The organism is Streptomyces sp. Alt3 (assembly GCF_030719215.1).
In the GTDB taxonomy this organism is placed as follows: domain Bacteria; phylum Actinomycetota; class Actinomycetes; order Streptomycetales; family Streptomycetaceae; genus Streptomyces; species Streptomyces glycanivorans.
The window spans coordinates 1,203,436-1,261,106 of the sequence record NZ_CP120983.1 but is presented as its reverse complement, the minus strand read 5'-3'; the positions used below and the strand labels follow the sequence as shown (position 1 = coordinate 1,261,106).

At 73.4% G+C, this 57,671-nt stretch carries 33 protein-coding genes and 2 pseudogenes (2 of these 35 only partly in view); 28 read left to right on the top strand and 7 right to left on the bottom strand.

Annotated features, from left to right (window positions below; genetic code table 11):
* From P8A20_RS05470 to hydA, 22 genes and pseudogenes are all read left to right on the top strand, one after another.
* A protein-coding gene (locus P8A20_RS05470) for a type I polyketide synthase (RefSeq protein WP_306102988.1) crosses the window boundary here: on the top strand, positions 1–809 show its final stretch. Its footprint begins 4,618 nt before the window's first position; the window shows 809 of its 5,427 coding nt (coding positions 4,619–5,427); its start codon lies off the left edge, out of view; the stop codon is at positions 807–809.
* Positions 809–5,551 carry a type I polyketide synthase gene (locus P8A20_RS05465; RefSeq protein ID WP_327330091.1) on the top strand — a complete coding sequence of 1,581 codons (4,743 nt, stop codon included), beginning with the start codon at positions 809–811 and terminating at the stop codon, positions 5,549–5,551. Before P8A20_RS05470 ends, P8A20_RS05465 begins: the two co-directional genes overlap by 1 nt.
* A 67-nt stretch (positions 5,552–5,618) precedes the next feature.
* Positions 5,619–21,088 (top strand): annotated as a pseudogene (locus P8A20_RS38915) (SDR family NAD(P)-dependent oxidoreductase).
* Complete coding sequence (locus P8A20_RS05450; protein ID WP_371934388.1) at positions 21,085–24,747, top strand: type I polyketide synthase; 3,663 nt, start codon at positions 21,085–21,087, stop codon at positions 24,745–24,747. The pseudogene P8A20_RS38915 and the gene P8A20_RS05450 overlap by 4 nt, the downstream one beginning before the upstream one ends.
* Entirely contained in the window at positions 24,690–24,980 is a 291-nt protein-coding gene (locus P8A20_RS38620; RefSeq protein ID WP_371934387.1) for an alpha/beta hydrolase family protein, read from the top strand. Before P8A20_RS05450 ends, P8A20_RS38620 begins: the two co-directional genes overlap by 58 nt.
* 923 nt (positions 24,981–25,903) lie before the next feature.
* Positions 25,904–26,707, top strand: a complete 804-nt coding sequence (locus P8A20_RS05445) for an ABC transporter ATP-binding protein (RefSeq protein WP_306102986.1) — start codon at positions 25,904–25,906, stop codon at positions 26,705–26,707.
* On the top strand, positions 26,707–29,217 hold the full coding sequence (locus P8A20_RS05440; RefSeq protein ID WP_147960158.1) for an FtsX-like permease family protein: 2,511 nt from the start codon (positions 26,707–26,709) through the stop codon (positions 29,215–29,217). Before P8A20_RS05445 ends, P8A20_RS05440 begins: the two co-directional genes overlap by 1 nt.
* A gap of 86 nt (positions 29,218–29,303) precedes the next feature.
* Complete coding sequence (locus P8A20_RS05435; RefSeq protein WP_147960159.1) at positions 29,304–30,578, top strand: sensor histidine kinase; 1,275 nt, start codon at positions 29,304–29,306, stop codon at positions 30,576–30,578.
* Positions 30,542–31,186 carry a response regulator transcription factor gene (locus tag P8A20_RS05430; RefSeq protein WP_014153104.1) on the top strand — a complete coding sequence of 215 codons (645 nt, stop codon included), beginning with the start codon at positions 30,542–30,544 and terminating at the stop codon, positions 31,184–31,186. The genes P8A20_RS05435 and P8A20_RS05430 overlap by 37 nt, the downstream gene beginning before the upstream one ends.
* Before the next feature lie 126 nt (positions 31,187–31,312).
* The gene (locus tag P8A20_RS05425; protein ID WP_147960160.1) at positions 31,313–32,080 is read left to right on the top strand and encodes a thioesterase II family protein; all 768 of its coding nucleotides are present in this window, start codon (positions 31,313–31,315) and stop codon (positions 32,078–32,080) included.
* A gap of 90 nt (positions 32,081–32,170) precedes the next feature.
* Positions 32,171–33,976 (top strand): gamma-glutamyltransferase, encoded by a 1,806-nt coding sequence (gene ggt / locus P8A20_RS05420; protein ID WP_306102985.1) that lies wholly within the window; start codon positions 32,171–32,173, stop codon positions 33,974–33,976.
* 161 nt (positions 33,977–34,137) lie between these two features.
* A complete protein-coding gene (locus P8A20_RS05415) occupies positions 34,138–34,815 on the top strand; it encodes a glycoside hydrolase family 75 protein (protein WP_147960162.1) in 678 nt (225 codons plus the stop codon).
* A 170-nt stretch (positions 34,816–34,985) separates the two neighbouring features.
* Positions 34,986–35,285 carry a helix-turn-helix domain-containing protein gene (locus tag P8A20_RS05410; protein ID WP_306102984.1) on the top strand — a complete coding sequence of 100 codons (300 nt, stop codon included), beginning with the start codon at positions 34,986–34,988 and terminating at the stop codon, positions 35,283–35,285.
* Positions 35,286–35,304: 19 nt separating this feature from the next.
* The gene (locus P8A20_RS05405; protein WP_147960164.1) at positions 35,305–35,685 is read left to right on the top strand and encodes a PPOX class F420-dependent oxidoreductase; all 381 of its coding nucleotides are present in this window, start codon (positions 35,305–35,307) and stop codon (positions 35,683–35,685) included.
* A gap of 135 nt (positions 35,686–35,820) precedes the next feature.
* Positions 35,821–37,200 (top strand): hypothetical protein, encoded by a 1,380-nt coding sequence (locus tag P8A20_RS05400; protein WP_147960165.1) that lies wholly within the window; start codon positions 35,821–35,823, stop codon positions 37,198–37,200.
* A gap of 168 nt (positions 37,201–37,368) precedes the next feature.
* Entirely contained in the window at positions 37,369–37,551 is a 183-nt protein-coding gene (locus P8A20_RS05395; protein WP_306102983.1) for a hypothetical protein, read from the top strand.
* Positions 37,548–38,279: a hypothetical protein gene (locus tag P8A20_RS05390; RefSeq protein ID WP_306102982.1), complete on the top strand. Its 732-nt coding sequence runs from the start codon at positions 37,548–37,550 to the stop codon at positions 38,277–38,279. Before P8A20_RS05395 ends, P8A20_RS05390 begins: the two co-directional genes overlap by 4 nt.
* Complete coding sequence (locus P8A20_RS05385) at positions 38,276–39,193, top strand: DUF6895 family protein (protein WP_147960168.1); 918 nt, start codon at positions 38,276–38,278, stop codon at positions 39,191–39,193. The genes P8A20_RS05390 and P8A20_RS05385 overlap by 4 nt, the downstream gene beginning before the upstream one ends.
* 4 nt (positions 39,194–39,197) lie before the next feature.
* Entirely contained in the window at positions 39,198–40,226 is a 1,029-nt protein-coding gene (locus P8A20_RS05380; RefSeq protein WP_306102981.1) for a serine hydrolase domain-containing protein, read from the top strand.
* Positions 40,227–40,363: 137 nt separating this feature from the next.
* Positions 40,364–41,206 carry a nitrilase-related carbon-nitrogen hydrolase gene (locus tag P8A20_RS05375; RefSeq protein ID WP_147960170.1) on the top strand — a complete coding sequence of 281 codons (843 nt, stop codon included), beginning with the start codon at positions 40,364–40,366 and terminating at the stop codon, positions 41,204–41,206.
* Positions 41,203–42,486 carry an aspartate aminotransferase family protein gene (locus P8A20_RS05370; protein WP_306102980.1) on the top strand — a complete coding sequence of 428 codons (1,284 nt, stop codon included), beginning with the start codon at positions 41,203–41,205 and terminating at the stop codon, positions 42,484–42,486. Before P8A20_RS05375 ends, P8A20_RS05370 begins: the two co-directional genes overlap by 4 nt.
* Before the next feature lie 111 nt (positions 42,487–42,597).
* Positions 42,598–43,995, top strand: coding sequence for a dihydropyrimidinase (hydA, locus tag P8A20_RS05365; RefSeq protein WP_306102979.1), 1,398 nt, complete (start codon positions 42,598–42,600; stop codon positions 43,993–43,995).
* Between the two features lie 82 nt (positions 43,996–44,077).
* On the opposite strand, the gene P8A20_RS05360 is transcribed toward hydA, so the two are convergent.
* Entirely contained in the window at positions 44,078–44,908 is an 831-nt protein-coding gene (locus P8A20_RS05360) for an alpha/beta fold hydrolase (protein ID WP_147958090.1), read from the bottom strand.
* A gap of 416 nt (positions 44,909–45,324) precedes the next feature.
* Here P8A20_RS05360 and P8A20_RS05355 point away from each other — a divergent pair, with 416 nt between their 5' ends.
* Positions 45,325–46,326 (top strand): TIGR03842 family LLM class F420-dependent oxidoreductase, encoded by a 1,002-nt coding sequence (locus tag P8A20_RS05355; RefSeq protein ID WP_147958089.1) that lies wholly within the window; start codon positions 45,325–45,327, stop codon positions 46,324–46,326.
* Positions 46,327–46,390: 64 nt separating this feature from the next.
* On the opposite strand, the pseudogene P8A20_RS05350 reads toward P8A20_RS05355, so the two are convergent.
* Positions 46,391–47,000 (bottom strand): annotated as a pseudogene (locus tag P8A20_RS05350) (flavodoxin family protein).
* A 169-nt stretch (positions 47,001–47,169) separates the two neighbouring features.
* On the opposite strand from P8A20_RS05350, the gene P8A20_RS05345 reads away from it, so the two are divergent.
* Together P8A20_RS05345 and P8A20_RS05340 are read left to right on the top strand one after the other, a co-directional pair.
* Positions 47,170–47,397 (top strand): hypervirulence associated TUDOR domain-containing protein, encoded by a 228-nt coding sequence (locus P8A20_RS05345; RefSeq protein ID WP_147958088.1) that lies wholly within the window; start codon positions 47,170–47,172, stop codon positions 47,395–47,397.
* 259 nt (positions 47,398–47,656) lie between these two features.
* The gene (locus P8A20_RS05340; RefSeq protein WP_147958087.1) at positions 47,657–47,869 is read left to right on the top strand and encodes a cold-shock protein; all 213 of its coding nucleotides are present in this window, start codon (positions 47,657–47,659) and stop codon (positions 47,867–47,869) included.
* Positions 47,870–47,941: 72 nt separating this feature from the next.
* On the opposite strand, the gene P8A20_RS05335 is transcribed toward P8A20_RS05340, so the two are convergent.
* The 5 genes from P8A20_RS05335 to P8A20_RS05315 form a co-directional block, all read right to left on the bottom strand.
* On the bottom strand, positions 47,942–49,561 hold the full coding sequence (locus tag P8A20_RS05335; RefSeq protein WP_147958086.1) for a phytoene desaturase family protein: 1,620 nt from the start codon (positions 49,559–49,561) through the stop codon (positions 47,942–47,944).
* Positions 49,562–49,647: 86 nt separating this feature from the next.
* A complete protein-coding gene (locus tag P8A20_RS05330; RefSeq protein WP_147958085.1) occupies positions 49,648–50,121 on the bottom strand; it encodes an SRPBCC family protein in 474 nt (157 codons plus the stop codon).
* 97 nt (positions 50,122–50,218) lie between these two features.
* Positions 50,219–52,012, bottom strand: coding sequence for an ABC transporter ATP-binding protein (locus tag P8A20_RS05325; RefSeq protein WP_306102978.1), 1,794 nt, complete (start codon positions 52,010–52,012; stop codon positions 50,219–50,221).
* Entirely contained in the window at positions 52,009–53,682 is a 1,674-nt protein-coding gene (locus P8A20_RS05320; protein WP_261988522.1) for an ABC transporter transmembrane domain-containing protein, read from the bottom strand. Before P8A20_RS05320 ends, P8A20_RS05325 begins: the two co-directional genes overlap by 4 nt.
* A gap of 340 nt (positions 53,683–54,022) precedes the next feature.
* Entirely contained in the window at positions 54,023–54,784 is a 762-nt protein-coding gene (locus P8A20_RS05315; RefSeq protein WP_147958082.1) for a hypothetical protein, read from the bottom strand.
* Between the two features lie 198 nt (positions 54,785–54,982).
* Here P8A20_RS05315 and P8A20_RS05310 point away from each other — a divergent pair, with 198 nt between their 5' ends.
* From P8A20_RS05310 to P8A20_RS05300, 3 genes are all read left to right on the top strand, one after another.
* Complete coding sequence (locus P8A20_RS05310; protein WP_147958081.1) at positions 54,983–55,342, top strand: hypothetical protein; 360 nt, start codon at positions 54,983–54,985, stop codon at positions 55,340–55,342.
* Positions 55,343–55,601: 259 nt separating this feature from the next.
* Positions 55,602–57,083, top strand: a complete 1,482-nt coding sequence (locus tag P8A20_RS05305) for an amidase (RefSeq protein WP_147958080.1) — start codon at positions 55,602–55,604, stop codon at positions 57,081–57,083.
* A gap of 284 nt (positions 57,084–57,367) precedes the next feature.
* Positions 57,368–57,671 carry the start of an NADP-dependent isocitrate dehydrogenase gene (locus tag P8A20_RS05300; protein ID WP_147958079.1) on the top strand. The gene runs 1,916 nt beyond the window's last position, so the window shows 304 of its 2,220 coding nt (coding positions 1–304); it begins with the start codon at positions 57,368–57,370; its stop codon lies beyond the right edge, outside the window.

The window sequence follows — 57,671 nt, the reverse complement described above, 5'->3', positions numbered from 1 at the left end:
TCTCCCTGGCCTACGGCCTGTGGGCGTCGGACGGCGGCATGAGCGCCGGCATGGACGCCGCCGACCTGGAGCGGCTGCGCCGTCTCGGCCTGCCGCCCCTGGCCCCCGCCCAGGGGCTGCGCATGTTCGACGCCGCACTCGGCGCGGAGGACGCACTCGTGGTCCCCGTCCGACTGGACGGCGCCGCCGTCCGGGCCCGGCCCGACGGCGTACCCGCGCTGCTGCGCGGACTCGTCCGCCCCGCGGCCCGCAAGGCCGGGGACGGGACCGCCGAGGGCACCTCGTCCGCCACCTGGCGCGAGCGGCTCGCCGGCCTGCCCGACACCGAACGCGACCGCGCCCTGCTCGACCTGGTCCGCACCCATGTCGCCGGCGTGCTCGGGCACCCCTCACCGCGGTCGGTGGACCCCGGACGCGCCTTCCAGGAGATGGGCTTCGACTCGCTCGCCGCCGTCGAACTGCGCAACCTCCTCGCGGGCGCCACCGGCCTCGCCCTTCCCGCGACGCTGGTCTTCGACCAGCCCTCGCCCCGCACACTCGCCGCCCACCTCAAGACCGAACTGGTACCGGGGCCCGCCGACCTCGCCCGGACCGCCCTGGCCGACGTGGACCGGCTCGAGGCCGTGCTGCTCGGCCTGCCCGACGAGGACGGCAGCCACACCCGCGTCACCGCACGCCTCGAAGCCCTCCTCCGCGGCTGGCAGGACGCCCGCGGCGGGGACGCCGCGCCCGCACCGGCGCAGGACTTCGGTGAGGCCAGCGACGCGGAACTCTTCGCGACGATCGACAACGAACTGGGAGCCCTGTGATGGAAGACCCGGCAACGGCCGACAAGCTCCGCGACTACCTGAAGCGGGCCACGACCGAGCTGGAGCGCAGCCGGCGCCGCGTGAGGGAGCTGGAGGAGCAGGACCACGAGCCCGTCGCCATCATCGGTATGGGCTGCCGCTACCCCGGGGGGATACGCACCCCCGAGGACCTGTGGCGCATCGTCGACGAAGGCATCGACGTCGTCTCCGACTTCCCCACCGACCGCGGCTGGGACGTCGACGCCCTCTACGACCCCGAGCCCGGGGCCCCCGGCAAGACCTACGTGCGCCACGGCGGGTTCCTCCACGACGCCGCCGAGTGCGACCCCGCCTTCTTCGGCATCAGCCCCAAGGACGCGCCCGGCACGGACCCCCAGCAGCGCATGCTGCTGGAGGTCACCTGGGAGGCCTTCGAGCGGGCCGGCATCGACCCCACGGCCGTGAAGGGCACGCAGACCGGTGTCTTCGTCGGCCTGATGCACCACGACTACCTCGGCGGCACCATCTCCGGCAGCATCGTCTCCGGCCGGATCGCGTACACCCTCGGACTCGAGGGCCCGGCGGTCACCATGGACACCGCCTGCTCCTCCTCCCTGGTCGCCCTCCATTCGGCGATCCAGTCGCTGCGCAAGGGGGAGTGCTCCCTCGCGCTGGCGGGCGGCGCCGCCCTCATGGCCAGCCCGGAGATGTTCGTCGAGTTCAGCGAGCGCCGCGCCCTGTCACCCGACGGCCGCTGCCACTCCTTCTCCGACGACGCCGCCGGAGCGGCCTGGGCCGAGGGCGCGGGAATGCTCCTCGTCGAGCGGCTGTCCGACGCCCGCCGCAACGGCCACAAGGTGCTCGCCGTCGTCCGGGGCAGCGCCGTCAACCAGGACGGTGCCTCCAACGGGCTGACCGCGCCCAGCGGACCTGCCCAGATCCGTGTCATCCAGCAGGCGCTCGCCGACGCCCAGCTGGCCCCGCACCACATCGACGCGGTGGAGGCCCACGGCACCGGCACCACGCTCGGCGACCCCATCGAGGCCCAGGCCGTCATCGCCGCCTACGGACAGGACCGCCCCGAGGGCCTGCCGCTGTGGCTGGGCTCCATCAAGTCCAACATGGGCCACGCCCAGGCCGCCGCCGGAGTCGGCGCCGTCATCAAGATGGTCATGGCGATGCGCCACGGCACCCTCCCCAGGACCCTGCACGTCGGCACGCCCAGCACCGCCGTCGACTGGAGCGCGGGCGACGTCGAACTGCTCACCGAGCCCCGCCCCTGGGGCGGCGACGGCCGCCCGCGCCGCGCCGGCATCTCGTCCTTCGGTATCTCCGGCACGAACGCGCACACCGTCCTGGAAGAGGCCCCGCCCGCCGAGACCCAGGGGAGCGCCCCGCACCGTACCGAGCTGCCCGTCGTGCCGTGGCTGCTCTCCGGCAAGGGCGCCGACGCCGTGCGGCGGCAGGCGCAACAGCTGCTGACGGCCGCCGGAGACCTCGACCCGTACGACGTCGGCCACTCGCTGGCCACCACCCGCTCGCTGTTCACCCACCGTGCCGCCGTCACCGGACGTGACCGTGACGAACTGCTGGCCGCCCTGCGTGAGGTCGCCGACGGCACCCGGGCGCCCGTCGTGGCCCCCGAACCCGGCCGCCTCGCCGTGCTGTTCTCCGGGCAGGGCTCGCAGCGCCCCGGCATGGGCCGCACCCTGCACGCCGCCTTCCCCGTGTTCGCCGCGGCCTTCGACGAGATCTGCGCGGCCTTCGACGAGCACCTCGACCGGCCGCTGCGCGACGTCATGTTCGACGAGGACGCCGACTCGCCGCTGCACCGCACCGTGTACACCCAGGCGGCGCTGTTCACCTTCGAGACGGCCCTCCACCGGCTGCTGGAGCACTGGGGCGTCCGCCCCGACCTGCTCGCCGGACACTCCATCGGCGAGATCGTCGCCGCCCACGTCGCCGGAGTGCTGGACCTGAAGGACGCGGTCACCCTGGTCGCCGCCCGGGGCCGCCTCATGCAGGACCTGCCGGCCGGCGGCGCGATGGTGTCCCTGCGCGCCACCGAGGCCGAGGTCGTCGCGCTCCTCACCGACGGTGTCGACATCGCCGCCGTCAACGGCGCACGCTCCGTCGTGGTCTCCGGTGACGAGGAGGCCGTCCTCGCCGTCGCCGCCCACGCCGAGAAGAGCACGCGGCTGAAGGTGTCGCACGCCTTCCACTCGCACCGCATGGACCCCATGCTCGAGCCCTTCCGCGAGGTACTGGCCGGCCTCACCTTCCACGAACCCGCGCTCCCGGTCGTCTCCAACGTCACCGGCCGGATCGCCGACGACCTGACCGACCCCGACTACTGGGTACGGCACGTCCGCGAGGCCGTGCGATTCCACGACGGTGCCACCACGCTCGCCGCCGAGGGCGCCACCCGTTTCCTGGAGATCGGCCCGGACTCGGTGCTCACCACGATGGCGCAGGACGCGGTCCCCGACGCGATCGGCACCCAGCGGCGCGACCGTGCCGAGGACACCGCCCTGGTCGACGCCCTCTGCCGCCTCCACCTCACCGGCACCGGCCCCGACTGGCGGACGGTCTTCACCGGCGGCCGCACCGTCGACCTGCCCACCTACCCGTTCCGCCGGGACCGGCACTGGGAGGACGCCCCCATCCTGCAGGCCGAGCGCCGGGCCGGCTCCGGCGGCGACGCCGGCGACCCGTTCTGGGACCTGGTGCGCGAACAGGACGTGAGTGCCGTCGCCGCCACCCTCGGTCTCGACGACGAGAGCTCCGTCGCCGCCGTCGTGCCCGCACTCGCCACCTGGCACGGCCGCCGGCAGGCACACGCCGAGGCGGACGGACTCCGCCACCGCGTCACCTGGGCACCGCTGGCGCCTCCCGCCACCCCGGCGCTCGGCGGGGTCTGGCTGGCCGTCGTACCCGCGTCCACCGCCGAGGACCCGTGGACCCGCGCGGTGACGGAAGGCCTGGCAGGCAACGGGCTGCACGTCGACGTCCTCACCGTGCCGGATGCCGCCGACCGCGCCGCACTGGCCGACGCCCTCACCGGCCGGACCTCGGCCGACGGCATCCTGTACCTGCCCGCACCGGCGACGCCGCCGGCCGCCCTCGCCGCACTCGTCCAGGCACTCGGTGACACCGGTGCCGGCGCCCCGCTGTGGTGCGCCACCCGGGACGCCGTCGCCCACGGATCCGGCGCCAGCGTCACCGGCTTCGCCCAGGCCGCACTGTGGGGCCTCGGCCGGGTCGCCGCCCTGGAGCACCCCGACCGGTGGGGCGGCCTCGTCGACCTGCCCGCCGAGGCCGGTCCGCGGACCGTGGCCCGCCTGGCAGCGCTGCTCGGAGACGCCGGCGGCGAGGACCAGGTCGTGATCCGAGAATCCGGCGCCCACGGACGCCGGCTGGAGCACGCCCCGGCCCGCGCGGGCGCACCCTGGAAGCCGTCCGGCACCGTACTGGTCACCGGCGCGACCGGCGCGGTCGGCGCGGTCGTCGCCCGCCGCCTCGCGGCCGAGGGCGCCGAGCACCTGCTGCTCACCTCCCGCCGCGGCCCCGACGCACCCGGCGCCGCCGACCTGGTCCGTGAACTCACCGCCACCGGTACGGGTGTCACCCTGACCGCCTGCGACGTGGCCGACCGGTCCGCACTGGCCGGCCTGCTGGACTCCGTACCGGCGCAGCACCCCCTGACGGCGGTCGTGCACCTGGCCGGCGCCCTCGACGACGGCGTCCTGGACGCCCTGGACGCCGACCGGTTCGCCCGTGTCCTCGGCCCCAAGGCGGACGCCGCCCTCCACCTGCACGAACTGACCGCCGGGCTCGACCTGTCGGCGTTCGTGCTGTTCTCCTCCCTGACCGCCACCGTCGGCGGCGCCGGCCAGGCCAACTACGCCGCCGCCAACGCCTACCTGGACGCCCTGGCCGAGCACCGTCACGCGGCGGGACTGCCTGCCACCTCCGTGGCCTGGGGCCCCTGGGGCGGCGACGGCATGGCGGCGCACGGCGCCGTGCGCGCCTCGGCCCGGGCGATGGGCATGTCCCTGCTCGACCCGGACACCGCCCTCACCGCGCTGGGCCGCGCCCTGGACGGCGGCGACACCACCGTCACCGTCGCCGACGTCGACTGGTCGGTGTTCGCCCCCGCGTTCACCTCGACCCGCCCCAGCCCGCTGCTGTCCGCACTGCCCGAGGCCCGGCGCACCACGGGCGGCCCTGGCGGCGCCGACGCGGCCGACGGATTCGCGGAGAAGCTCGCGGGACTCACCGGAGGGGAACGCGAGCGCGCCCTGAGCGACCTGGTCTGCGGCCAGGCGGCCACCGTCCTCGGATACGGCGACGCCGGCGCCGTCGAACCCACCACCGCGTTCCGCGACCTCGGTTTCGACTCGCTGACCTCGGTCGACCTGCGCAACCGGATCAGTGGCGCCGCCGGGGTGCCGCTGCCGGCCACGCTCATCTTCGACTACGCCACCCCCGCCGCCCTCGCCAAGTACCTGGGCACCGAACTCGCCGGCGCGGACACCTCCGTGGACTCCGTGGTCGCCGAGCTCGAACGGGTCGCCGCCCGGCTCGGCGACCTCACCGCCGAGGACCTGGAGCAGAGCAGGGTCACCACCCGGCTGCAGAACCTGCTCAAGGACCTGGACAAGACCCTCGGCCAGGATGCGGCAGCCGTCACCGGCCGGCTGGAAGAGGCCTCCGCCGACGACGTCTTCGCGTTCATCGACAAAGAACTCGGCTCGGCGTGACCCGGCACTCCCACGACACCCCGGCCCACCCGCAGCCCACCTCTTCGCACAGGAGTGGCGACACCCGATGACCAACGACGAAAAGCTGCTCTCCTACCTCAAGCGGGTCTCCGCCGATCTGCACCAGACCCGTCAGCGGCTGCGTGAGGTGGAGACCCAGGACCGGGAACCCATCGCCATCGTCGGAATGAGCTGCCGCTTCCCCGGAGGGGTCACCACCCCCGAGGAGTTCTGGCAGCTGGTCCACGAGGGCACCGACGCCGTCGGGGACTTCCCCGGGGACCGCGGCTGGGACGTCGACGCGCTGTACGACCCGGACCCGGACGCCACGGGGAAGACGTACTCCACGCGCGGCGGTTTCCTGCGCGACGCCGCGGGGTTCGAGCCGGACTTCTTCGGCATCAGCCCGCGGGAGGCCGTCACGATGGACCCCCAGCAGCGCCTGCTGCTGGAGGTGTCGTGGGAGGCGCTGGAACGCGCCCGCATCGCTCCCGACTCGGTGCACGGCGCCCGGGTCGGCGTGTTCGCCGGGACCAACGGCCAGGACTACCGGGACCTGCTGGCGCGGATGCCGCAGGACTCCGAGGCGGCGCTCGGCACCGGCGCCCTTGCCGCCGTGATCTCCGGCCGGATCTCCTACACCCTGGGGCTCGAGGGCCCGGCCGTCACCATCGACACCGCCTGCTCGTCGGCGCTCGTGGCGGTCCACCTGGCCGTACAGGCGCTGCGGGCGAAGGAGTGCACCCTCGCCCTGGCGGGCGGCGCCACGGTCATGTCCACCCCCAACTCCTTCGTCGCCTTCAGCCGCCAGCGGGGTCTCGCCCCGGACGGCCGCTGCAAGTCCTTCGCGGACTCGGCCGACGGCACCGGCTGGGGCGAGGGCGCCGGCATGCTGCTCCTGGAGCGGCTGAGCGACGCCCGCCGCAACGGCCACAAGGTGCTCGCCGTCGTGCGGGGCTCCGCCGTCAACCAGGACGGTGCCTCCAACGGCCTGACCGCCCCCAACGGCCCCTCCCAGCAGCGCGTCGTGCGTGCCGCGCTGGCCGGCGCGCAGCTCACCCCGGCCGACGTCGACCTGGTCGAGGCGCACGGCACCGGCACCACGCTCGGCGACCCCATCGAGGCGCAGGCCCTGCTCGCCACCTACGGGCAGGACCGGCCCGAGGACGCACCGCTGTGGCTGGGCTCGGTGAAGTCCAACATCGGCCACACCCAGGCCGCCGCCGGAGTCGCCGGAATCATCAAGGTCGTCATGGCGATGCGGCACGGCGTGCTGCCGCGGAGCCTGCACGCCGAGGAGCCGTCCGGCAAGGTCGACTGGAGCCAGGGCAACGTCCGCCTGCTCACCGCCAACCGCCCCTGGACCGACCCGGGGCGTCCGCGGCGGGCCGCGGTCTCCTCCTTCGGTGCCAGTGGCACCAACGCCCACACCATCCTGGAGGAGGCCCCCGCCGAAGAATCCTCCGACGAGCCCGCCGCGGAACCCGCGCCGCGCACCGCGCCGCCACTGGTGCCGTGGGTGCTCTCCGGCCGCAGCGAGCGGGCCCTGCGCGAGCAGGCGGCCCTCCTGGCCGCCGCCGTCACCGAGGCCCACCCCGTGGACGTGGCGTACTCGCTGGCCGTCACCCGCACCGCCCACCCGTACCGGGCCGTGGTCCTCGGCGCCGACCGGGACGCGCTGCTCGACGCCGTGACCCGTCTCGCGGAAGGCGGCCGTGCAACCGCGCTCGGCCGCGTCCGCAAGGGCCAGACCGCCTTCCTGTTCACCGGACAGGGCTCCCAGCGGCCCGGCATGGGCCGCGAACTGCACGCCCGGTTCCCCGTCTTCGCCCGCGCGTTCGACGAGATCTGTGAGCTGTCCGGCGACGGCGAACTGCGCGAGCTGGTCCTCGGCGACGACCCCGAGCCGCTGAACCGCACGGCCCGCACCCAGATCGCCCTGTTCGCCTTCGAGGTCGCCCTGTACCGGCTGGTGGAGTCGTGGGGCCTCACCCCCGACCACCTCGCGGGCCACTCCGTCGGCGAGATCGCCGCCGCCCACGTCGCGGGCGTACTGGACCTGGCTGACGCCGTCACGCTGGTGGTCGCCCGCGGCCACCTCATGCAGGAACTCCCCGAGGGCGGCGCCATGATCGCCCTGCGCGCCACCGAGGAGGCCGTACGCCCCCTGCTCACCGGCCGGGTCGGCCTGGCCGCCGTCAACGGGCCGGACTCCGTCGTGATCTCCGGCGACGCCGACGAGGCCGAGGCGGTCGCCGCGCACTTCGAGAAGAGCCGCCGGCTGAAGGTGTCGCACGCCTTCCACTCGCCGCTGATGGAACCCATGCTGGACGGGTTCCGGTCCGTGGTGTCGTCCCTGACCTTCCACCGGGCGACCGTCCCGGTGGTGTCCAACGTGACCGGCCGGCTCGCCACCCAGGACATCGGCACCCCCGACTACTGGGTACGGCACGTGCGCGAGGCCGTCCGGTTCCACGACGGGATACGCACCCTCGCCGCAGAGGGCGTCACCCGCTTCCTGGAGATCGGCCCCGACGCCGTACTGACCGCCATGGCCCGCGAGTGCCTGGCCACCGACGACGACGCGGGCGACACCGTCCTGGCCGCCGCCACCCGCCGCGGCCGGGACGAGACCGAGACCCTGCTCACGGCCCTCGCCCAGCTGCACGCCGGTGGCGCCGGCCCGCGCTGGGAGGAGCTGTTCGCCGGGGCCCGCACCGTCGACCTGCCCACCACGGCCTTCCAGCGCGAACGGTTCTGGCCCGAGACGGCGGCCCCGGCCGGCGACGTCGGCTCCGTGGGACTGGACTCCGCCGACCACCCGCTGCTCGGCGCCGCCACCGTGCTCGCCGGCTCCGACGGCGCCGTCCTGACCGGCCGGCTGTCGGTGCGGACCCATCCCTGGCTCGCCGACCACGTCGTCGGCGGTTCCGTGGTGGTCCCCGGCACCGCGATGGTGGAACTCGCGGTCCGCGCCGGCGACCAGGTCGGCTGCGGCCGGCTGGAGGAACTGGCCCTGGAGATACCGCTGGTGCTGCCCCCCGCCGACGGCGTCCGGGTCCAGGTCGCCGTCGGTACGCCCGACCCGGCCGGGGCCCGCACGGTCCAGATCTACGCGCGCGCCGAGAACCCGCCCGCCGACGAGCCCTGGACCCTGCACGCCTCAGGTCTGCTCGCCGACGGCACCGCGCCCCCCGGCGCCCGGCTGGACGTATGGCCGCCGCAGGACGCCGAGGAACTGGACCTCACCGGCCTCTACGAGCGGCACGCGGCCGCGGGACTGGACTACGGGCCCGCCTTCCGCGCCCTGACCGCCGCCTGGCGCGACGGCGACACCGTCTACGCAGAGGTGCGCCTTCCGGAGCGGCCGGCGGCGGACGCCCCCCGCTTCGGCCTCCACCCCGCGGCCTTCGACGCCGCCCTGCACTCCCTTGCCCTGCTCGGCGACGGCTCCGGTGACGACACCGCCCGGCTGCCCTTCATGTTCGCCGGCGTCACCCTGCACGCCGTGGGCGCCTCGGTCCTGCGGGCCCGCATGACACCCGCCGGCGACCACACCTTCGCCGTCGACCTGGCCGACGCCACCGGCGCTCCCGTCGCCACCGTCGACTCCCTGGCCTCCCGACCGCTGACGCGGCTGCGCGGCGAGCAGGACACCGTCGGCGAGGCCCTGTTCGTCCTCGACTGGCAGCCGCTGCCGCTCGACCCCGACGCACCCGACGCCGACCACCGCCTGCTGGAGATCCCGGCCGGATCGGACGCCGGGACGGTACGCGCAGCGCTGCACACCGCGCTCGCCGCCCTCCAGGACGACGACGCCCGGCCGCTGGCCCTCGTCACCCGGGGCGCCGTCTCCACCGCGGGTGAGGACGTGCCCGACCTGGCCGGTGCGGCGGTGTGGGGCCTCGCGCGCTCCGCGCAGTCGGAGAACCCCGGCCGGTGCGTCCTGCTCGACCTCGAACCCGGCGCCGACCCCGCCGCCCTGCTGCCCGGGGTCCTCGCCACCGGCGAACCGCAGGTCGCCGTCCGCTCCGGCACCGCCCGAGCGGCCCGGCTGGTGCGCGCCGAGCCCCTCGAAGGCGCGGCGGCCCCGGTCCTCGACCCCGAGGGCACCGTGCTGCTGACCGGCGCCACCGGTGGACTCGGACCCGTGCTCGCCCGGCATCTGGTCACCGCCCACGGCGTGCGCCACCTCGCCCTGGTCAGCCGCGGCGGACGGGCCGACGGCCTGGTCGCCGAACTCGCCGCACTCGGCGCGAGCGCCTCCGTGCACGCCTGCGACGTCGCCGACCGCGAAGCGCTCTCCGCCCTGCTCGACGGCCTCGGCCAGGACCGTCCGCTCACCGCGGTCGTCCACGCCGCGGGTGTCCTCGACGACGGCGTGGTGGCCTCCCTGACGCCCGAGCGCCTCGACGCCGTCCTCGCCCCCAAGGCACTCGGCGCCCTCCACCTGCACGAACTGACCCGCGATCACGACCTGGCGGCGTTCGTGCTGTTCTCCTCCGTCGCCGGAACCGTCGGCGCGCCGGGACAGGGCAACTACGCCGCCGCCAACGCCTTCCTCGACGCGCTCGCCGTCCACCGCGGCGCGAACGGTTCACCCGCCCTCGCCCTGGCCTGGGGGCCCTGGGCCCCGGTTGGCGGCATGACCGGCGCACTGGACGAGGCCGATCTGGCCCGCATGTCCCGCGGCGGCATGGTCCCGCTGTCCGCCGAGGAGGGCATCGCCCTGTTCGACCGGGCCCTGGGCACCGGCCGCCCCGCGGTCGCCCCCGTACGCCTCGACCTGTCCGCGCTGCGCGCCCAGGGCGGCGAACTCGCCCCCGTCCTACGGACCCTGGCAGGGCGTCCGGTCCGCCGGGAGGCCGCCACCGGGGACACCGGGTCCGGTTTCGCCGAACGCATGGCCTCCCTCGGAGAGGCGGAGCGGGCCGAGGCCCTGCTGCACAGCGTCCGCTCCCACGTGGCCGCCGTCCTCGGACACGCCGGACCGGACACCGTGGAGACCGACCGGGCCTTCAAGGACCTCGGCTTCGACTCGCTCGCCGCGATCGAACTGCGCAACTCCCTGTCCGCCGAGACGGGGCAGCGCCTGCCCGCCACCCTCGTCTTCGACCACCCCTCGCCCGAGGCGCTCGCCACGCACCTCGGCACCCTGGTCGCCGGGGCCGCCGGCTCCGTACGCCGCACCCGGCGCACCGGACGGGCCCGCGCCGACGAGCCGCTGGCCATCGTCGGCATGGCCTGCCGCTACCCGGGCGACGTCCGCACACCGCAGGACCTGTGGCAACTGGTCGCCGACGGCACCGACGCCATCGCCCCGTTCCCCGCCAACCGGGGCTGGGACGTCGACCGTGTCGTCGACCCCACCCGGCAGCGCCCCGACACCTCGTACGTCGGCGAGGGCGGATTCCTCCACGACGCGGGCGAGTTCGACGCCGCGTTCTTCGGCATCAGCCCCAAGGAGGCTCTCGTCACCGACCCCCAGCAGCGGCTGCTGCTGGAGGCCTCCTGGGAGGCGCTGGAGCACGCCGGCATCGACCCGCACTCCCTCAAGGGCAGCCCGACCGGTGTGTTCGCGGGCGTGCAGTACCACGACTACTTCGGCAGTTTCGGCTCCGGCAGCATCATCTCCGGCAGGGTCGCCTACACCCTCGGCCTGGAGGGGCCCTCGCTGTCCGTCGACACCGCCTGCTCCTCGTCGCTGGTGGCGCTGCACCTGGCCGGGCAGTCGCTGCGGCAGGGCGAGTCCACCCTCGCCCTGGTCGGCGGCGTCGCCGTCATGGCGACCCCGGAGACCTTCATCGAGTTCAGCCGGCAGGGCGCCCTCGCTCCCGACGCCCGTACCCGGGCGTTCGCCGACGCGGCCGCCGGCACCGTGTGGGGCGAGGGCGTCGGCGTCCTCGTGGTGGAACGCCTCTCGGACGCCCGCCGCAACGGCCACCCGGTCCTCGCCGTCGTCCGCGGGACCGCCGTCAACCAGGACGGCGCCTCCAACGGCCTGACCGCGCCCAACGGCCCCTCCCAGGAACGCGTCATCCTCCAGGCCCTGGAGAACGCCCGCCTCACCACCGCCGACGTCGACGTGGTCGAGGCGCACGGCACCGGCACGACCCTCGGCGACCCGATCGAGGCACAGGCACTCCTGGCCACCTACGGCCAGGACCGGTCCGAGGACCGGCCGCTGTGGCTGGGGTCGGTCAAGTCCAACATCGGGCACACCCAGGCCGCGGCCGGCGTCGCCGGTGTGATCAAGATGGTCATGGCGATGCGGAACGGCAGCCTGCCCAGGACCCTGCACGTCGACGAGCCGTCGGGCAAGGTCGACTGGGAGGCGGGGCAGGTGCGCCTGCTGACCGAGGAGCGGGCCTGGCCCGAGGCCGGCCCCGCCGGGCCGGTGTGTCCTCCTTCGGGATCAGCGGCACCAACGCCCACGTCATCCTCGAACAGTCCCCGGCGGACCCGGAGCCGCCCGCGGCACCCGGTCCCGACGCGCCGGGACAGACCGTCCCTTGGCTGCTCACGGCGAAGTCGCCCGCCGCGCTCGCCGGACAGGCCGCCGCGCTGCTCGGCCACCTCGACGCGCACCCCGGACTCGACCCCCGCGACGTCGGGTGGTCCCTGGCGACCGGCCGGGCCCACTTCGCACACCGTGCCGCCGTCACCGGCACCGACCCCGCCGCACTGCGCGGGGCGCTCGCCGCGCTGGCCGACGGCGCCACCGCCCGCAACCTCGCCGTGGGCACCGCCACCGGACGGGCCCGCCCCGTCTTCGTCTTCCCCGGCCAGGGCTCCCAGTGGTCCGGCATGGCCACCGAACTACTCGACGGATCACCGGCCTTCGCCGCCCGCATGGCCGAGTGCGCCGCCGCCCTGGAGCCCTGGACGGACTGGGACTTCGCCACCGAACTGCGTGGCGGCCTCGACCGGGTCGACGTCGTCCAGCCCCTGCTGTGGGCGGTGATGGTGTCCCTGGCGCACACCTGGAGCGGCTACGGCGTCACCCCCGCCGCCGTCATCGGCCACTCCCAGGGCGAGATCGCCGCGGCCTGCGCCGTCGGCGCGCTCTCCCTGGCGGACGGCGCGCGCGTGGTCGCCCTGCGCTCCCAGGCCATCGCCGAGCTGCTGTCCGGCTCCGGCGGCATGATGTCCGTGGGAGAGGGCGCCGAAGCGGTCCGCGACCGGCTCACGGCCTGGGACGGCCGGCTCTCGGTCGCCGCGGTCAACGGCACCGCCTCCACCGTCGTCTCCGGGGACTCCGACGCCCTCGACGAACTCCTCGTACAGCTGCGCGCCGAGAAGGTCCGCGCCAAACGGCTGCCCGTGGACTACGCCTCCCACAGCGCCCACGTGGAGTCCCTGCGCGAACGCCTCGCCGAGGACCTCGCGGGCATCGAACCCCGCAGCACCGACGTGCCCTTCCACTCCACCGTCACCGGCGCCCCGATCGACACCGCCGAGCTCGGCGCCGAGTACTGGTACACCAACCTCCGCAGCACCGTGCTGTTCGAGCAGGCCGTACGCGGCGCCGTCGCCGCGGGCCACACCCTGTTCGTGGAGTCCAGCCCCCACCCGGTGCTGACCGTCGGGATCCAGGAGACGGACGACGCGGTCGCCGCCGTCGGCTCGCTGCGCCGCGACGAGGGCGGCCGGGACCGGATGCTCGTCGGCCTGGGCGAGGCGTTCACCCACGGCGCGGCCGTCGACTGGGCCGCGGTCGCGGGGGGCCGTCGCGCCCGCCTCGTCCCCCTGCCCGCGTACGCCTTCCAGCGTGAGTGGTACTGGCTCGACAGCACCGCGACCGGAGCCGACGTCACCTCCGCCGGTCTCGCGCCCACCGACCACTCCCTGCTCGGCGCCGCCATCGCACGGGCCGGCAGCGACGAGGCCGTCCTCACCGGCCGGATCTCGGCGGGCACGCACCCCTGGCTGAACGACCACCGTGTCGGGGACCGGCTGCTGTTCCCCGGCACCGGGCACCTCGAACTCGCCCTGCGCGCCGGCGACCAGGTCGGCTGCGGCGACCTGGCCGAACTCACCCTGCACGCCCCGCTGGTCCTGCCCGACCACGGCGCCGTACAGCTCCAGGCCGTCGTCGGACCGCCCGACGGCGGGACCCGCCCGCTGACCCTCTGGTCCCGTCCCGAGAGCACCGACGAGGAACTCCCCTGGACGCGGCACGCCGACGGTCTGCTCGCTCCGACCGGCACCCTCCCGGCCGTCGTGGAACCACTCACCTCCTGGCCGCCGCGTGACGCCGAACCGGTGCCCCTCGACGGCCTGTACGACGAACTCGCCGCCCTCGGGCTCGGTTACGGCCCGCTGTTCCAGGGGCTGCGCGCCGCCTGGCGCACCGAGGACGCCGTGTACGCCGAGGTCGCCACCGAGGCACCCGTCGACGGCTTCGGACTGCACCCGGCCCTCTCCGACGCGGTCCTGCACACCGTCGGCCTCACCGACGCCGCCGGCGACCAGGCCCTGCTGCCGTTCGTCTGGTCCGGCGTACGGCTGCACGCCACCGGAGCCACCGCGCTGCGCGTGAAGGTCCGCGCCACCGGCGAGGGCACCGTCGCCCTGACCCTGGCCGACCCGGCCGGCGCCCCGGTCGCCACGGTCGACTCCCTCACCCTGCGCCCGCTGCGCACCGACGTGATGGACGCGGCCGCCAGGTCCGCCCGGTCCGGCGCGCTGCACCGCGTCGACTGGGTCCCCGCACCCGCCCCGGCAGGTGCCGGGGGCACACCGTGGGACGGGGAGGCGCTGCACGCCCCGGCGGGCGTGGGCGCCGCCGCGACGCGCGCCGCCGTCGCCACCGTCCTCGACGGGCTGCGGGACCGGCTCGCCGACGAACAGGACGGCGACAGCACCCTCGTCGTCGTCACCGGAACCGACCCGGCCGGCGCCGCGGTCGGCGGACTGGTCCGCTCGGCCCAGTCCGAGAACCCCGGCCGCATCGTCCTGGTCGAGAGCGGGACGGACCCCGGCCCGGACCGTCTCGCCGAGGCCGTCGCCGGCGGCGAACCGCACCTGGCGCTGCTCGACGGCACCTGGCGCGTGCCGCGCCTGGCCCGTGTCCCGGGTACGGACGCCGAAGCCGCCCCGGACGCCGAAGCCGCCGCCCCGGACGCCGGAACCACCACCGGAGCCGGACCCGGCCTCGGCTCCGGCACCGTCCTGCTGACCGGCGCGACCGGCGCCCTCGGCGGGATCATCGCCCGCCACCTGGCCGGCGACCGCGGCGTGCGCCACCTCCTGCTGCTCAGCCGCAGCGGCGCCGACGCCGGCCTGGTCACCGAGCTGACCGGGCTGGGCGCCGAGGTCACCAGCGTCGCCTGCGACGCCGCCGACCGCGACGCCCTCGCCGCGGTGCTGGCCGATCTGCCGGCCGACCGGCCGCTGACCGCCGTGATCCACGCGGCCGGCGTGCTCGCCGACGGCGTGCTCGCCTCCCTCACCCCCGAGCGTGTCGACACGGTCTTCCGCCCCAAGGTCGACGCCGCCTGGAACCTGCACGAACTCACCGCGGACCTCAAGCTGTCGGCGTTCGTGCTCTTCTCCTCCTCCGCCGCCACCCTCGGCTCCCCTGGCCAGGGCAACTACGCGGCCGCCAACGCCTACCTCGACGCCCTCGCCACCCACCGGCGCTCCCTCGGCCTGCCCGCGCACTCCCTGGCCTGGGGCCTGTGGGCCCAGGCGAGCGGCATGACCGGCACGCTCGACGAGACCGACCGGGCACGCATCGCCCGCGGCGGGGTCGCCCCGCTGCCGACCGAGGAAGGGCTCGCCCTGTTCGACGCCGCTCTGCGCGGCACCGACCCCGTCGTCATCCCGGTCCGGCTGGACACCGCGGCGCTGCGCGGCCAGGCGGACGCCCTGGCCCCGCTCTTCCGCGGTCTGGTGCCCGTACGCCGCGCCACCGCCGGCCACGCGGCCACCGGCGGCGCCGACTCGCTGCGCGACCGGCTCGCCGGGCTGCTGGAGCCGGAGCGCGAGCCGTTCCTCACCGAACTCGTGCAGAGCCGGGTCGCCACCATCCTCGGTTACCGCTCCGCCCAGGAGGTCAGCCGTACGCTGCCCTTCCGGGAACTCGGCTTCGACTCGCTGGCCGCGGTCGAACTGCGCAACGGACTCGCCGCCACGACCGGACTGCGGCTGCCCGCCACCCTGGTCTTCGACCACCCCACCCCGGCCGAACTCGCCCGCTACCTGCTGGGTGAGCTGACCGGTGCCCTCGACCGGGCCGCACCCGTCACCGCCGTGCGCGCCGCCGCCGACGAACCCATCGCCATCGTCGGCATGGGCTGCCGTTTCCCCGGCGACGTCTCCTCCCCGGAGGAGCTGTGGCGCCTGGTGGCCGAAGGCCGCGACGCCGTGGGGGAGTTCCCCGCCGACCGCGGCTGGGACGTCGAGACCCTCCACGACCCCACCCTGGACAGGCCGGGCACCAGCTACACCCGGCACGGCGCCTTCCTGTACGACGCGGCGGACTTCGACCCGGCCTTCTTCGGCATGGACGAGGAGGAGGCTCTCGTCACCGACCCCCAGCAGCGACTGCTGCTGGAGACCTCCTGGGAGGCCCTGGAGCGGGCCTCGATCGACCCGGCCACCCTGCGCGGTTCCGACACCGGAGTCTTCGCGGGCGTCATGTACCACGACTACTTCGGCAGCTTCGGCTCCGGCAGCGTCGTCTCCGGCCGGGTCGCCTACACCCTGGGCCTCGAAGGCCCGACCCTGTCCGTCGACACCGCGTGCTCCTCCTCGCTGGTGGCCCTGCACCTGGCCGCCCAGGCGCTGCGCCAGGGCGACTGCTCCCTCGCCCTGGCCGGGGGAGTCACCGTCATGGCCACCCCCGGCACGTTCGTGGAGTTCAGCCGGCACCGCGGCCTCTCCGGCGACGGCCGCTGCCGCCCCTTCGCCGACGCCGCCGACGGAACCGGCTTCGGCGAGGGAGCCGGTGTGCTGCTGCTGGAGCGGCTCAGTGACGCCCGCCGCAACGGCAGGACGATCCTCGCCGTGCTCCGCGGCACCGCCGTCAACCAGGACGGCGCCTCCAACGGCATCACCGCCCCCAACGGCCCCGCGCAGCAGCGCGTCATCCGCCGCGCCCTGGAGGCGGCGGGCGTGGACGCGGCCGACGTCGACGTGGTCGAGGCCCACGGCACCGGCACCACCCTCGGTGACCCCATCGAGGCCCAGGCGCTGATCGCCACCTACGGCGCGGAGCACACCGAGGAACACCCGCTGTGGCTCGGCTCGGTCAAGTCCAACCTGGGCCACACCCAGGCCGCCGCCGGTGTCGCCGGTGTCATCAAGATGGTCCAGGCGATCCACCACGAGACCCTGCCGGCCAGTCTCGGCATCGACGCCCCGTCCCGGCACGTGGAATGGGAGGGCGGCAACGTCCGCCCGCTGACCGAGTCCCTGCCGTGGCCCGACCCGGGCCGTCCGCGCCGCGCCGGCATCTCCTCCTTCGGTATCTCCGGCACCAACGCCCATGTGATCGTGGAGGCTCCGCCCGCCGCCGACCAGCCCTCGGACACCACGCCTCCCGCGGTGGACGCCGTGCCGTGGCTGTTGTCCGGCAGTACGCCCCAGGCGCTGCGGGCCCAGGCCGGCCGTCTGCTGGACCACCTGTCCGGCCGTCCGGACACCGACCCGCGGCGGACCGCCGGCGCGCTCGCCCACGCCCGTACCGCGCTCGGCCACCGTGCCGCCGTCGTCGGACGCACCACCGAGGAACTGACCGCCGGGCTGCGGGCGCTGGCCGAGGGACGCACACCCCCCGTCGGCGCGGCCGGCCCGGCGGCCGACGGCAAGCTCGCCCTGCTCTTCTCCGGCCAGGGCTCCCAACTGCCCGGCATGGGGGCCCGGCTCGGCGCGGCGTTCCCCGCCTTCGCCACCGCCCACGACGAGGTCCGCACCCATCTGGACCCGCTGCTGGACCGGCCGCTCGGCGACGTCCTCGACTCCGCCGGACTGCTGGAGCGCACCGAGTTCACCCAGCCCGCGCTCTTCGCCTTCGAGGTGGCCCTGTTCCGGCTGCTGGAGTCGTTCGGCGTCAGGCCGGACCTCCTCGCAGGGCACTCCGTCGGCGAGATCGCCGCCGCTCACGTGGCGGGCGTCCTCGGCCTCCAGGACGCGTGCCGGCTCGTCGCCGCCCGGGGCCGGCTGATGCAGGCGCTCCCCGACGGCGGCGTCATGATCGCCGTACGCGCGGCCGAGGACGAGGTCACACCGCTGCTCGGGGACGGGGTCGGCCTCGCCGCCGTCAACGGACCCACGTCCGTGGTGGTCTCCGGCCCGGCAGGCCCGGCCCGCGCGCTCGCCGCCCGCTTCGACCGGAGCAAGGAACTGGCCGTCAGCCACGCGTTCCACTCGGCCCTGATGGAACCGATGCTCGACGAGTTCCGCGAGGTCGCCGAGTCGCTGTCGTACGGATCGCTGCGCCTCCCGCTGGTGTCCACCGTCACCGGCGCCCCGGCGGCCGCCGACGAACTGTCCACCCCCGACTACTGGGTACGGCACGCCCGTGAGGCCGTCCGCTTCGCCGACGCCGTGTCCGCCCTGCATGACGCGGGCGCCCGGCACTTCGCCGAGGTCGGGCCCGGCAGCGCGCTGACCGCGGCCGCGGGTGACTGCCTGCCCGAGGGCACGGCCGCCGTCGTCGCCCTCCAGCGCAAGGACCGTGAGGAGACGGAGGCCCTGGTCACCGGGCTCGCGGCGCTGCACGTGCACGGGGTCACCGTCGACTGGGCGGACCTGCTTCCCCACCGTGACGGCTCGGACCTGCCCACCTACGCGTTCCAGCGGGACCGGTACTGGATGACCGGGGACCTTGGGCAGCCCGGGCCCGCCGTCGGCCACCCGCTGCTGGGCGCCGCCGTCGAACGCGCCGACGCCGACGCGGCCCTGCACACCGGCCGGCTCTCGCTCTCCGCGCAGCCGTGGCTGGCCGACCACCGCGTCGGCGGCGTACCGCTGCTGCCGGGCACGGCGTTCGTCGAGATGGCCCTCGCCGCGGGGGCCCGGCTGGACTGCCCCGTGGTGGAGGAACTGACCGTCTCCGAACCGCTGGTGCTGCCCGAGCAGGGCAGCATCCGCCTCCAGGCCACCGCCGGCGAACCCGACGCCGACGGCGCCCGGGACTTCACCGTGTACGCGGCGGCCGACGACGACCCCTGGACCACCCACGCCACCGGCGTCCTGCGCCCGGCGGACCCGGCACCCGCCCACGACCTGACGTCCTGGCCGCCGGCCGGTGCCGTAGCCGTCGACCTGGAGGACGTCTACGACCGGCTCGCCGCACTCGGAGCCGAGTACGGGCCGCGCTTCCAGGGACTGCGCGCCGCCTGGCGCCTCGGTGACGAGGTGTACGCCGAGGTCGCCGTCGAGACCGACGGTGCCGCCTTCGGACTGCACCCGGCGCTGCTCGACTCCGCGCTGCACGCCGTCGGGCTGCGCGCCGGGGCCCCGGAGCGGATGGCGTTGCCGTTCGCCTGGAGCGGCGTCGAACTGCACGCCGCGGGCGCGACCGCCCTGCGCGTGCGGATCGCACCGCTGGACTCCGGCGCCGTACGTATCGACGCCGCCGACTCCGGCGGCCGGCCTGTCGCCCGGGTCGCGTCGCTGGCGCTGCGGGAGGTCGACCCCGCGCGGATCGCGGCGGCGGCCGACGGCGGGCACGAGGACCTGTTCGCCCTCGACTGGGTGCCCGTCGCGGTTCCCACCGCCCCGCAGGCCGGCCGGTGGGCCGTACTCGGCTCCGGCCACGAGGAACTGGCCGCCGCGCTCGGCGGGGAGGTCGCCGAGGTCACGGCCGTCACCGGACTGCCCGAGGCGGCCGACCTGGCCCCCGACACCCTGGTCGTCCCGCACCCCGGCGGACGCGACCCCGAAGAGATCCGGGCCGGCGTCCGGCGGATCCTCGCCGTGGTCCAGGACTGGCTGGCCGACGAACGGTTCGCCGGCACCGGTCTGGTCGTCACCACCCGGGGGGCCACCGGGCCCGATCCCGCGGCGGTCACCGACCCCGGTGCCGCCGCCGCGTGGGGCCTGCTCCGATCGGCCCAGTCGGAACACCCCGACCGCATCGTCCTGGCCGACCTCGACGACACCGACGCCTCCCGCCGGCTGCTGCCCTCCGCCGTCGCCTCCGGCGAACCCCAACTGGTGCTCCGGGAAGGCGAGGTGAGCGCACCGCGCCTCGTCCGCGCCCCACGCCGGGACGAGCACGTACCGGCCGACTGGACGGGCACCGTGCTGATCACCGGAGGCACCGGCGCCCTCGGCCGGGAGGTGGCCCGCCACCTGGTCACCGAGCACGGCGCCACCAGGCTCGTCCTGCTCAGCCGCGGCGGCGCCGAGGCACACGGCGCCGGGGAACTGCGCGAGGAACTGGTCGCCCTCGGTGCCGAGGTCACCCTGGTCGCCTGCGACGCCTCCGACCGAGCCGCCCTCGCCCGCGTCCTGGACGACCATCCCGTCACCGCGGTGGTGCACACCGCGGGTGTCCTCGCCGACGCAGTCCTCACCTCCCTCACGCCCGAGCGGCTGGACACGGTGCTGCGGCCCAAGCTGGACGCCGCCTGGCATCTCCACGAACTCACCAAGGACCGTGCGCCGACCGCGTTCGTGCTGTTCTCGTCCGCGGCAGGCCTGTTCGGCAGCCCGGGCCAGGCCGCCTACGCCGCGGGCAACGCCTTCCTCGACGCCCTCGCCGCACACCGGGGATCCCTGGGACTGCGGGCCGTCTCGCTCGCCTGGGGCGCCTGGGCGGGCAGCGGCGGCATGGCCGACCGCCTGGACGACGCCGACGCCCGCCGCATGGCCTCCGGGGGTGTGCTCGCCCTCGACACGGCGGCGGGCCTGGACCTGTTCGACACCGCGGTGGGACGCGGGGAGCCGGTCCTGCTGCCCGCCCGCCTGGACCTCAGCACCCCGAGGGACGCCGGCCGGGTCGCCCCGCTGCTGCGCGGCCTGGTGCGCGCGCCCCGCCGTAGCGGTGCCACCGCGTCCGTGGCCTCGGCCGCGCTCCGCCGCGACCTGGCCGCCCGCACGCCCGAAGGGCGGACCGCGCGGCTGCTCGAACTGGTACGGGACGAGGCCCGACAGGTCCTCGGCACCGAGGAGTTCGAGGCCGAACTGCCTTTCAAGGACCTCGGCTTCGACTCACTGACCGCCGTCGAGTTCCGCAACCGGCTCAACGAGGCGACCGGGCTGCGCCTGTCCGCCACGCTCGTCTTCGACCACCCGAGCCCGGCAGCCCTCACCGACCACCTCGCCACCGAACTGGCACCGTCCGTGGCGGACGGTCCGCGCGAGGAGGACACCGTCCGCGCAGCCCTGGCCGCCCTCCCGGTGGCCAGGCTCCGGGAAGCCGGACTGCTGGACAGCCTGCTCGAACTCGCCGGGCTGCGGCCCGCGCGGGAGCAGACCCCGAACGACGAGTCCAGCCGCCCCGCGATCGACGCCATGGATGCCGAGAGTCTGATCACCCTGGCGCTCGACGACCTCGTCGGCGACGACGACGCCCTGTGAGAAGGAAGAGAACCATGGCCGAGTCCGAGAAGCCCGACACCAGGATGGTCGAGGCGCTGCGCGCCTCGCTCAAGGAGATCGAGCGGCTGCGGGAGCGCAACCGGGCGCAGACCGCCGCCGCCCGGGAACCGATCGCGATCGTGGGCATGGCGTGCCGCTACCCGGGCGGAGTCCGTTCGCCCGAGGACCTGTGGCAGCTCGTCGCCGAAGGCCGCGACGGCGTGGGCGCGTTCCCCGACGACCGCGGCTGGGACCCCGGTCTGCACGACCCGGAACCGGGCGTCCCGGGCCGCTCCACCACCGGCGAGGGCGGATTCCTCTACGACGCGGGAGACTTCGACGCCGCCTTCTTCGGTATATCCCCGCACGAGGCCCTGGTGATGGACCCGCAGCAGCGGCTCCTGCTGGAGGGGTCCTGGGAGGCACTGGAGCACGCCGGTATCGATCCGTCGTCGCTGCGCGGCAGCCCCACCGGGGTGTTCGCGGGCGTCATGTACCACGACTACTTCGGCAGCTTCGGCTCCGGCAGCGTCGTCTCCGGCCGGGTCGCCTACACCCTGGGCCTCGAAGGCCCCGCCCTCACGGTCGACACCGCGTGCTCCTCCTCCCTGGTCACGCTCCACCTGGCCGCGCAGGCGCTGCGCCAGGGCGAGTGCACCCTCGCCCTGGCCGGCGGCGTGACGGTCATGGCCTCACCGGGCACCTACGTCGAGTTCAGCCGGCAGGGTGCCCTCTCGCCGGACGGCCGGTGCCGGTCCTTCTCCGACGACGCGGACGGCACCGGATTCTCCGAAGGCCTCGGTGTGTTGGTGTTGGAGCGGTTGTCGGATGCGCGGCGGTTGGGGCATCGGGTGTTGGCGGTGGTGCGGGGGAGTGCGGTTAATCAGGATGGTGCGTCGAACGGGTTGACGGCGCCGAATGGTCCGTCGCAGCAGCGGGTGTTGCGTCAGGCGTTGGTGTCGGCGGGTGTGTCGGCGTCGGATGTGGATGTGGTGGAGGCGCACGGTACGGGGACGGAGTTGGGTGATCCGATCGAGGCGCAGGCGTTGTTGGCGGCGTACGGTCAGGGGCGGTCGGAGGATCGTCCGTTGTGGTTGGGGTCGGTGAAGTCGAACATCGGTCATACGCAGGCGGCTGCGGGTGTGGCGGGTGTGATGAAGATGGTGTTGGCGTTGGGGGAGGGGGTGTTGCCTCGGACGTTGCATGTGGGGGAGCCGTCGCGGAAGGTGGACTGGGGTGCGGGGCGGGTGCGGTTGTTGGATGTGGAGCGGGAGTGGGTGCGGGGTGAGCGGGTTCGTCGTGCGGGTGTGTCGTCGTTCGGGATCAGCGGTACGAACGCGCATGTGATCCTGGAGGAGGCACCCGACGACGACACCACCACCCACCCGGAGCCCGAACCGCACGCACCGGCCGTCATGCTGGCCCTGTCCGCCCGTTCCGCGCAGGCCCTCCCCGCGCAGGCGGAGCGGCTGCGCGACTTCCTCGACGCCCGCCCCGGACTGCCGCTGCCCGCTGTCGCGAGGGCCCTGGGCACCCGCCGCGCGGCCTTCGGCCACCGGGCCGTCGTCGTCGGTGGCGACCGCGGGCAGATCAGGGCCGGGCTGGACGCCCTCGCCACCGGACACCCGTCGGCCACCGCCGTCACCGGCCGGGCCCGCACCGGTGGCCGCACCGCGTTCCTGTTCACCGGCCAGGGCGCCCAGCGTCCCGGAATGGGGCTCGAACTGCGCGCCCACCACCCGGTGTTCGCCGAGACCTTCGACGCGATCGACGCCCACCTCGGCCTGGACCTGGCGGGTGTGCTGAGCGGCGAGGACACCGAGGCCGTCCACCGCACGCAGTACGCCCAGACCGCCCTGTTCGCCTACGAGGTGGCCCTCTTCAGGCTGCTGGAGTCCTGGGGTGTGCGGCCCGACGTGCTGTCGGGGCACTCCGTCGGTGAGATCGCCGCCGCACACGTGGCCGGAGTGCTGGACCTGGCCGACGCGTGCACCCTGGTCGCCGCACGCGGCCGGCTCATGCAGGCCCTGCCCGAGGGCGGTGCGATGGTCGCCGTGCGGGCCGGCGAGGACGAGGTCCGCCATCTGCTGGACGAACGCGTGGGCCTGGCGGCGGTCAACGGGCCGTCGGCAGTCGTCCTGTCCGGGGAGCGCGAAGCGGTCCTCGCCGCAGCCGCCGCGTTCCCGAAGACCAAGCGGCTCAGCGTCTCGCACGCCTTCCACTCCCCGTTGATGGACGCCATGCTCGACGAGTTCCACGCGGTCGTCGAGCAGCTCACCTTCCACGAACCCCGTGTCGACGTGGTCTCGGCCCTCACCGGACTCCCCGCCACCGGGGAGCAGTTGCGGGACCCGCGCTACTGGGTACGGCACGTGCGCGGTACCGTCCGCTTCTCCGACGCCGTCGCCGCCCTCGCGGGGTCGGGCGTCACCCGCTATGTGGAGGTCGGTCCCGACGCCGTGCTGACCGGGCTCGTCCGGGAGTGCGTCGGTGAGGACGCCGCCGCCCTCGTGGCCCTCGGACGGCGTCACGGCGCCGAACCGGCGGCCCTGCTGTCCGGGCTCGCCCGGCTGCACGCGGACGGCCTGCCCCTGGACTGGGCGGCGATCTTCCCCGGGACGGCCCGCGCGGATCTGCCCACGTACGCCTTCCGGCACGAACGGTACTGGCTGGACGCCGACGTCCCCCTCACCATGGACCGGACCGCGACGCGGCCGGCCGCCGGACCCGCCGGCTCCGTCGCCCACGCCGCGCTCCCGGAGGCACAGGGTCTGCGGGAGCGGCTGGCGGCCGCCCCGGAGGCCGAACAGGAGGCCCTGCTCGCCGACCTGGTACGGGCGCAGACCGCCGCGATCCTCGGGCACGCCGGACCGGAGGCCGTCGAACCCGACGACGCGTTCCTGGAGATCGGCATGGACTCCGTCTCCGCCGCCGAACTGCGCGGAGCCCTCGCCAACGCCCTCGGCGTCGCCGTCGCGGCCGGGGTCGTCTTCGACCACCGCACGCCCGCCGCGCTCGCCGAGCACCTGCGCGGGCAGCTCGCCGGGGGCGGCGCCGAACCGGCGGACGACGACATCGAGTCGGTCGGCGGACTGGTGCGGCGCGCGTCGGCCGACGGCAACTGGGAACGGGCCATGACGCTGCTGCACAGCGCGGCGGACATCCTGCCGGGCTTCTCGTCGGCGGCCGAGTTCGGCGAAGTACGCGACCCCGTGCGCCTGGCTACGGGGGACGAGGGGCCCCGTCTGCTCTGCCTGCCCTCCCCGATGGCACTGGGCGGCGCACACCAGTACGCCCGCTTCGCCCGGCACTTCCACGGCCGGCGCGACGTGCTCGTCCCGGACGTGCCCGGCTTCGTCCCCGGGGAGCCCCTGCCTCGCTCCGTCGAAGCGGTCGTGGAGGTCGTGGTCGACGGCATCCGGGGTGCCTGCGCCGACGGACGGCCCTACGTGCTCCTCGGCTACTCCTCCGGCGGGCAGTTCGCCCACGCGGCGGCCGAGGCGATGGAGAAGGCGGGCCGGCCTCCGGCGTGGTCCTGCTGGACACCTACCTGCTGGCCGACGAGGGCACCGAACAGCTCCGGCGCGAGATGTTCAACGGCATGCTGGACCGCGAATCGTCCGTGGGAGGCTTCGGCACCGCGCGCCTCGCCGCGATGAGCCGCTACAGCGACCTGATCCCGCACTGCCTGCCGGGCCCGCTGACCGCTCCGGTGCTGTTCGTCCGGCCCGAGGAGCCCTTCGCACCCGGACTCGACGGCTGGCAGGCGGTCTGGAAGGGCGCGCACGAACTCGCCGAGGTACCCGGCACGCACTTCACGGTCATGGAGGACCGGGCCGAATCCACAGCCGGAGCGGTGGAGAAGTGGCTGTCCGACATCGTGGCGGCCTGACGCCACGAGCACCGGAAGGACGCCGGCGGCCGTGCGTCCCGCACCGGCCACCCGACCCGCCGAGGGACGCGGCGGCCGCAAGGCCGCCGCTCCACGGGTTCGTCACCGACTCGCCTCACGGAAATGCGACATCCATGCCTGGATATCACATCGAATACTGTCCGGATGTACACCCAGCCGCACAGCGACATCTTCCGCGGCGAGTTCCGTCTGCCAGTCACAGCGCTGCAGCGCGAGCCACATCGTCGTACCACGAGGACCGCACCTGTGGCGTTTCCCGGTGAGCGGCACGAACAGTTCCAGGTACCCGTCGGGCCGCACGCTGGCGATGAGCCCGTGGTCACGCCCCATGCCGCACCGGCCTCGCGAGTGCGGTGCCGTCATGCCTCTCGGCCGTGGGGAGGCCGGCTGTCCTGGACACAGAGAATCCCATCTCTTGACGGTTTTTCGGATACTGCGACGTTACCCGTTGATTCACATTGTGGCACTGGCGGTGGCCGCACTTTTACGGTGGGGTAAACGATTCGGACAGGGGGGCGGAGGATGCACTGTCCTACGGGTATTTCTGCCCCCTTGACAAGAAGTCGGTATTTCTTTCGGAGAAATGGTGTTCCGGCCCCGGCCCGGACGAGAGGTGCCGGACGCCGGTCCGAAGGGGTGGCACCTCCTGCGGAAACCGTCGCGGGCGCCACCAGGCTCACCGAAATCGCGAGGCGCGTGGTCCGTCTTCACGGCGTCTCGACGCGAACTCGCAAAAAGCTCCAAGGTATGGAACTGCTGCACGACTCCACATACATGCCTACGGAGGTAGAGAAACCTCTACCTCGAATCGGCGGTATAAGGCCAATGTGCGACGGCCTCGCCGCTCCTAATCTGATCCACAGACACCGCGTGGGAAGCGCGTCATTTCATTGGGGAGCACGATGCACACATCACACGACCTCCGTCGGACGGAGGCGGTACGACTGGCCACCGTGTCGAAGATCTATGGACGAGCGGACAGCCAGGTGGCCGCGCTCCGTGAACTCTCCATGAGCTTCGCCGACGCCACCTTCACAGCGGTGATGGGACCGTCCGGTTCCGGCAAGAGCACCTTCCTGCACTGCGCCGCGGGCCTGGTCAGGCCCACGTCCGGAAGCGTGACCGTCGGTGGCACCGACCTCGCCGGCCTGGACGACACCCAGCTGACCATGCTCCGCCGCGACCGGATCGGCTTCATCTTCCAGTCGTTCAACCTGCTGCCCGCCCTGACCGTGATGCAGAACATCACCCTGCCGCTGCAACTCGCCGGCAAGCGTCCCGACAAGAACCTGATCCGCACCGTCGTCCAGCGCGTGGGCCTCGCCGACCGCCTCGGCCACCTGCCGTCCGAGCTGTCCGGAGGCCAGCAGCAGCGCGTCGCCATCGCGCGCGCCCTGGTCACCCAGCCCGCCGTGGTCTTCGCGGACGAGCCCACCGGAGCGCTGGACACCCGTACCGCGTCGGCCGTGCTCTCCCTGCTGCGCGAGTCCGTCGACAACGCCCGCCAGACCCTCGTCATGGTCACCCACGACCCGGTGGCGGCCTCGTACGCCGACCGGGTCGTCTTCCTCGCCGACGGTGCCTTCGCCGGCGAACTGCACCGGCCGACGGCCGACGCGGTCGCGGCGCGGATGACACGGCTCGGCGCCTGGGAGGACGAGAACCGCCAGCAGGCCGCACCGATGACGTCCGGAGGGCTGTACTGATGTGGCGGCTCGCCCTGCGCACCCTGAAGTTCCGGCGGACCAGTTTCGTCGCGACCTTCCTCGCCATGTTCCTCGGTGCCGCGATCGTCATCGGCTGCGGCGGCCTGATGGAGACCGGCGTCCGGATGGCCGCCGACCCGCTGCGCCTGAACGGCGCCCCGGTCGTGGTCACCGGCGAACAGTCCTACGACGGCGCCGCCCTGACCGAGCGGCACCGCATCGACCCGTCGCTCGTCGGTGAGGTGGCCCGTGCGGACGGCGTCCGTGACGCCGTCGGCGACGTGTCCTTCCCCGCCACCGTCCTCAAGGACGGCAAGGCGCTGACCGGCGAGGACACCTCGTACGGTCACGGCTGGGCCGGTGCCCGGCTCACCCCCTATACCCTCGCCGCCGGCGCCTCCCCCGTCGCCGGCGGCGAGGTCGTACTCGACTCCGGGCTCGCCGAGCGTGCCGGTGCGGGACCGGGCTCCGTCGTCGAGATCGCCGTCAACGGCGACACCCGGCGGTTCACGGTCAGCGGTGTCGCCGGCCAGCGGGGCGACAGCAACCCGGACGCCGCGCTGTTCTTCAGCGACGAGCAGGCCCGCACCCTGGCCGGCGGCCGGATCGACTCGATCGGCGTGCTGCCGGAGAACGGCGCGGACACGGCGGCGGTCGCCGGCACGGTGCGGTCCGTCGTCGGCGACCGGGCCGAGGTGCTCACCGGTGAGAAGCGCGGCCTGGCGGAACTGCCCGGCACCCTCTCCAGCCAGCGCACCGTCGTGATCCTGGCGGCCATCTTCGGCTCGTCCGTGGTGCTGATCGTGATGTTCGGAGTCGCCTCCACCCTCGGGCTGTCGCTCCAGCAGCGCACCCGGGAGATGGCCCTGCTGCGGGCCGTGGGCTCCACCCCGCAGCAACTGCGCCGGATGATCCTCATCGAGACCGCGGTGCTCTCGGTGGCCTCGGTACTGCTCGCCCTGTACCCGGGGTACCTGCTCGGCCGGCTGCTCTTCGGCGTGCTCACCTCCAGCGGCGTCGTCTCGTCGGCGATCGTCTACCACGCCGGCTGGGTGCCTATGGCCGTCGGCGCCGTCGTCACCGTGCTCGCCGCGGCCGGGGCCACCCGCTTCGCGGGCCGGCGCGCCGCCCGCACCGAACCGGTCGCCGCACTGGCCGAATCCGCCGTGGGCACCCGCTGGTTCAGCGTGCCGCGGCTGCTGATCGCGCTGTTCTTCCTCGCCAACGGCATCGGCCTCGCCGTCGCCACCGCCACCGTGATGGAGGACGGCCCCACCCTCGCCAGCACAGCGGGACCCGCCTCCGTGCTGTTCTGCATCGGCCTGGCGCTCCTCGCCCCCGGCATCACCAAGGCGATGGTCGCCCTGCTGCACCTGCCGGTGCGCGCCTTCTCCGGCATCCCCGGGATGCTCGCCCTGCGCAACGCCACCACCGCCAACGTCCGTATGGCGGGCGCCGTCGCGCCCATCGTCCTGCTCATCGGCATCGCCACCGGCACCCTCTACATGCAGGCCACCGAGGACCACGTCTCCCAGAGCTCCTACGACCAGAACGTCCTCGCCGACTACGTACTCGACTCCACCACGGGCGGATTCGCACCCGCCGTCGTCGACCGGGTCCGGGCGACCCCCGGAGTGGCCGGCGCCTCGGAGTTCGTCACCAGCCGCGGATTCGTCGACGCCCCCGACGGCCGTGCCGACACCGAGCTGCGGGGCGTGTCCGCCGAAGGCGTGCAGCAGAGCCTCGACCTGCGGCCCGTCGCCGGATCCTTGTCCGGCCTGCGCGGCGACACGGTCGCACTCTCCGACAAGAAGGCCGAGGAGTACGGAGTGGGGGTCGGGGACCGGCTTCCGCTGCGCCTCGGCGACGGCACCGCCGTACGCCCCACCGTGGTCGCCCTCTACGCCGACAACCCCAAGCAGCAGTACGTGACCCTGCCCGCGGCCACCCTGGCCCCGCACACCAGCGACGGGCTTCCGCACCAGATCCTGGTCCGCTCCGAACAGGACGGCCCCGCCGGACTCCGTGAGTCACTGGCCGGACTCGCCGCGAGCGTGCCCGGCACCGAACTGGACGACGGGGACTCGCTGGCCGGCCGGAACAACCAGATCCAGCAGATCCTGGTCGCCGCGAACTATACGATCGTCGCCATGATCGTCGGATACGCCGCCATCACCGTCGTCAACACCCTCGTGGCGGTGACCCGCAAGCGCCGTGCCGAGTTCGGCCTCCAGCAGCTGACGGGGGCGACGCGCCGTCAGGTGCTCGGCATGCTGACCGTCGAGGGCGTCCTCATCGGAATCATCGCCACCGTCCTCGGCACGATCGCCGCGGCCACCACCATCGTCCCGTACAGCATGGTCAAGTCCGACTCCTACCTGCCCTCCGGATCCATCGGGATCTACCTCGCCATCGTCGGAGGGTCCCTGGTGCTGGTCTTCGGCGCCACGCTCCTGCCCTCGTGGCGCGGCATGCGCACGCCCGCCGTCGACACGGTGAAGGCCGCGTGAGCCGTATCCGGACCGGACCGTCCCCGGCACCCCCGTCCGGGGACGGTCCTTCACCCGTCCGTCCCCGCGAATGGGAGGATGGGCGCATGCGACTGAGCCGGGCCGTCCAGGACACACTGGTCGGCGCACTGATCGCCGTCGGAGCCCTGGCCTCGGTCGTACTCCTCGTCACGACCACGTACTTCACCATCCTGTGCCTCATCGGGATCGGCTTCCTCGCTCTGCCCCACCTGACCACCGCGGTGCGCTGGGTCTGCGACCTGAACCGGCGTGCCGCCGCCCGCTCCGGAGTCCCGGTGGAACGGCCCTACCGGCCCGAACCGGAGGAGATCGAACGGGACATCGTGGGCTGGGTGCGCCGCTGCAAGTGGATCCTGGCCGACCCGGCGAGCTGGCGGGACCTGCTGTGGCTGCTCCTGAACAGCGTCGTGGGCCTGCTGCTCGGCAGCGCCCCGGCCGCGATGCTGTACTACGCGGGGGAGGGGCTGGTGCTGGCCGGCGGCCTGTGGCAGCCCGTCGCCGCCGACGGGGTGGGCCGCTGGTACGCGTTCATCACCGTGGACAGCTGGCCCGCCGCCCTCGCCGCGGCCCTGGCGGCCCTCGCCGTGTCCGCCGGCTGGCTCCACCTCAGCCCCTGGTTCCTCAAGGGCCACGCCTACTTCGTCCTGTTCCTGCTGGGCCCGACCCAGGGAGCCCGCCTGGAATCCCGGGTCCGGCACCTCTCGGAGACACGTTCCGGCGCTCTGGACATCCAGGCCGCCGAGGTGCGCCGCATCGAACGCGATCTGCACGACGGCGCCCAGGCCAGGCTGGTCAGCCTCGGCCTCACCCTCGGCGCCGTCGACCGGCAGCTGGACCGCGACACGGACGAGGCACGCCGGCTGCTGAACGACGCGCGCAGCTCCTCCGTGCAGGCTCTGCGTGAGCTGCGCGGCCTGGTCCGGGGCATCCACCCCCCGGTGCTCGCCGAGCGCGGACTCGCCGACGCGGTCAGGGCCTTGGGCCTGGCCAGTCCACTGCCCGTCACGGTCGTCGCGGCCCTCCCCGGGAAGCTGCCCGACCCGGTGGAGTCCGCCATCTACTTCTCGGTGTCGGAACTGCTCACCAACGCCCTCAAGCACGCAGACGCCGGACAGGTCGAGGTGGTTCTCGGCTACACGGACGGCGCCCTGCACGGGCAGGTCACCGACGACGGCCGAGGGGGCGCCCAGATGTCGGCCGGGAGCGGCTTGGAGGGCATCCGGCGGAGGCTGGCATCCTTTGACGGCGTCCTGGAGATCGAAAGTCCCCCGGGCGGACCGACCGTCATGAAAATGGAGTTGCCGTGCGCGTTGTCCTCGCCGAAGACCTCTTCCTCCTGAGGCAGGGAATCATCCAACTGCTGGAGGCCTACGACTGCGAGGTGGTAGCCGCCGTCGACAACGGTGCGGACCTCGGACGTGCCATCGCCGAACACCGTCCCGACGTGGCCGTGGTGGACGTCCGCTTACCCCCGACGTTCACCACCGAGGGCCTTCAGGCCGCCCTGCTCGCCCGCCGTGAGCGACCCGGTCTCCCGATCCTCGTCCTGTCCCAGCACGTGGAGCAGATGTACGCCCGTGAACTGCTGGCCGACGGCACCGGGGGCATCGGCTATCTGCTCAAGGACAGCGTCCTCGACGACAGGCAGTTCATCGACGCCGTCCGCCGCGTCGCGGCCGGCGGCATGGCCATGGACCCCACCGTCGTGGCCCAGCTGATGACGTCCCACTCCCGCGACGAGCCGCTGGCCGCGCTCACCGCGCGGGAGCGCACCGTGCTGGAACTCATGGCGGAAGGGTGCTCCAACACCGCCATCGCCCAACGGCTGACCGTCACCGAGGGGGCGGCGGCCAAGCACATCTCGAACATCTTCTCCAAGCTGATGCTCCCCCCGTCGAGTGACAACAACCGCCGCGTCCTGGCGGTGCTCGCCTACCTCAACGCGTGAGCTCCGCCTGCCGCCCCCGGACCTGGGGGCGGTAGGGGTGTGGTCCGCGCGCCCGGGCGGTGAGACTCGTCGGGCACGCCCGGTGCGGTCCGTCCGCGCCGCCGCCACGAAGGGAACCCGCACCCCATGACCACGCCGGCCGAACACAACCGCCTGTGGATACGCCGCTACCACCCCCGCCCGGACGCGGCGGTCAGGGTGGTGTGCCTGCCGCACGCGGGCGGCTCGGCGAGTTTCTACCAGCCGGTGTCGGCGGGCCTGCCCGCCGGCATCGACGTGCTCGCCGTGCAGTACCCGGGGCGCCAGGACCGGCGGGCCGAGCCCTGCGTCCCCACCATCGCCGAACTCGCCGACCAGGTGACCTCCGTGCTCCTGGAGTGGACGGACCGCCCGCTCGTCCTGTTCGGGCACAGCATGGGCGCGACCCTCGGCTTCGAGGTGGCGCGCCGGCTGGAGCGCGACCACGGCGTCGTGCCGCACGCGCTGTTCGCCTCCGCGCGCCGGGCGCCGTCCGCACCCCGCACGGAGGTCGTCCACCTGCGGGACGACGACGGCATCCTGGAGGAGATGAGGCTGCTGAGCGGTACGGACTCGGCCATCCTCGACGACCCGGAACTGGTCCGCATGGCCCTGCCGGCGATCCGCGCCGACTACCGCGCCGCCGAGACCTACGTCTACGAGCCGGGCCCCGCGCTGCACTGCCCCGTGTGGAGCCTCGTGGGGGACGACGACCCCAAGGTGAGCGTCGAGGAGGCGCAGGCCTGGTCGAGGCACACGGAACGGGCCTTCGAGTTCCGCGTCTTCAAGGGCGGCCACTTCTACCTGGCCGCGCACCAGCAGGAGATCCTCCGTCTGATCGCCGACCGGGCGGCCGTACCGGCGGGCACGGCCTGACCGACTTCCCGTACACATGGCCGAGGCGGTCCTGACGGTACGGGTGGCGCGGCGTTACCCTGCGCGGACGATCCTTCACAGGAGGTACGGATGCGTCGTTCCGTCGGCCGGAATGTGTCGTTCTCAGTCGTGATCGCCGTCATCGGCTCCCTCGGCGCCGCGGCCCCCGCGGCTTCGACGCCACCGGTACCGCCTCCCAAGTCCCCCGTGGCGGTGGGATACGGGGGAGCGGTGTCGAGCGTCGACGCGGACGCGTCGGCGGCCGGCATCGAGGTACTCCGCAAGGGGGGCAACGCCGTCGACGCGGCCGTCGCCACCGCCGCCGCGCTGGGTGTCACCGAGCCCTACTCGGCGGGCATCGGCGGCGGTGGGTACTTCGTCCACTACGACGCCAGGACCGGCAGCGTCCAGACCATCGACGGCCGTGAGACCGCGCCGCGCAGCGCGGACTCCTCGCTCTTCCTGGAGAACGGGCAGCCGATCCCCTTCAACGACGCCGTCACCAGCGGGCTCGGGGTCGGCACCCCCGGCACGCCCGCCACCTGGGCGAAGGCGCTCGACGCCTGGGGCAGCAAGCCGCTCGGGCGGCTGCTCGAACCGGCGGAGCGGCTGGCCCGCGACGGATTCGTCGTGGACGACACCTTCCGCTCGCAGACCGCGGCGAACCAGGCGCGGTTCGCCGACTTCCCCGCGTCCGCCGAACTCTTCCTGCCCGGCGGACAGTTGCCGGTGACCGGATCGGTGTTCAGGAATCCCGACCTCGCCCTTACCTACCGCACGCTCGGCCGTCAGGGCGTCGACGAGCTGTACCGGGGCGATCTGGCCCGGGACATCGTGTCGACCGTGCGGAAGCCCCCCGTGGACCCCTCGGCGACGCGTGTGGTGCGTCCGGGCGACCTGACGGCCAAGGACCTGAAGGCGTACAGGGCACTGCGTCAGGCCCCCACGCGAGTCGGTTACCGCGGCCTCGACGTGTACGGCATCGCGCCTTCCTCGTCCGGGGGCACGAGCGTGGGTGAGGCCCTCAACATCCTGGAGTCGACGGACCTTTCGAAGGTGAGCCGGACGCAGTACCTGCACCGCCTCATCGAGGCGAGCCGGATCGCCTTCGCCGACCGGGGCCGGTGGGTCGGCGACCCCGCGTTCGAGGACGTGCCGACGCGGGAGCTGCTCAGCCAGCGGTTCGCGGACTCGCGCGAATGCCTCATCAAGGACGACGCCGTGCTCACCAGCCCGCTCCCTCCCGGCGATCCGCGCAACCCCGCCCGTTGCGCGTCCGGGGGCGAGGCCGCGCCGACGACGTTCGAGGGTGAGAACACGACGCACCTGACGACCGCCGACAAGTGGGGCAACGTCGTCGCGTACACCCTGACGATCGAGTCGACGGGCGGCAGCGGTATCACGGTGCCGGGGCGGGGGTTCCTGCTCAACAACGAGCTGACCGACTTCTCGTTCGCGCCGGCGAACCCGGCGGTCCACGACCCGAATCTGCCCGGTCCGGCCAAGCGTCCGCGCTCCTCGATCTCCCCGACCATCGTGCTGGAACACGGAAAGCCCGTACTGGCCCTGGGATCGCCTGGCGGCGCCACGATCATCACCACGGTCCTGCAGTCCCTGACCGGTCACCTTGACAGGGGGCTGCCGCTCGTCGAGGCGATCGCCGCCCCGCGTGCCAGCCAGCGCAACTCGGCCACGACCGAGATCGAGCCGGGGCTGTGGGACAGCCCGGTGCGCGGGGAGTTGGAGGCCCTCGGGCACGTGTTCAAGGCGAACCCTGAGATCGGGGCCGCCACGGGCATCCAGCGCCTCCCCGGAGGGCGCTGGCTCGCGGCAGCCGAAAAGGTGCGGCGCGGGGGCGGGTCGGCCATGGTGGTATCGCCGAGCGGCGGTTCGTGACCGATCGGCACAAGCACAGGCCTCGGGGCCGGAAGGGCGTGGTTCATCGCGCCCTTCCGGCCCCGAGGCCTTGACGCGGCCGGTTGCCCACCCGCCGGGCCGCGTCGGCAAGGAGGAGCCCGCCAGGGTTCCTCGTGTCCAGTGAAAGGGCAACCACTACGGTGCGTACGCGAACGCTCTTCCTCTCCGCGCTCTCCGGCGCCGCTCTCCTCGCAGCGGCACTCCCCGCCACCGCTGTCGCGGACGGCGAAAGCCCGGTCGGGGCGGCCGAACTGCTGGCCAAGGTGAAGAACTGCGCCCCGGTCTCCCAGGGGAAGTACCGGACCGACCAGAGTGCGGCGGCCGCCACGGTCCCGGTCTGCGGGACCGACGAGGTCGTGTTCTGGGAGGCCGACATGGACATCGACTGCGACGGCCAGGTCAGTACCGTCTGCAACACGAGGACGGACCCCTCGTTCCAGCCCCAGACAGCTTTCCAGGGGTCGGACGGCAAGTACCTGGACTCCTCCGAGGTGCCCTACGTCGTCGTCCCCGGCCCCGGCCCGCTCTGGAACTACACCACGTCGGGGATCAAGGGCGGCGGCGTGGTCGCCGTCATCCACGGCGACAAGGTCCGCTACGCCGTCGTCGGGGACACCGGGCCCACCGGAATCATCGGCGAGGGCTCGTACGCCCTGGCCCAGTCGCTCGGCATCGATCCGGACCCGAAGACCGGAGGCACGCCTTCCGGAGTCACCTACATCCTCTTCAGGAACTCCAAGGCGTCACCGATCGAGAGTCCTGCCGCCGCCGTCAGTGCCGGCGAGGCGCTCGCCCGGAAGTTCGCCGGGCAGGCCTGAGCGGGCGCTCGGAGGGCTTCAGGATGCGGCGGCCGTCGTCCGGGACGGCCCCCGTGTGTCCGGAACGGGCCCGGCCGCCGTCACTCGCTCGGAGGGTCCGCCCGCCGCATCCGTCATGAGTCGCATCGCACCAATTACTATACCGGTCATACCGGTATTAGAATGACGGCATGGTTCGCAATCCACTGACCCCCGAAGAGCGCCGCCGCGGCGAGCGGCTCGGCGAACTGCTGCGTGCGGCGCGTGGTGAGCGCAGCATGGTCGCCGTCGCCGCGAGCGCCGGGATCTCGGCCGAGACCCTCCGCAAGATCGAGACGGGCAGGGCCCCCACTCCCGCGTTCTTCACGGTGGCGGCGCTCGCGGGGGTCCTCGGCATCTCGATGGACGAGCTGCTCGCGCTGACCGTCCCGGAGTCCGCGCAGGTCCCGGAGCCGCTGCCCGAACCGGGGCGGCTGCCGCTCACGGCGTGACCCGAGTAGGGTCGCAGCCGTGACCCTCCAGGACTTCGCCCGCAGCGAGTACGTCAGCCTGACCACCTACCGCAGGGACGGCACGCCGGTGGCCACGCCCGTCTGGGCGGCCGCGGACGGCGACATCCTCTACGTCTGGACCCGCTCCGACTCCTGGAAGGTCAAGCGGCTGCGCAACGACAGCCGGGTGCGCGTCACCGTCTGCGACGCCCGCGGCCGGATCGCCGACGGCGCACCGAGCGCCGAGGGGACGGCTCGTCTCGTCGAGGGCGACGCGATGGCGGGGGTGCGCAAGGCGCTCACCCGCAAGTACACCTGGAAGTTCTGGCTCGTGGACGTGCCCGCCACGCTCGCACGGCTCGGCAAGCGGCCCCACACGGGGATCGCCGTCACCTTCTGACGGGGGCGCACCGGGCGCGGCCGTGCTCCGGACGCCCCATGCCTGAAAAGCGCGCGTAGCCCGCCCGTAACACGCCTGCGGTCGAATGCCCGCGGACTGGAGTGCTCCAGTCCCGGGCGACCGACGAGGGCGACGGTGACAGTGCATCAGCACGCGGTGGAAGTAAGGACGTTCGCACAGTACCTACGAGACATGGCTGCATCGCTCGACCCCGGCCGGGGCTGGTACGGCGTCTTCTGCGCACGGGATCCCGCAGGGATGGGTGCCTGCTTCGACGGCTCCGAGGTGCCGCCCTGGGACGTGGTCGAGTCGCTGCTCCAGGACCTCGCCGCCGCGCGCGGCGCCGCGTACGCCGCGCAGGAGTCCGTACGGGCCGCGGCGCTGTGCGCCGCCTCGGCCGCCGCGTACGACAGGCGCCCGGGCGGCCGGCAGGCCCTCGCCGACCGGCTCGACGTGATGCTCCTCGAACAGGCGGACGCCGCCCGGCGGTTGCGGGACGCGGACGGAGCGGCGGCCGAAGGCGGGGAGCCGGACGTCCTGGCCTGGGCGCGGGACGACCACGCCCGTGCCACGGCGCGCTGTGCGGAGCTCCGCGACCGGCTCGCGGCGGTGGAGCGGACCGTGCCGGTGCCGGACGCCTGGTTCCGCGGACAGGACGGCGCGACTGCGCCGGCCGCGGGGGGAGCGCCCTCGATTCCCGGCACACGTCACCCGGCGGGGGCCGCGTCCGAAGCCGGGGGCTCCGGACCGGACGCCGCGTCCGTACCCCCCGCGTCCGCGCCCCGTCGCAGGAAGCCCCGCGGTGCGCGCTTCGCGGGCCTGGAGGCCGAGGGTGAGGCGGAGGCGAACCCGGTGCCGTCGGCCGGACCCGGCCTGCCTGCCGCCCCGGCGGCCACCGCCCCGCGCGGTGCCCGCTTCCGTGGCGCTCCGGCCGAGGGGCGTGCGGCCCAGGCCCCCTCCCCGCGCGCACCGGAGTCCGGCCCCGCCGCACGCCGGGCCGCCGAGGACGTCGTCGCAACACTCGTACGGCTGCGCGCGGAAGGCCGGAGCGGTGAGGCGCACGTGGTGCTCTGCGAAGCGGCCGCATGGCCCCCGGAGCGGCTGCCGGTCCTCGCCGCCGCCCTGCACGGGGCGGGCCTGGAGGCCGACTGGGCGACCCTGCTGTGGGAGATGTCCTCGCTCACCCCCGCCGAACTCGCCGCGGCAGCGGGCGCGCTGGCTTCCGCGGGCCACGCCGACGACTGCGGGCAACTGCTGCGGCAGGGGGTGGCGCGGCCCGCAGGCGAGGTCGCCGACGCCGTCGTCGCCCTCGACCGGGCGGGCCTGGAGGCGGAGGCGCGGGCGCTGCTGGGCGCGTTCGTCCGCACACGGACCCCGCAGGACGCGGCGCGCATCGCCGAGGGCGGGCCCCGCCACCTCGTGCCCCGGCTGCTCGCGGCCGCACGCGAGGTGTCGGCGGCGCGCGAGTGGGATCTGGTCCACGCGCTACGGGTCTCGGGCATCGCGGCGCCGTAGGCCGAACGTCCGGAGGCCGGAGCGCGCTCTGCCGTACGGGGCGGCGTGTGGTAGCTGCACGTTGCCAGTACACACGGGCTTGGGGAGATAAATCGGAACGAACCCCCTATCGTCATTCGAGGCATACCACACAAGTGGTACATGTCCCCCCAGTGATGTGGAGGCACCATGCTTACCAAGGAGTTCGCTCTCACCGCGACACCCGCGCAGACCACCACGCTGAGCGCGCTGATGGCCGAGCCCGAGGCCACCGTCAGCGACGCCCCGCTCTACACCCCCGAGGCGGCGGGCTTCCTGCTCGCACTCCTCCTCCTTTCTCCCAAGGAGCCGAAGGAGCCCCGGGGCAAGTGAGTTCCCACTCCGCATTCGCCGAGGCGGCCGACGCCCTGGCAGTCAGTGTCCTCGGTGCCCTCAGTGGCACCGGGGGCGCTGTGCAGCTGGCGCGGTACGTCGACGACGCCCCCGACACCCTCGCGGCCCTGGCGGCCGTCCGGGTGCTGGGTGCCGACGTCTTCAGCCCCCACCTCCTCAAGGACGCCCCCTTCCAGGCGCAGGACGCGGCCGTCGTGGCCAAGGCGTTCGACGCGTTCCCCGCGTCCGACGCCCCCGACGAGCCAGCGGTCGCCCACCGCGACCACGCCACCGCGGTCCTGCTCGCCCGGCTCTCCGGGGACGACACCCTGCGGACGGCCGTGCCGGTACCGCCGGACGACGTCGTCCTCGTGCCGTCCGACGACTGGAGCGGCTGGTGCGTCCGGATGGCCCAGCTCGCCCCGCTCGCGACCCTCGGGCTCGACGGCCCGGTCCACCGGGCGGCCCACGACGGGGTGCTGTCCCTGAGCCGCGGAGTCAGCCGCTCGATCCTGCGCCGCGACTTCCCCACCGCCCTGCGCCTCGTCCGATGGCTGGCCTGGCTGCGGTACGAGGGCGCCGAACTGCCCCTGGACCCGGACGTCGCGGCCGAACACGCCTGGCTGGTGGGCGGGGCGGGCCCGCGCACCGCCCTGGACCTGGCGATCGCCCGGCACTTCCTCGAACAGCGGCCCGGTACGCCCCCCAAGGAGACGGCACGCCCATGACGACGATCCCCGAGCCGGTCACCCGGGCCGCCCGCAGCATGGCGGACCGTGCGCTGTCGTGGCTGCACGCCAACCGGAACCTCGGCGGCCTGCCGCCCGACACGACCGAGACCATGGCCGACCCCGACAGCGTCTACAAGCCGCTGGGGGAGACCACCCTCGCGGCCTCCCTGATCCTGCGCGACGGAGTCGCGGGCCCCGGCCGTCTGGCAGCCGCCCAGAGCCTGATGGACTTCACCTGGGAGCAGTTCAGGCGCGGCGACATGATCTACGAACGCCAGCTCCGCCACACCCTGATGACGGATCCCCTGGAGATGTACGCCCCCTTCGTCCGTTGCGGCTACCGGCACGAAGGGCTCGACCGCCTCCTCGCCCACCGTTCCCGGATGCGGTCGGCCGGCAGCGTGGAGGTCCTGCCCAACCGCCGGCTCGCCGTCGCCAACGCCGCCCGGATCGTCGGGCTGCGGCCCACGGAGGACATGGGCGCCCTCGCCGCGGCGACCTGGCTCGGCGCCCGGCCCGAGCCGTGGGCCGTCAACTGGATCACGGCCTACGCGGTGACCCACACCGTCTTCCACCTCACCGACTGGGGCGCGGATCCCGGCGGGCTGCCGCCCGAACTCGCCGACTACGTACGCACCTGGCTCCCCGTCTGGATCGACGTCTGGCGCGAGGTCGGGCAGTGGGACCTGGTCACGGAGCTGCTCATCGTCGGTGCCTCCATCGAGGACCCGTACTTCCGGCCGGAGGACTGGGAGGCGGTCGCCGCGCTCCAGCACGAGGACGGACTCGTGCCCCGCGACAGCGACCCCGTGGACGACGACCCGCAGCAGCGGTTCACCGACCACCAGCACACCGTCGTCGTCGCGGCCGTCGCGGGATCCATCGCGCTCGCCAGGGCGGGGCAGCGGTGAGGGAGTGACCCCCACGCCGCTGGCCGCCGCACTCCGTCCCCTGCTGGAGGCCGCTCGCGGCCCGGCGGCGGCGGTCGCGGCGGTGCGGGGCGGCGAGCGCGCGGTGCTCTGCCACGGACCTGCCGGGGAGGGCTCCCGGTTCGAGACGGGCTCGCTGACGAAGACCTTCACCGCCCTGCTGCTCGCGGAACTCGCGGCCCGGGGCGAGGTCCGCTACGGCGACCGGGCCGACCGCTACCTCCCGTTCCGGCTACCCGGGCCGCCCCTCACCCTCCTGCACCTGGCCACCCACACCTCGGGCCTGCCGCGCCTGCCCCCTGGACTGCTCACCCGGGCGGTCCGCAGCGGATGGCTCGGCAACCCCTACGCCGGCTTCGGCGAGGACGACCTCCTCGCCTCGCTGCGCCGCACCCCGCTGCGGCACAGCCCCGGAAGCAGGGTGCACTACTCCAACTTCGGCGGGGGGCTGCTGGGCCACGTCCTCGCCAGGGCGGCGGGCGGCGCCGGAGGGGACTACGCCGCCCTGCTGGCCGAGCGCGTCACCGGGCCGCTCGGCCTGACCGACACGGACTGCGACCCCAACCGCCCTCAGTTGAAAGGACATTGGCACGGCCGCCCCCGCCCCGCCCTGCTGATGCCCGGACTGACCGCGGCGGGGGCGGTGCGGTCCAGCGCCCGCGACCTGCTGCGCGTCCTGACCTTGCTGCTGCACCCGGACACCGCTCCGGACCCCGTGCTGCGCACCGCGCTGGCCGAGGTGCAGCGGCCACGGCTGCGGGTGCCGAGGACCGGTTCACGGCTTTGCCTCATCTGGAACCTCCGTCCGCGCCCGGACGGCGCGCTGCTCCACCACTCCGGAGGGACCCGTGGCTTCACCGCCTTCGCGGGCTTCCTCCCCGCGTCGGGCACGGGGCTGGTGGCCCTCACGAACACGGCTCCCACCCCGCTCGCGCCGTTCGTCCAGTCCGCCTACGGAGCTCTGCGCGGACTGGGTTCCGCACCCTCCGGGGAGGTATGGACCGCTCGGGTATGAAACATGATCGACTCCGCCGGTTCACGGCGATGGTCTTGCCCCGTCGTGTGACGGGGCTTACGTTCTCCTCCTATGCACCGTGTCTACGGGCGTAGAGAACACAGAGGCTCTCTGACGCCGCGTCGAAGGAGCAGCTCATGTCCCACGTCGTACGCGCCGCACTCGTCCAGGCGACCTGGACCGGCGACACCGAATCCATGATCGCCAAACACGAGGAACACGCTCGCGAGGCCGCCCGGCAGGGCGCGCGGATCATCGGCTTCCAGGAGGTGTTCAACGCCCCCTACTTCTGCCAGGTCCAGGAGCCGGAGCACTACCGCTGGGCCGAACCCGTCCCGGACGGGCCGACGGTACGGCGCATGAGTGAACTGGCCCGCGAGACGGGCATGGTCGTCGTCGTGCCGGTCTTCGAGATCGAGCAGTCCGGCTTCTACTACAACACCGCGGCGGTGATCGACGCCGACGGCTCGTACCTCGGCAAGTACCGCAAGCACCACATCCCGCAGGTCAAGGGCTTCTGGGAGAAGTACTACTTCAAGCCGGGCAACGCCGGCTGGCCGGTCTTCGACACCGCCGTCGGCAAGGTCGGCGTCTACATCTGCTACGACCGGCACTTCCCCGAAGGGTGGCGCCAACTCGGACTCAACGGAGCCCAGTTGGTGTACAACCCGTCCGCCACCTCGCGAGGCCTCTCCAGCCACCTGTGGCAGCTGGAACAGCCCGCCTCCGCCGTCGCCAACGAATACTTCGTCGCCGCGATCAACCGCGTCGGCCAGGAGGAGTACGGCGACAACGACTTCTACGGCACGAGCTACTTCGTCGATCCACGGGGGCAGTTCGTCGGTGACGTCGCGAGCGACAAGGAGGAGGAACTCGTCGTACGCGACCTCGACTTCGGGCTGATCGAGGAGGTACGCCGGCAATGGGCGTTCTACCGGGACCGCAGGCCGGACGCGTACGACGGGCTGGTGGAGCCGTGACGGGGCTGCACGAACGGCACCTGGCCGTCAGCCCCGAGTGGCTGGCGCTCTACTACCGGCACCCCCTCGAACTCACCCACGGCGAGGGGCGCCACGTCTGGGACGCGGACGGCAACCGCTACCTCGACTTCTTCGGCGGCATCCTCACCACGATGACCGCGCACGCCCTGCCCGAGGTGACCAAGGCCGTCTCGGAGCAGGCCGGCCGTCTCGTCCACTCCTCGACGCTCTACCTCAACCGCCCCATGGTCGAGCTCGCCGAGCGGGTCGGCGCCCTCTCCGGCATCCCCGACGCCCGGGTCTTCTTCACCACCTCGGGCACCGAGGCCAATGACACGGCCCTGCTGCTGGCAACCGCCCACCGCGGGTCCAACCAGATCCTGGCGATGCGCAACAGCTACCACGGCAGGTCGTTCTCGGCGGTGTCCGTCACAGGCAACCGGTCCTGGTCGACCACCAGCCTGTCGCCACTGCAGACGCTGTACGTCCACGGCGGGGTCCGCACCCGCGGACCGTACGCCGAGCTGAGCGACGAACGGTTCATCGAGGCCTGTGTGGCCGATCTGGAGGACCTGCTCGGACACACCAGGGGCGTCGCGGCTCTGATCGCCGAACCCGTCCAGGGGGTCGGCGGGTTCACCGCACCGCCCGACGGGCTGTACGCGGCGTTCCGCGAGGTCCTCGACCGGCACGGCATCCTGTGGATCTCCGACGAGGTGCAGACGGGCTGGGGACGCACGGGCGACCACTTCTGGGGCTGGCAGGCCCACGCGTCGAGCGGGCCGCCCGACATCCTCACCTTCGCCAAGGGCATCGGCAACGGCATGTCCATCGGCGGAGTCGTCGCCCGCGCGGACGTCATGAACTGCCTCGACGCCAACTCCATCTCGACGTTCGGCGGTTCCCCGGTCACCATGGCGGCGGGGCTCGCCAATCTCTCCTACCTGCTGGAGCACGACCTCCAGGGCAACGCCCGGCGGGTCGGCGGCCTGCTGATCGAGCGGCTGAGGGCGGTCGGCGCGAGCTCACCCGCCGTACGGGAGGTACGCGGCCGGGGGCTCATGATCGGCATCGAGCTCGTGAAGCCCGGCACCGACGAGGCAGATCCGGAGGCCGCCGCCGCCGTCCTCGAAGCGGCCCGCGCCGGCGGGCTGCTCATCGGGAAGGGCGGGGGCCACAACACCAGCGTGCTGCGGATCGCGCCACCGCTGTCGCTGACCGTCGCCGAGGCCGAGGAGGGCGCCGAGATCCTGGGCGAGGCACTGCACGCGGCAACCTGAGAGCAGGTGCCCCGCGGCAGGACCCCGCCGCGGGGCGGCCCGCGTCCCCGTACGTCATCACGCACCCGGTCCACACGTACGGACCGGTTCTGCCACCGCGAGGAGGGACACATGAGCCGCACCGTCATCCACGGCGGCCTCGTCGTCACCGCGTCCGACGAGATCCACGCCGATGTTCTCATCGAGGGCGGCCGCATCGCCGCCCTCGCCGCCCACGGCACCGACGCCGCGACGGGCTGGAGCGCGGACCGCAGGATCGACGCCACGGGAATGTACGTCGTCCCGGGCGGAGTCGACGCGCACACGCACATGGAGATGCCGTTCGGCGGGACCTACGCCGCCGACACCTTCGAGACGGGCACCCGGGCCGCCGCGTGGGGCGGCACCACCACGATCGTCGACTTCGCCATCCAGAGCATGGGGCACTCCCTGCGGGAGGGGCTCGACACCTGGCACGCGAAGGCCGACGGCAACTGCGCCGTCGACTACGGCTTCCACATGATCCTCTCGGATGTGAACGAGTCCTCGCTCAAGGAGATGAACCGCCTCGTCGCCGAGGGCGTCACCTCGTTCAAACTCTTCATGGCCTACCCGGGCGTGTTCTACAGCGACGACGGCCGGATCCTCCGCGCGATGCAACGGGCCTCCGGCAACGGCGGCCTGATCATGATGCACGCGGAGAACGGCATCGCCATCGACGTCCTGGTCGAGCAGGCGCTCGCCGAGGGGCGCACCGATCCGCGCCACCACGGCGACGTCCGCAAGGTGGCGCTGGAGGCGGAGGCCACGCACCGCGCGATCCAGCTCGCGCGGGTCGCCGGAGCGCCGCTGTACGTCGTCCATGTCTCCGCCGACGAAGCGGTCGCCGAGATCGCCGCCGCCCGCCACAAGGGGCTCCCGGTCTTCGGCGAGACCTGCCCGCAGTACCTGTTCCTCTCGACGGACAACCTGGCCGAGCCCGGCTTCGAGGGCGCGAAGTACGTCTGCTCGACCCCGCTGCGCCCCCGCGAGCACCAGGAGGCGCTCTGGCGCGGTCTGCGGAACAACGAGCTCCAGGTCGTCTCGACCGACCACTGTCCCTTCTGCTTCTCGGGCCAGAAGGAGATGGGCAGGGAGGACTTCTCGAAGATCCCCAACGGCATGCCGGGGGTGGAGAACCGGATGGACCTGCTCCATCAGGCCGTCGTGGACGGCCACATCTCACGCCGGCGCTGGATCGAGATCGCCTGCGCGTCCCCCGCCAGGATGTTCGGGCTCTATCCGAAGAAGGGCACCATCGCACCGGGTGCCGACGCGGACGTCGTCGTCTACGACCCCGGCGCGGAGCAGACCATCTCCGCGCGGACCCACCACATGAACGTCGACTACTCCGCCTACGAGGGCAAGCGTGTGACGGGCCAGGTCAGGACCGTGCTGTCGAGGGGTGTACCGGTGATCGAGGACGGCGCGTACGTGGGTCACGCGGGCCACGGGACGTACCTGCCGCGGGGCACCTGCCAGTACCTGTGACCGTCGTGCCGCCTCCTCGCCGGGCGGCACGACGGCGGGGCGGGTGCGGACCGCGGGCCGACGGGTGGGAAGCGGTGCTTCCCTACTCCTTCACGAAGGCCAGGAGGTCGGGGTTGATGACGTCAGGATGTGTCGAGAGCATCCCGTGGGGATAGCCCTCGTAGCTCTTCAGCCTGCCGTTCGGCAGGAGCTTCGCCGAGAGCGGGCCCGCGTCCTCGTAGGGGACGATCTGGTCGTCGGTGCCGTGGGCGACCAGTACCGGCACCTCGATCTTCTTCAGGTCCTCGGTGAAGTCGGTCTCCGAGAAGGCCTTGATGCACTCGTAGTGGGCGTTGGCCGCGCCCCGCATGCCCTGCCTCCACCAGTTGTCGATCAGCCCCTGCGACACCTCGGCGCCGGGGCGGTTGAACCCGTAGAACGGACCCGACGGCACCTCGATGTAGAACTGGGCGCGGTTGGCCGCCAGGGAGGCGCGGAACCCGTCGAAGACCTCGATCGGCAGACCACCCGGATTCGACGCGGACTTCACCATGACCGGGGGTACGGCACTGACGAGGACCGCCTTGGCCACCCGGCCCGGCTCGGCCCGGGCGACGTACCGGGCCACTTCGCCCCCGCCGGTGGAGTGGCCGATGTGCACGGCCTGCCGCAGGTCGAGCGCCTCGGCCAGCACCGACACGTCCGCCGCGTAGGTGTCCATGTCGTGGCCAGCCGCGCTCTGGGTGGAGCGCCCGTGGCCTCGCCGGTCGTGGGCGATCACGCGATAGCCCTGGGCGAGGAAGAACAGCATCTGGCTGTCCCAGTCGTCCGCGCTGAGCGGCCAACCGTGGTGGAACACGATCGGCTGGGCGTCGCGCGGGCCCCAGTCCTTGTAGAAGATCTCCGTGCCGTCAACCGTGGCGACCGTGCCCATGGCCGATCCTTCCGCTCGAAGTGCTCGTGCGTGGAGTGCTGCTCGTGCGCGGAACGGGCGGGAACAGGCCTGTTCCGCAGGGCGGGAACTGTCACCACCCAGGAGGCCGAAAACTGGCCCAAACGCCACAAACGATACCGCTCATGCCCCGAATGCTCATTTTGTGGAGGCTGTGCGGCCCGCCCGCCGGACGGGAGCACCCACCCTTGGGCGATGCCCGCGACGCGCCCGCACGGCGGCCGACCTACGGGGTCCGGCGTGGCTCGATGTGGAAAGCTCTGTCGCGGCACGACGCTCACGGACGTGCCCACCGAGCCGCTCCGGCGCGCCCCGGGACATCTGAGGACCGCTGCCCGCGCCGGTCCCGGCGTCCGCAGACCCACGTTCCCCGCCAGCACCGGACCAGGAGCATCTGTATGGATTTCGGACTCGTCCTCCAGACCGACCCGCCCGCCTCGGCCGTCGTCGGGCTCATGCGCCGAGCGGAACGCAACGGCTTCCGCTACGGCTGGACCTTCGACTCGACCGTGCTGTGGCAGGAGCCCTTCGTCATCTACAGCCGGATCCTGGAGCACACCGACCGGATGATCGTCGGGCCGATGGTGACGAACCCGGGGACCCGCACCTGGGAGGTCACGGCCTCCACGTTCGCCACCCTCAACGAGATGTACGGGAACCGCACCGTCTGCGGCATCGGGCGCGGCGACTCGGCGATGAGAGTGGCGGGCCGCAGACCCAACACCCTGGCCAGACTGGGCGAGGCGATCGACGTGATCAGGGACCTCGCCGAGGGGCGCGAGGCCGTCGTCGACGGACAGCCGGTCCGTATCCCGTGGGTGAAGGACGGCAGGCTGCCCGTCTGGATGGGCGCGTACGGGCCGAAGGCCCTCGCCCTGGCCGGGGAGAAGGCCGACGGCTTCATTCTCCAGCTGGCCGATCCCTACCTCACCGAGTGGATGGTGAAGGCGGTGCGCGACGCGGCAGCCGCGGCCGGGCGTGACCCGGACTCCGTCACCATCTGCGTCGCGGCGCCCGCCTACGTGAGCGAGGACCTGGACCACGCGCGCGAGCAGTGCCGCTGGTTCGGCGGCATGGTCGGCAACCACGTGGCCGACCTCGTCTCCCGTTACGGCGAGCACTCCGCTCTCGTGCCCGAGGCCCTCACGGCGTACATCGCCGGACGCTCCGGATACGACTACAGCCATCACGGCCGCACCGGGAACCCGGACACGGCCTTCGTCCCCGACGAGATCGTGGACCGCTTCTGCCTGCTGGGGCCCGCCGACGCCCACATCGAGAAGCTCCAGGTCCTGCGCGACCTGGGTGTCGACCAGTTCGCCGTCTACGACATGCACGACGCGAGGGAGGCGACCATCGACGCCTACGGCTCCACGATCATCCCCGCACTGTCCGCCTGACCCTCACGCCCCGGCGGCGGCTCCCCGGGCGGAGGGACACGAATCTCCGGCCCGGGTTCGCCGGTCAGGAGCTGGGCGGGTACGGGGAGCCGGCGAGCATCTGGGCCAGGTGCGCCGCGTTGACGGCGAGGGTGCGGGTCGCGGAGGCGACCGCGTCGGGTGTCCGGTCCATATCCTGGTAGTCGGTGCCGTGCCGAGCTTCGCCGACCCAGTAGGTCACAGCTCCGGGAGCCAGTGAGAAGCCCAGGCCGTCGAGTCCCTGGAAGAGATCCGCGCTGACCTTGTGCGCGCCGTCCTCGTTCCCCACGACCGCGGCGATGCCCACCTTGCCGTAGGTAGGTCAACTGACGCCCCTCGTCATCCGTTTCGGAGATGTCGGCGTTCATGCGTTCGAGGACGCGCCGGCACAGGCTCGAAGGGTGCCCCAGCCGGATGGGAGTGGACACGAGCACGATGTCCGCGGCCATCAGTTTCTGCCGCAGCCCCGGCCAGGCGTCTCCCCGGCCCATGTCCTGGGCGACTCCCGGCCGCACGTCGTGGTCGACGACGCGTACCGGTTCCCCCTGTACGCCGAGGGTCGCGAGTTCGGCCATGATCTGCTCGGCGAGCAGTTCGCTGCTCGAGCGCCCGGGGGACGGTGACAAAGTGCAGACGAGTGCGAGTGCGCGAGTCATGTCGGTGAACTCCTTCGGATATCGAACGGATCTCGTGTCGCGATTGCACCGTTCCGCAGGGCGGCATCCCGGACGCGTCCAACACGCACGGCTGAGGTGCGGCGCGTGCTGACGGACGGGACAGTGGGACGCGGGGTCGTGATACCGACCGAGAAGCGGAGTGCCCATCGTGACCAAGAAGAAGAACCTGAAAAAGGACGACAGTGTCTCCTGGCAGAGTCATGGGCACTCCGTGCAGGGGAAGGTGAAGGGAAAGATCACGAAGCGAACCGAGGCCGCCGGGCGCTCTGTCGACGCTTCGAAGGACGAGCCGCAGTACGAGGTCGAGAGCGACGAGACCGGTCGACGGGCGGTGCACAAGCCGGATTCGCTTCGCAGGAAGAGTTCGTCGTCGTGAGCGAGGAGCGCGCCCCGACAGTGACGTGACGGACACCCGTCAGCGGTCTTCCCTCATGGGCCGGGACGCGACCCGCGGGGCATTGGAGTGACGCTCGCACTCGCGTCCTGGCGGAGACCGCGAACAGTGCGCTGCGTACCGCGTGACTGCTCAAGTGGTGGCCCTAATATGCCGTCAGTGAATTATCGGGGGACGCCCGGCGGTCGACCGACTGCGGATACACATGCACCGGAGAGAAATCTCTGAAGGAGAGGTACATATGGCCGAAGGAACAGTGCAGGTATTCAACGCCGAGAAGGGTTACGGATACATCCGCCCCAGCGCCGGCGGGCCGGAAATCATCGTCCACTTCTCGGCGATCATCGAGGCGTGTCCCGTGGGGCTCGTGGCGGGGCAGACGGTGAGTTTCGACGTCGTCCAGCGTCGGCGCGGACCCGAAGCGGAGCGGGTGCAGCTTTCGCAACCGCGCTGAGCGCGCGCCGGGCCGGCGTCCGAGCAGGCCGGACGGCACGACCGACGCGGGCCGCCCGACGGAACGCTCCCGTCATGGACGCCGACCTGCGCGGTCGCGGTGGGTGAGCCGGCTCTGGAGGAGGGACAGGGCGCCGGTGTGCCGTCCACGCAGGGCCGCCCTCGCCGCGTTGGCTCCGGGCGCACCGTGGACTCCTCCTCCGGGGTGCGCGGAGGAGGACGCGAGGAACAGACCGGGAACGGGAGTCTCCGGGCGCCCGGTGCCGGGGGAGGGGCGGAAGACCAGCTGCTGGTGCATGGCCGTGGTGCCGCCGTTGATGGCGCCGCCGCGGAGGTTGGCGTCCATGCTCTCCATCGTCGGCGGGGCGAGGATGCGCCGGGCCCTGATGAGGCCGCGGAACCCGGGAGCGTAGCGCTCGACCTGTACCTCGACGCGGTCGGCCATGAGCTCCTGCTCCCCGATGTCCCATGAACCGGACAGTCCCTCGCCCCCGGCGTCCCCCCGCACGTGGTGCGGTACGTGCGTGTAGGCCCACGCGGACTCGGTGCCCCGGGGCGAGCGGCCGGGGTCGGTCGTGGTCATCTGGCCGAAGAGCGCGAAAGGCTGGTCGGGGACACGTCCCATGGCGATCTGCGCCGCGAAACGGGTGAGGCCGTCAACGCCCTCCGCCAGGTGGACGGTTCCGGCGCGCGCGGCCTCCGGGCAGGCCCAGGGAACCGGGCCGTTCAGTGCCCAGTCGACCTTGAACGTGGCGAAGTCCCACTGGAAGCGCTCCAGGTCCGCCAGCAGCCGCCCGGGCAGGTGGCGCTCGGCCACCAGGGATCCGTACAGAGCCGGTGCGGACACATCGGCCAGGACCGCCCTGCGGGCGGGCACCTCCTCGCCGCTCCTCGTGCGGACGCCGACTGCCCTTCCCGCGCGCACGACGACCTCGGTGACCTGTTCCCCGCAGCGGACGGTGCCGCCACGGCGGGCCAGGCGGCGGACGAGCGCGCCGGTGAGCGCTCCGGAGCCGCCGGTGGGCACGGGAAAGCCGTAGGTCTGGGCGAGCATGGACATGAGCCAGCCGAAGCCCCCGCTGCCCGCCGACTCCGGGGCGAGGTCCGCGTGCAGGGCATTGCCCGCGAGCAGGAGCCTGCCGCCCTCGCCCCGGAACTCCTCCTCGCCCAGCCGCCGCACCGGCAGCACCATCGTCCTGGCCAGCCGGAGCCCGCCGGCCGCGCGCAGCCGCAGCGCCAGCCGAGCCCCGGCGCGGAGTGGGGGGAAGGGCGTGAACAAGGCGTCGAGGATGTCGGGCCGTACCGTCTCCCAGACCTCCCGCAGGTCCTTCCACGCGGCTCCGTCCCCGGGAGCGAACGTCTCCAGGCTCGCCGCGGTCTCGTCCGGGTCGCGGCTGAGGACCGCGCAGCGCCCGTCCAGCAGGGGGTGGGCCAGTACCTTCGGCGCGTGGCTCCATCCCAGGCCCTCGCGCTCCAGACGCAGGCCGGCCAGGACGGGGGAGGCGGCGGCGAGGGGGTAGAAGGAGCTGAAGAGGTCGCTGGCGAAGTCAGGGTGGACCCCGTGGTCGTGCCGGACCGCGCCTCCGGGCTCTTCCTGGGCCTCCAGAACCTCCACGCTCCAGCCCGCATCGGCCAGGAGGTTCGCGGCGACCAGCCCGTTGGGGCCCGCCCCGATCACTACAGCGTCCGGCATGACTGGCTCCTGGCTCGGTGCGCGGATCCGCACGGTGTCCGGCGGCTGTTTCCGGTCCCGGTACTGCTTCCGGTCCCGGTGCCGGTTCAGGTCCCGCGCGGCAGCGGATTCCCCGCGTCCTGGCCGGCCTCGGCGTCCTCGCACAGCCGGGCGAGACGCCCGAGCATGGCGCGGTGCCGCACCTGTTGCGCCACCTCCAGGAGACCGTTGTGCAGGGCGCCCCCGGCGCCGCGCAACGGGTGTTCGTCGAAGATGAGCAAGGTGTTCTCACCCCAGGGCCGCAGCTCCATCGCGATCCTCGCCGTACCGAGTCGGCCGCTGTCGGCCTCCAGTTCGAGGACGGACGTCGGCTCGCTGCGGCGCACGACGGTCCGGTTGTGCAGGGTCAGCGGTCCGAGCGCGATCTCGTAGCGCAGGGCCGCCCCCACTTCCGGCCACCGACCCTCGTCGGGCTCGGCCCGTGACGTGCCGACGACCCAGTCCCCGTAGCGCTCGGCGTCGGAGAGGACCCGCCAGACGTCCTCGGGCGATTTCCTGATCAGACGGTGCCGTACGGCCATGTCGTCCTCCGCCGTTCGAAGGGCCGCGTCGCTCTCTGCGCTTTCCTACGCTAGGCGCCCGTGCACGCTCCCGCTCGGGGAGGACCGTCCGCCGGGTTCACGGACGATCACGCCGCTCTGCCACCTGCTCCCGTCCCTGGCCGTTCCAGGAGCGCCAGAGAGCCGCGTACGCGCCGTCCGCGCAGATCAGTTCGTCGTGGGTACCGAGCTCGACGATCCGGCCGGACTCCATGACGGCGACCCGGTCGGCATCGTGGGCGGTCTGCAGGCGGTGCGCGATGGAGATGACCGTGCGGTCGGCGCGTACGGCGGCCATGGCACGCTCGGCCTGCCGTGCGGTCGTGGGGTCGAGCAGCGCCGTCGCCTCGTCCAGGATCAGCGTATGGGGATCGGCGAGATCCACCCGGGCGAGAGTGAGCTGCTGGGCCTGTGCGGCGTCGAGCCGGACCCCGCCGGGTCCGAGCCGGGTCTCCAGACCGTCCACCAGCTCCCCCGCCCAGTCGGCCTCCACCCGGGCGAGTGCCGCGAGCATGGCATGGTCGTCCGCTTCAGGCGCCGCGATCGCGAGGTTCTCCCGCAAGGTCCCCAGGAACACGTGGTGCTCCTGGGTGATCAGGACGATGCGGTTGCCGAGCGTACCCGCCGCGGCGAGGGCCGCCACCGGGACACCGCCCACGGTGACCGTCCCCGTACGGGGCGCCCCCACTCCGGACATCAGTTTGCCGAGGGTGGACTTGCCCGCACCCGAGGCGCCGACCAGTGCCAGCCGCTCACCGGGACGCACCGTCAGATCGATGCCCTTCAGCACGTCGTGCGTGCCCGCGTAGGAATAGTGCACCCCGGAGACCTCGATGCGGTCGTCGGCCGGCCGTGGGGTGTCGGGGGCGGCCGTTCCGGTGACCAGGCCGACGCCCTTGATCCGGGCCAGGGACGCCCCGCTGCGCTGGAGCTGCTCCACCCAGGTGAGCGCGCGGTCGAGGGGGTCGACCAGCTGCCACATGTAGAGGCCGCCCGCCACCACCACGCCCAGGTCGACCGCACCGTCGAGGTACGCCAGACCCCCGGCCAGGAGCACCAGTGCCAGGGGCAGCGTGTGCGCGAACCCGGTCACGGGGAACAGCACCGTACGCAGGAACAAGGTGCGCCGGCCCGCTCGGTACGCCGCGTCGACGGCCCTGTCCGTGTGGAGCACCCGGTCCGTTCCCAGGCCGAACGCCTCCACGGTGTGGGCGCCTTGGGCCGTGGCGTTCAGGGCCTCGGCGACGTCCGCCCCGGCCGCGCCCTCCGCGAGGTAGGCGTCCCTGGCCCTGGCGAGGTACCAGCGGGCGGCCCACCACACGAGGGGCATGCCGACGAGTGCGCACAGCCCCAGCAACGGGTGCAGCAGGAAGACCGCGGCGAGGATGAAGAGGACCTGTACGGCCGCGAGGAACACGTCCGGTGCCGCGTTCCGCAGGGTGGAGGCCACCGTGGCGACGTCCACCGACGCACGGGTCACCAGATCGCCGGTGCCGACCCGTTCGACCACGCGGGCCGGCAGGGCGAGGGTCCGGTCGAGGACCTCCTCGCGCAGCCGGGCCAGGGCACGCTCGCCGAACCGGTGGGAGTGACAGCGGGCGTACCGGGTCAACACGAGCTGGGTCACCGCGGAGCCGAGCACACCGAGGGACAGCAGGTCGACCTCGGAGGCCGTGATGTCACCCTGCTCGACCCCGGTGACGATGTCGCCCAGCAGCCACGGGCTCGCGAGGCCCGCGAGCGAGGCGAGGCAGGTCAGGAGGACGATGCCGGCCATCGCGCGCCCGTCCTCCTCGATCAGCCCCCGAACGGCACGGCGTACGGTCGCGCCGTCGGCGACAGGAAGCCGCGGTGTCTCCGGTGTACCGCTCATCGGTCCGTTCCCTCCTGAGCGCGGGGTGCGTGGACGGGCGGCAGGTCCCCACCGGCGCCACGGAGGACCAGGGCGCGGTACCGGGGCTGCCGTGCGAGCAGTTCACCGTGCGTCCCCACCGCCACGACCCGGCCGTCCACCAGCAGGGACACCTGGCTCGCGTGGCCGAGGACCAGCGGGGACGTGCTGACGAGGAGGGTGGTGCGCCCCCGCCGTGCGGCGTCGACACGGGCTGCGACGGTGGCCTCGGTGTGCGCGTCCAGGGCCGAGGTCGGCTCGACCAGCACCAGGATCTCCGGGTCGGCGAGCAGCGCCCGCACGAGCCGCAGCCGCTGCCGCTGGCCCCCGGACACGTCGAGGCCGCGGTCGCTCAGACGGGAGCCGAGTCCCCCGGGCCGCGACTCGACGATGTCCTCGGCCACGGCGGTGCGCAGCGCCCGCTCGACGTCGTCGTCGGAGTGGTCACCCACGGAGACGGCCGCGCGCACCGAACCGCCGAAGAGGTACGCGTCGTTGCCGGCGAGGAGGATGCGACGGCGAACCTCCGCGAGATCCATGCCGGACAGCGGGACGCCGCCCCATGTCGCGTCGGAGTCCGTGTAGCGGACCAGCCGGTCGACCACGCTGCGCGCCTCGTCGGACCGGGCGCTCACCAGGGCCGACGTCCTGCCTGCGGGAACGACCAGCCCAGAGGCGGGATCGTGCAGGTCGGCGGGACCGCCCGGCGGGGGCACCGGGGTCTCGTGGCTCTCGACGTCGGGAGACAGTGCCAGGATGTCCGTCACCCGCCGCGCGGAGACGAGCCCGCGGGGGAGGTCGTCCGCGCCCTCGATGAAGAACGTCACGGGGGCCAGCAGCGCGGCGACGTATCCGTAGACGGCCACCAGGTCGCCGACCGTGATGGTGCCTTCGGCCGCCATCCGCGCGGCGATCCACGTGACGAGGGCCAGGAACAGGACCGGCAGGCAGGCGCCCAGGGCCTGTACCCAGCTGGTGAGCGAGGCGACGCGGTACCCGTCGGCGAGCAGGGCCTGGGACCGTTGCCGGTACCGGCGGGCGAGTACCGGCTTCCCCCCGATGCCGTTCAGTACGTTCAGACCGGTGACGACGTCCACGGCCTGGGCGGTGAGATCTCCCTGCTTCTGCCGGTAGGCACCCTCGGCGCCGTGCAGCCTCCGCAGCAACGGGCCGACGGTCACAGCCAGCAGGGGCACGCCGAGCAGTACCACGAGCGCCAGCGGGGCGGAGATGCGGAACAGCAGTACGGCGGCCGCGGAGTAGGCGATCACCGCGCCCACACCGGGCCCGGTGACGGTCAGCGTCTGCGCGATCCGGCCCGTGTCCCCGGCCTGCAGATGCGCCAGTTCACCCGCCGACACCTTGCCCGGCAGGGCCGCGCCGAGCCGGGTGACCTGCCTGACGACGACCTGCACCGTGCGGTACGCGGCGTCGACCCGGATCAGGGTCATCGTGCGGTGGCGCAGAATGCCGAGGACGGCGATGAGCGCGCCGACCGTGAGGACGGCCGACACCCAGAGAACCAGCTGCCCCCTGTCTCCCGCCCTGAGGCCGCGGTCGACCGCCTGCGCCATGAGGTACGGCGGCAGCATCAGCGCGCACATCCAGGAACTGCCCCACAGGGCTCCCAGAAGGACCCGCCCGCGTTGCATCGTCACCAGCCACCACAGGAACCGTGCCGGGCCGCGGTGATCGGGTGCCCCGGGATCGGTATGGGGGACCCGGTACGCATACGTACCCAGGTCCGGCCCTCCGCTCATCCCGACAGGCCAGGTGCTTCAGGCCCGCCGGCCGGCCTTCGTGTGCCGCAGCGCCTGTACGAGGAGATCATTCCGGCATGCTTTTCGCTCGCTCCCGGCCTGTCAAGGCCGCGTGCTCGCCGGGCGGACCGGCCGCGACGACCAGGCGCTGCCGCACGACGGACGCACCGGGCTTTTCCGGTGCCGGCCGAACCGCCCCGCCGGGACCGGGAGTCCGGCAGGCAGCGACACCTCAGGACTGTGCCGGGCCCCGGCCGAGCACGGCGCTGACGTCCACGGTGTCCTCGGCGGGCGGCGTGGCCGTGGGGACCGGTTCGTCGAAGCCGGAGAAGTCCACGACCGCGTCCGCGCCGTCGCCCCGTACGGTGATCCGCACCGGGCGGTGCTCGCCCGCGGTGTCCACGTACGCCGTCAGCTTCTGTCCGTGCAACGTCCTGGTGACGGGGACGGCGCGTACGCCGTCGACCGTCGTCACCTTCCCCTTGGTGAACGTCCCCGCGTTCGAGTCGGCGTTGTCGGAGACCAGCTTCTGGAAGGTGTCCAGGTCGCAGGCGTCCACGACGGGCCGCAGCCTGGAGTCCGAGGCCGAGCCCTTCAGGTACCGCCCGGCGAGAACGGACTCGAAGGTGGAGCCGCCGACCGGGACCTGGTTCTCCCAGAAGTCCGCGTCCGGCTTCACCCAGACCGAGTCGCCGCGCTTGATGATCTCGACCTCGCCCTTGCCCTCGCCCAGGTCGACGCCACCGGCGCAGTTGCCGCTCCGGTCCAGGCTGAGGTCGACCGTCATCGGGGACCGGTTCTTCCCCAGGTCGCCCCGTGCGCGCAGATGCAGGGAACCGACGTCCAGCAGGGCGTCACGGGAACGGTCGGCGATCTGCTCGGCGGGAAGCGATTCGATGTCGTCGTCCGCCTGCGCCACCGTGCCGCCGGTGACAACGAGCAGGGCGACTGCCGCGCAGGCGGCGGCCCGTGTGGCGATGCGCTGTCCTGTCACCGCGCCTCCTCGGAAACGTTCCTGTTCAGCGCCTTCTCGAGCAGGATTCACTCCTCCTGGCGAGCGTACGCCCGCGCGTGGTCGCCTGCGCGGCGGGCCTGGAGTACGGAGGGTGAGGTTCGGCGCTGTTTTCGGCTACGGACGGTGGGGGAGAGCAGCCCTGAAGATCGCCGGAACTCACCGGAATCAAGGGGAGACATGAAGAAGCCGTCCATGGGGAACGCCGTCCGCGCACTCGTCAGGGGGGCGGCCGTCACCGGTCTGACCGTCGCGCTCACCGTTCCGGCCACCGCGGCGGTCGCCGTCGCACCCGCCGCCGCGATTCCGCCCGGCCTGTCGTGCGACACCGGCAAGCACGCGATCGACGACTACACCGGGTACGCGCTCTGCAGGAACAACGGCTCGGCCACCCAGGTCTTCTGGGTGCACCTGGTCTGCGGATGGTCCCCCGACGTGGACGGCGAACACGTCACGCTGAGGCCGGGCGAGTCCGGTCAGTCGACCGCCCACTGTGCGGGTCTCGGCACGGGGATCGGCGAGATCCACGTGCGCCCGTAGCTCCGGACGTCGCCCGGCGGCGGGCGACCGCCTGCCGCCGGGCTCCTCGCTCCCGGGGGACGTCGCCACGGGCGCGCCCGTCGCTGCCCCGGCCCCCGTCTCCCCCGGTTCACCCGGGGCGGAGGGGACGGGGACGATCCGCGCGAGGGGTGCTTGAGCGTGCCCCCGCGCGTCGTTACTCTCCAGTAGAACCGCCCGGGCGGACCCCCGCGGCGGACCCCCGGGCCGGTGTTCCGGCGGACGCGAGGAGGCGGTGGCGATGTCCTCAGCAGACCCCACGGAGCGGCCCGGACCGACGAGGCCGACGCGACCGGCCGTCCCGCCCGGGCTGGTGGACTGCGCCCGGGAGCTGGCCGAGGGCCGGACGACCTCGTCCGGACTGGTCGCCGCGGCGCTCGCACGGATCGAGGCGAGCCGGGGCACCCTCAACGCCTTCCGGCAGCTGCGCACGGAGGCCGCACTCGCCGAGGCCGCGGAGGCCGACCGCCGGCTCGACGCGGGGGAGCGTCTTCCGCTGCTCGGGGTGCCGGTCGCCGTCAAGGACGACACCGACGTCGCGGGCATGCCCACCTACTTCGGCTGCGACGGTGTGCTGCCGCCCGCGGCCGCCGACAGCGAGGCGGTCCGCAGGCTCAGGGCCGCCGGAGCCGTCGTCGTCGGCAAGACCAACTCCTGCGAGCTGGGGCAGTGGGCGTTCACCGAGGGGCCGGCGTTCGGTGCCACCCGCAACCCCTGGAGCACCGCTCACACACCCGGTGGCTCGTCCGGCGGCTCCGCGGCGGCCGTGGCCGCCGGACTCGTCCCGGCCGCGCTGGGTTCCGACGGCGCCGGCTCCATCCGCATCCCCGCCGCGTGGACCCACCTCGTCGGCATCAAACCGCAGCGGGGCCGGATCTCCGTCCACCCCCACAGCGACGCCTTCCAGGGCCTCACGGTCAACGGCCCGCTCGCCCGTACCGTCGCCGACGCCGCACTCCTCCTGGACGCCGCGGCGGGACCGCACCCCGGTGACCCGCACCGCCCGCCCGCCGTCGACGCGTCGGCCGCGGCCCGTCGCGACCCGGGAAGGCTGCGCATCGGACTGTCCCTGCGTCCTCCGCTCACCCTCACCCGCAACGCACCCCATCCTGAGGTCGTCCGCGCCGTCACCGCGCTCGCCGAAGCCCTCGCGAGGCTCGGCCACCACGTCGAGGAGGCCAGGCCCCGCTACGGGCTGATCGGCCTCTCCTTCGTGCCCCGGGCCACCGCGGGCATCGCCGAGCTCGCCGCGCTGCACCCCGAACCCGGGCTGCTGGACCCGCGCACCCGCAGCGCCCTGCGCACCGGGACCCGTCTCGGCGGCCGCGTCGTGCGGGCCGCCCGCGCGCGGGAGGTGCGTCAGCACGCCAGGATCGGCGCCTTCTTCGACACCGCGCTCGGCGGCCCCGGATACGACGTGCTGCTCACCCCGACCACGGCCGCCCCGCCCCCGAGGGTCGGGGCGTTCGACCACCTCAGCGCCTGGCGCACCGACCTCGCGATGACCTCGGCCTGCCCCTACGCCTGGCCCTGGAACGTCCTCGGATGGCCCGGCGTCAACGTCCCGGCAGGCTTCACCCGCGACGGCCTGCCCCTCGGTGCCCAGCTCCTGGGCCCCTCCCGCAGCGAGGCCCTGCTCGTCTCCCTCGCGGCCCAGCTGGAGGCCGACCGCCGCTGGTACGAGCACCGGCCCCCGCCCCTCGGTGCGCCCGGCGGGCGGTGACCACCCAGGTGCAGGTCCCCGGCAGGACGCCCCCCGGGGGGTCTCGTGGAGCCGGAGGACGTCCACTCCTCCGCGGTGGCCGGTTCGGGTGGTCCGGGCGGTTCAGGCGGGATGCCGGAAAGACCCGGACCGGTCGGGACGAGCGGACCCCCGGCACTCCGGGCCCCACCGGACAGGGGGAGTGGCCGGTTCCGCCGGAATGGGTGCGGGCCACTGTGGAGAGGGGGCCGGTCACGAGATATCTTGATGTCAAGCAATGTTGCAGACGTGGAGCGGAGCACCCGGTGACTGACTCGACCATCATCTATACGCACACCGACGAGGCCCCTGCCCTGGCGACGTACTCGTTCCTGCCCGTCATCGAGGCCTACGCCTCGACCGCGGGTGTCACGGTGGAGCGCCGCGACATCTCCCTGGCGGGGCGGATCATCGCCGGCTTCCCGGAGCGTCTCGAGGCCGACCAGCGTATCGATGACGCGCTCGCCGAGCTCGGCGAGCTGGCCAGGACTCCCGGCGCGAACATCATCAAGCTGCCCAACATCTCTGCCTCGATCCCGCAGCTCAAGGCCGCGATCGCAGAGCTCCAGG

Coding starts and splice junctions, on each gene's coding strand:
- P8A20_RS05465 (WP_327330091.1), top strand. CDS start 809: ATGGAAGACCCGGCAACGGCCGACAAGCTCCGCGACTACCTGAAGCGG.
- P8A20_RS38620 (WP_371934387.1), top strand. CDS start 24,690: ATGCTGGACCGCGAATCGTCCGTGGGAGGCTTCGGCACCGCGCGCCTC.
- P8A20_RS05445 (WP_306102986.1), top strand. CDS start 25,904: ATGCACACATCACACGACCTCCGTCGGACGGAGGCGGTACGACTGGCC.
- P8A20_RS05440 (WP_147960158.1), top strand. CDS start 26,707: ATGTGGCGGCTCGCCCTGCGCACCCTGAAGTTCCGGCGGACCAGTTTC.
- P8A20_RS05435 (WP_147960159.1), top strand. CDS start 29,304: ATGCGACTGAGCCGGGCCGTCCAGGACACACTGGTCGGCGCACTGATC.
- P8A20_RS05425 (WP_147960160.1), top strand. CDS start 31,313: ATGACCACGCCGGCCGAACACAACCGCCTGTGGATACGCCGCTACCAC.
- ggt (WP_306102985.1), top strand. CDS start 32,171: ATGCGTCGTTCCGTCGGCCGGAATGTGTCGTTCTCAGTCGTGATCGCC.
- P8A20_RS05410 (WP_306102984.1), top strand. CDS start 34,986: ATGGTTCGCAATCCACTGACCCCCGAAGAGCGCCGCCGCGGCGAGCGG.
- P8A20_RS05395 (WP_306102983.1), top strand. CDS start 37,369: ATGCTTACCAAGGAGTTCGCTCTCACCGCGACACCCGCGCAGACCACC.
- P8A20_RS05385 (WP_147960168.1), top strand. CDS start 38,276: ATGACGACGATCCCCGAGCCGGTCACCCGGGCCGCCCGCAGCATGGCG.
- P8A20_RS05375 (WP_147960170.1), top strand. CDS start 40,364: ATGTCCCACGTCGTACGCGCCGCACTCGTCCAGGCGACCTGGACCGGC.
- hydA (WP_306102979.1), top strand. CDS start 42,598: ATGAGCCGCACCGTCATCCACGGCGGCCTCGTCGTCACCGCGTCCGAC.
- P8A20_RS05360 (WP_147958090.1), bottom strand. CDS start 44,908: ATGGGCACGGTCGCCACGGTTGACGGCACGGAGATCTTCTACAAGGAC.
- P8A20_RS05355 (WP_147958089.1), top strand. CDS start 45,325: ATGGATTTCGGACTCGTCCTCCAGACCGACCCGCCCGCCTCGGCCGTC.
- P8A20_RS05340 (WP_147958087.1), top strand. CDS start 47,657: ATGGCCGAAGGAACAGTGCAGGTATTCAACGCCGAGAAGGGTTACGGA.
- P8A20_RS05335 (WP_147958086.1), bottom strand. CDS start 49,561: ATGCCGGACGCTGTAGTGATCGGGGCGGGCCCCAACGGGCTGGTCGCC.
- P8A20_RS05330 (WP_147958085.1), bottom strand. CDS start 50,121: ATGGCCGTACGGCACCGTCTGATCAGGAAATCGCCCGAGGACGTCTGG.
- P8A20_RS05325 (WP_306102978.1), bottom strand. CDS start 52,012: ATGAGCGGTACACCGGAGACACCGCGGCTTCCTGTCGCCGACGGCGCG.
- P8A20_RS05320 (WP_261988522.1), bottom strand. CDS start 53,682: ATGCAACGCGGGCGGGTCCTTCTGGGAGCCCTGTGGGGCAGTTCCTGG.
- P8A20_RS05310 (WP_147958081.1), top strand. CDS start 54,983: ATGAAGAAGCCGTCCATGGGGAACGCCGTCCGCGCACTCGTCAGGGGG.
- P8A20_RS05305 (WP_147958080.1), top strand. CDS start 55,602: ATGTCCTCAGCAGACCCCACGGAGCGGCCCGGACCGACGAGGCCGACG.